Genomic DNA, 57,671 nt, shown 5'->3' with positions numbered 1-57,671 from the left:
AAGGGGCAATTTCATTGAATGGAGTCAGACGCTTTATTGCAGCTTAAAAAATTGGGTCTAGAATCTGTTAGCTTTTGCCTTAGCAACAGTTTTTGTTGCATTGATTTCATAATCTGAGGCCTAATTAGGCCAACCGACGGAGGCGATGAAACAAATTAAAAAATAGCAGTTGGCAACTGACGTATAAAATCGTTATTAATGTTCAGCGATGCCTTTTTTCTGATGCCAAGGATTCCTTGGGTGAAAGCTAGGGCAACCTGATTAGGGTGTGCTTATTCGATTGTGCGGTGGTGATGGCAGAAAGCTTTGGAATTTATACCCTGGCCAATGACGCCATCTATGACCAGTTAGTGGCCCTGCTCAATAGCATTGAAGCCAATGTGGGGGCTGATGTGCCGGTGTGCGTTATTCCCTTTGACCACCGCCTTAGCCGGGTAAGGGAAGAAATTAGCACCAGACCGCATGTCAGACTGCTGGATAATCCGGCCTCCATTGAACGCTGGGAAACCTTTGCCCAAACATTTGTCGCCGCTCATCCCATGGCCAACCAAACTAAGCGGTCTCATCCCCGCTGGTATGGTGGCAAGCTGCACCGAAAGTTTGTTGCGTTTGACGGTCCCTTTGAACGATTTATCTTTTTTGATGGGGACAGTCTGGCGATGAAGCCGGTGGACGATGTAATCCATCGCCTGGACTCCTATGATTTTGTATTTGATGATTGGGAGCATAAAAAGGCGGACTACCATGCGGCTTTGGATTTCGCGGTAGTGGAAGCCGCTAGTGCGTTTACGGCGGATGAACTGCGGTCCCTGCTGCACTGTTCTAGCTTTTTTGGAGCGAAGCGAGAGCTGTTTAGCGTTGATGCCATCACCACGCTGCAACGGTGCATGGTTGAACAGGGGGAAGCGGCCTGGGTGAATGGACAGGGCTGGTGGGACGATGCTTTTTTGTTTAACTATATGACCCTGAAGCTGGGGCGTCCCCAGTTTAATTTTACCCAGAGCCCCAATGCCCAAGAGCGCACGGGCAACTGTGCGAATTCGGACCCCTTTGTGGTCAGAGATAACGTGCTGTACAACCAGGATGGGGGCAAGCCGATTCATCGAATCCACTACATGGGCTATTCGTCGACTGATTTTAATCGGCTGTGTCTGGGAGAAGATGTGGATATCTATTACCGGGATGTGTTTTTGCACTATCGCTTCCTGAAACACCCAGAGCAACGGCCCGCGCAGCTGTCGTCACCAAGTTTGTGGGTTAAGACTAACCGATTTGTAAAACGGGCCACCCAAAAATTTGGTGCCCCTGGGGGCTAGTGGATTAGGGGCAGATAGGCCCAGCAACAAATAGCAGCGGAGTCATTGAAAAGACAGTTTAGGGGTTTAATTTCGTTATATAACGATTAAACGCCCCTGCGCTTTATTTGGCCTTTTAACTCCGTGCAACTATGTCGAATTCGTCTGATTTGACGCCTTCCGAACAGCCCCCACGCCCTTCCCATTGGGGGTTATTACTCAAGGTTGGTGCCGGATTGGGGGTGGTGATTGCGTTGGGTAGTATTGCTGTAGCGGTTGGGGGGAAGCGGGTGATCAATGGCAAACTTTTGCCGTTGGTGGAGGCCAAAATTACGGATGCCGTTGACCGCCCGATTGAGTTGGGCGAGCTGGAACAGCTGTCGCTGACGGGCGTTCAGTTAGGTGAAACCCTGATTCCGGCGACGGCAACGGATGATTCGTCGGTGAGGGTGGATCGGGTGGCGGTGAATTTTGATCTGCGATCGCTAATCTTTCAGCAAACCCTAAAACCCCACATTGTTTTAGTGCGCCCCGATGTATCCCTGGTGCAAAACCAGGACAGACAGTGGTTTGACCTCTCCATTCCAGAATCGTCGGACGACAAAAACCCAATCACCATCGAACTTCAGACCATCAAAGTCCAGGACGCTCGCCTCCGGGTGGCGCCGATAGCCCAAGGCCCCAACCCCTTGGTCCCCCCCGAACCCCTAGAGGTGAGCGAGGCCGACCTGACCGCCAAGTTTTCAGGGGAAGCATCCCAGCAATTGTATTTTGACCTGGCGGGGCAGCTGGAGGGGGGCAGCTTTGATATCAAAGGCGAAGGCAATCTAGCACAGCAGGCGGTGAAGGCCAATGTGCGCCTGCAGCAGCTACCCACCACCGGGGTCAATGCGCTGCTACCGCCCCTAATGGGGTTAAGTGCAGGCACCCTGAGCAGCAATTTGACCGTGGCGGCGGCCCTGAACGACGGCAAACTGGATGAATCTTCGGTTGACGTGCAGGGGACGGCCCAATTTCGCGATGGCCAGGTGCTGGTGAGGGACCTGCCGGAGCCGGTGCGCAATATTCGCAGCCAGCTACGGTTTCAGGGGCAGCGGGTCACCCTGGAAGATACCAACCTGCAGCTGGGGGAGGTGGCCCTGGGGGCAGAGGGCACCGTGGACTGGCAAGCGGGGTACGACCTCAAAGCCAAAATTCCAGCCGTCACCCTGGGGGATGTCCAAACCCTAGCCAGTCTTGACCTACCTGAAAATTTGCCGATAGACACAGCAACGGCCTTTGACTTAACCACCCGGGTAACTGGGGAGGTGACGGCTCCCCAGGTGCGGGGGCGGCTGGCCAATGTTGCACCGCTCCAGGTGGATAGGCTGAGCCTGGCCACGGTATGGGCCGATTTTGTGCTGCCCCTAGCGGACTTTAGGCTCAAGGAAGCTGAGCTGACGGAACTGCGGGTGGTGCCCGACGCGGGGGGGGTGATTGTGGCCCAGGGGCAGGCGGATTTAACCGATTTACAAAATCCTGAATTTGAACTGACGGGCCAGGCCGATGTGCCCGTGGATGAATTTACCCAGCTCTACGGGGTAACGCTGCCCGCCGATATGGTGGTGGGCTCCCTCCGGGCGGACCTAGCGGCAACGGGCACCCTAGAAACCCAAACCGCCAAGGCCCAGTGGCAGCTATCGGACTCCAGCTTTCCGGGGCAGGGGGCGCTTACCCTGGCGGACAATGTGGTCACCGCAGACAACACCCAGCTGCAGGTGTTTGGCGGCACGGTGTCGGCCAACGGGGTGGCCGCACTGGAGGGGGGCAACTGGCAGGCAACGGTGCGCACCGACCAGGTGCCGGTGGAACAGTTTACGCCCCAGGCCCAGGGGCTGTTGAGTGCGGAGCTGGATGCGTCGGGCAATTTGTATGCCTTTGACCCGGCCACCATACAGGCGAAGGGCCGGGCTGCGATCGCAGATGCCCTGGTGCAAATTCCCACCCTCAACCAGCCCCTGCTACAAAGGGGCGACTGGACCACCGCCTTCCAATGGCAGGGGGACCAGGTGGCCGTTCAGTCGTTTAACGCCCCCGGCCTCCAGGCCGACGGCACCATCGGCATCGATTTTACCCAGCCCATTCCCATTGGCACCCTCGACCTCAACGTCGCCCTCCAACAATTTGACCTGCACCCCTTCAACCGGGTTGCCCCCCCAACGGTGCAGGCCCATGGCCAGCTAGGGGGCCTCACCAGCTTTAACGGACAGCTCACCGGCCCCCTGGCCAATCTCCAACTGTCCGGCAACGCCCGCCTCGACAACTTGGCCCTTAACGATCTCGCCTTTGAACCACTGGCGGGGCCGGTGGCCTTCTCCTTAGCAGACGGTGGGGGCTTGGACCTCAAGGGCCAGCAAGACCGATTGCAGCTAGCCCTCAATCACCGCTTCTGGCCCACCACCTTTGAGCTGCGCAACCAGGACTTTGTGGCCCAGGGCTACGGCCAAGGCAGCCAGTTCCATGCCGATATTGAGCAGCTCCCCCTCCACAAACTAAACCTGCGCCCCGCCGCCGGGTTTGGGGCCATCACCGGGGTGTTAAACGCCAGTGTCGAAGCCGACCTGGCCGACGTTGCTAACCCCACCGCCAGGGGAGGTGTGACCATTGTTGAACCGGGGCTAGATCCGGTGGATGCCCAACGGTTTGCCGCCACCTTTCGCTACAGCGACAACACCGCCACCCTGGACCAGGGGGAACTGCTGCTAGACAACAGCCGCTATTTGCTCACGGGCAGCGCCGCCGTTGTACCCCAGCTGCAGTATGCCGGAGAACTCACCGTGGCGGACGGCCGCATTGAGGATTTGGTAGCACTGGCGGCACAGCTTGACCTAAGCGCTCTACAGGGGCAACCCCCCACCGGCCCCGAAGGCACTGCGGCCGATTTAACCACCACCCCCGCCCAGCTGCCCGCGGGGTCCTTACTAGAAAGGCTAGAGACATTTGTTGCCTTTATGGAAAATCGGCCCCAACCCGTTGACGATGGCAATGGGCCGCTGGTCATTCCCCCCCTGGCCGATCTCTCCGGCGGCTTTACCGGCACCATTGCCGTGGCGGGGGATTCTCCTTTGCTCAACGATGTCAAAGCCCAGTTCGATATCCAAGGCGATAGCTGGCGGTGGGGGCCCTACGCACCGCCCAACGATTTTCTAGTGCGCGGCGACGTCCAGGCCCTCAACGTCAAGTTTGACCCCGTGTTAATTACCGCTGGCGAGACCATCATTAAACTCTCCGGCAAGGGCGACCTCGATCGGTTAGCGGGGCAGCTCAACGTAAAAAATCTGCCCGTCGAGCTGGCCCAGTCCATTGTCCCTCTGCCGGTGGATGTGGCGGGGACATTAGATGTGGACACTAAATTTGACGGCAATTTGGCCGCCCCCATTGTGGCGGGGGAAGCCATTATTGTTGATCCGCAGGTGAATAACTATTTCCTAGAACCCCTAGAGACCACCTTCAACTATCGCAACGCCACCCTAAATGTGGCCAGCGAAGTTGCCGTCAACCCCGAAGATGCCCCGATTACGTTAAAGGGCCGCATTCCCTATGCCCTCCCCTTTATGGAACAGCCCCGCAACAATCGGCTGGACATCAAGGCGGTGGTGCCCGACGACAGCTTTGATGTGATTAATACCCTCACCCAGGACCAGGTGCAATGGCAAGAGGGCAGCGGCGATATTGTTGTGCAAGTAAATGGTACCCTGGCCCAGCCTGCGATCGCAGGTAATGTTCGCCTGCGCAATGGTGTGGTCAACAGCCCCCTATTAGACAGGCCCATCACAAATTTAAATGGAAATATCCAATTTGACTTAGCCCAGCTGGCCGTTCAAAAACTCCAGGCAAATTTAGGGGATGGCCAGCTCCAAGTGGCGGGCCAGTTGCCAATCTTTCCCTTTGGTCAGCCGTTGCAAACGGGCCCATTGCCCAGACGCGCTAAACAAAACAACGGGGCCGACGGCTTGGCCATTGCCCTAGATCAGCTACCCGTGGACTATAGCGGCATCCTAAAGGCCGTGTTCGATGGCCAAATATCCGTCACTGGTTCGGTGTTTACCCCTGTGATTGGCGGTAACATCGCCGTGGGCAATGGCCAGATTCGGGCCACCGAATTACTTCGCCAGGCCGGTGCGATTCCATTGCCCACCGCAACAGATATTGAAACGGTCAACCCCTATCGCGCAGAGTTTCTCGGAGAAGAACCCCTGGCCCCCAAACCCGTGGCTAAGCCCAAGGGATTTTTAGACAACGTCACCCTCGACAATTTTGCCATTGTCCTCAGCGATCGCCTCGCCGTGGCGGGGCCGCCCCTCTTCAATATCAGAGCCCTGGGCGACATTACCCTAAACGGCAGCTTAACGGACCTCAAACCCAAGGGGGCCATTGACCTCAAGTCCGGCTGGATCAATCTATTTTCCACCCAGTTTCGCCTAGATCCCAATGCCCCCAACACCGCCATATTTATCCCCGAAAATGGGCTCAACCCCTATGTCGATGTGGTCATGACCGCCAGGGTGCAAGAGACCGATGTCACCAGGGTGCCCGCGTCCTCCGGCGAGATTGCCAGTGCCGAAATTGACGACAACGCCAACGTACAATCCGTGGGGGATGTGCAATATATCAATGTGCAGGCCGTGGCCAAAGGGAATGCCAGAGACCTGGCCAATAGCTTGGCCCTAACCAGCAATCCAGACCGCAGCCAGGATACATTATTAGCACTGTTGGGCAGCAACGTGGTGGGTGGGTTAACCAGTGGCAATTTGACCCAATTTGCCGAATTTTTAGGGGCGGGCAGCCTCGCCAACTTGGGCAACAACGTTGCCAACACCCTGGGTCTACAGTCCTTTAGCGTATTTCCCACCACCGACACCTCCTCAGAAAGCACCGCCGGCATCGGCATCGGTGTGGAAGCCTCCTTCCGCCTAGGCAACAGCATTAACCTCAGCGTGCTAGAGATTCTCAACAGCGGCAATCCCCCCCAGTTTGGGGTGCAATATCGACTCAGCGATCAGTTTCGCCTAGAGGGGGCCTCGAACCTAAACGATACGGAACTTAAATTGGAATACAACATTGAATTTTAAATAAAAACTTGTTAGGAGAAAAACTAGAGTTATATTTTTTGTCGGGTTCTAGGGCGGTTTCGTCCGCCCTAGGCAGGGGGTGTGGGAACTCGAAGGGACCCCACACAATTTGTAGGGTTCTCACAACTGTCAATTTTACAAAACCATTGCAAGCTAGATCCTAACGGCTAAGGCGTATGCACGAAAATAAAATCCCCACAGGATTCTGTTAAGCAACGTCCTCCCCATATCGCCAAGACTTACAGCGGTAGCTTATTTTCACGCATATTCCTAACCCGTTAATCTGTTGAATTGAGAGTCCGTCCCATGCGTCAGATCCGCAACTACGCATTAATTATTCTCCTGAGCGTAGCCCTAACCCTATCTTCCCTGAGAGTATTTTCACCGTGGATTATTCCACCGAGCGTGGCGGAGGTAAGCGCCCCCACCGCACAGCTAGTAGAAACCGCCCGAGTGCCAGACACCCCCCACAATTTTGTCGCCGCCGCCGTGGATCGGGTGGGGCCAGCCGTTGTGCGGGTGGATACCGAACGTACGGTGGCTACGCGATCGCAGGATCCCTTTTTCGATGATCCCTTTTTCCGAGGCTTCTTTGGCGATGATGCCTTTCCCCGGCTACCCCAGGAGTTTCGCCAGCAGGGTCAGGGCTCTGGCTTTATCGTGGACAACAGCGGCCTGTTGCTCACCAATGCCCATGTGGTCAGCGGTGCCGACAAGGTCACCATTACCCTACGGGATGGCCGCACCTTTGACGGTGAAGTAAAGGGCACCGATGAGCCCTCTGATCTGGCGGTGGTGAAGATTAGGGGAGATAACCTACCGGTGGCCCCTGAGGGCGATTCTAGCCAGCTACAGGTGGGCGACTGGGCGATCGCAGTGGGTAACCCCCTCGGCTTAGACAATACGGTCACCCTCGGCATTATTAGCACCCTCAACCGATCCAGCTCCCAGGTGGGCATTCCCGACAAGCGTCTGGACTTTGTCCAAACCGATGCGGCCATTAACCCGGGCAATTCCGGTGGTCCCCTAGTCAACGATCAGGGCGAGGTGATCGGCATTAACACGGCGATTCGGGCTGACGCCGAGGGCATCGGCTTTGCCATTCCCATCAATAAGGCCAAGGAAATTCAGGCCTTCCTAGCTGAGGGTAAGCGGGTGCCCCATCCATTTATCGGTATCCAAATGACCAATCTGACCGTGGACCAGGCCAAGGATATTAACAGCGACCCAAATTCGTTGCTCACGGTGCCGGAGACGGATGGCGTGTTGATTGTGCAGATGGTGCCCGATAGCCCAGCGGCAAAAGGGGGCCTACGTCGGGGCGATGTGATCGTAAAAATCGACGGTGATGCGGTGACGACAGCGGAACAGCTACAGAAAACTGTGGAAGGCAGCAAAATTGGTCAAGGCCTCAAGTTTGAAGTTATTCGTGATAATCAAACCCAGACGGTGACCGTACGCCCGGCAGAACTGCAAGACGCGGCACAGTAGAAACTGCTGCCGTTGGCTTCGACTACGCTCAGCCAACGGCAGCAGCCAACAGGATCAGCCAATATGCTTAGGTAACTAATCAAAAGGACAGTTACCTAATTTGTGACGGATGGAGATCTTTGCCACAGCAAAGATCTCCATCCCCCTTTGTGTTGTTCCCAATACCGATTGGGCAGTCTTAAAAATGTGAGAATGATGATACTAGTGCGGGTCAAGCACCAGTGTCTGGGGGATTCTACCGTTTTACTGCCTGTTTTATATTTTGCTATGCTCAGATCTCCCTGCAGCATTAGGGTTTTAGATCCAGTCTTATCCTATAAAAAATTTCGGTGGCCCCATCAGTATTGCCGTGCATACTTTCGTCGCCTTTCCATTGGTAAGAAAATTGGACTGGGCTACGGTGGGGCGCTGGCCATTGCCATGCTGGGTAGCATGGGTGGCATGGCTTGGGCCGCCCATCACCAGCGGCTAGCGACGGATTATGCCGAGCAAATTCGCACCCAAACAGAGACCATACAGCGGCTGCAAATAGATGTTCTCACCGCTCAGCTAGAGCTGCGATCGCTAATTACCTATACCAATCAACCCGATAAATTTATTGCCACCAACTATAGGTTGAACCATGGCTTAAAAGCGGTGGCCAATGACTTACAACAATTAGCAGCATTGCCCATTGAAGATCAGCCCTATCAAAAACAGCTTTCCACATTGGCAGTGGACTACATTTCGATTTTGAATGCGTATCAACAGCAGATCGACCAGTTCGTTTTTAACGTAGACCAAATTTTGTTTCAAAAACAGGCTCCGATCCTGTCAGAAGCACAACAAATTAAAGTTTCATCAGACCTCCTCAACACGTTTTTAAACGAACCCGCCGTTGAGGAGTTTAACCAGCTACCCCGTAAAATCGGCCCCGTCCTTAGGCGCACTCAAAACGCGTTAGTCATTTCCCAAGCACAACTAGCCGAGGTAGAGCGATATAGTCGGCAAGTAACCCTGTGGAGTTTTGCCATATCAACGCTGCTGGCAGCAACCATTGCCTACTGCATCAATCGGGCCATCACCCAGCCCATTCAGCATTTAACCTTTGCCGCTCGAGATAGTATTCAGTCTGCTAACTTTGACGTGCAGGTGCCGGTCAAAGCAGACGATGAAATTGGCACCCTGACCATGGCCGTAAACGAATATATTAGCGGCGTAAAACGGCTGCTGGAAGAACGTCAGGCAACGGAGCAAAAGTTGATCCAGGCTGAAAAAATGTCGAGCCTGGGACAGTTGGTGGCAGGCATTGCCCATGAGATCAATAATCCCATTAATTTTATCCATGGCAACCTGGCCCATTTAGAGCGATATACCGAAGATCTGTTTTACTTGATTTCCACATTAGAACAACAACTAAAGCAGTGCACAGAGATCGACGTTGATGATATTGAAAAAATCAAAGATGACATCGACTTTAATTTTCTAACGGCGGATTTTCCTAAAATTCTAGAGTCCCTTTCCATCGGCTCCGAGCGCATTCGAACCATAGTCAAAGGGCTGCGCACATTCTCGCGGTTGGATGAGGCCGACATGAAAACCGTAGACATCCATGACGACCTGGAAAATACGTTGCTAATTTTAGGGCATCGATTCAACAATGCCTTAAATATTCAGGTTGAACGAGACTATGGCGAACTACCCTTGATCGAATGCTATAGCGGTGAGCTAAACCAGGTATTTTTGAACATATTAGCCAATAGCATTGACGCGCTAGAAGAAGCCCCTACGAAACAGCCCCAGATTACTATTCGGACTTGTCACAACCCTGATAAAGGCACTATCACTATTTGCATAGAAGACAATGGTCCCGGCATTCCTAAAAAGATTCAAGACAAAATCTTTAACCCGTTTTTTACCACTAAGGAAGTGGGTAAGGGAACAGGGTTGGGCATGTCCATTAGCTACCAAATTATCACCGAGCGCCATCGGGGGAGCCTGGTTTGTAATTCCACCCTGGGCCAAGGGGCAGCATTTGTCATGAAAATTCCCGCGCGACAGTCTGAATAACGCAGCGTCTAACCGTTTAATAGATCATTACAGGCGGCATAGATATCTGGCTGAGTCCCATTGGCAACGATTTCAATTTGCCCTGTGGCATTGGTATGCCAACCGGTGGCTTCAATCAGTTGATCAGGGGATGGAGGAAGAGTTAACCGCGAAGACGGTGACACATCTTGGACCAATGGAGAGTTCGCACGAAAATCTATCCACGTATGATTCGGCATCAAAACATGATTGGGAGTCGTGGGAATGCCGCCCCGCCCCGTCATCACCAGCTCATTAACGCCCAATGCTGAACAACTTTCAGCAATTTGTTGACTGGGGTCATCGACTTCAGTCGGTAGCTCAACCAGACCGGAATTGGGGTTAATCTCAATGCCATTAATGGAGACTGTTCCATTCAAGCCAAACTTTGAACTAGCCGTAATATCGCTTTCAGCGGTACGCTGCCTGCGAAATTGAGTACCCAGTAGTAGCTGAGATGAAATGGTAATATTGCCCCCATTACCCTGGGAGGCATCGGCAACAATGTCGCTATTTTCTAAAGCCAGGAGGGCTGGTGTGGAAATGGTAATATTGCCCCCGTTGCCAATCCCTGGAGATTCTGTTGTGATGTTACTACCATTCCTCAGCAGTAGGAAGTCTGCCACCGTTAGGGTGATATTGCCGATTTCTCCAGCGACTGTTCGTCCTTTGATGACAGCATTATCCTGCAGCAGCATCCGATCTGCCTGAATGCTAACCACACCGGCATCACCAGTCCCCAGGTTTTGAGCACTGATGCTGCTGGGGCCAGTCATTTCCAAAACAGGCGTTGTGATGATTACGCTACCAGCATCTCCGTTAGGTACAGCCGATAGATTAAGCAGCTGCTGCTCTGAGAGGTTTGGAACGATGGTCGAAGAGCTAATGGACGTTGTTACTGGCAGCCCTGTAATCGGGGCCGATAGATCGATTCGTTCTGTAGCATTGATGGTGATATTGCCAGCGGCGCCATCCCCTGAGGAGGTGGCCCCAATGGCACTGGTGTCTTGCATATTGAGTAACCGCGTGTCGATGGTCAGGTTACCCGCATTCCCCAGACCAAAATTAGAGGAGCTAATGGTGCTGGGTACTTGTGTGGATGACACACGACCTGACAACAAAACGGTATCTGCCCCAATTGTCACATCACCGCCAGTCCCAGTGGCAAAGTTAAGACTAGTGGCACTTCCCCCTGCCAATAACGAAAAATCGCGGGCTGAGATATTAACATCCCCCCCGGAACCCGCAGCAAATGCAGCGCTGGTAATTGTGGAGGAAACCCGTGGAGCTTGCGAATTGAAGCCTGCGATCGTCAGTTGATTGTCCACTTGCACATCAATCTGACCACCGTCAGCTGTTGAGTAGGTTGTGTTGGTGACCAAACCTCCATTTTCAACGGCCAAGTCAGAGGCCGTTAGTTGTACATCTCCATTCAGGGTTAACCCCAGATTTTCACCGACAATTCCGCTGCTAACTAGGCTAGACCCATCGCTCCCACTGATTAAAAGTTGTTCTGAGGCATTGACCTGAATGGGGCCGCCGGGTTGGGTCGCAGCAACTCCATTTTGGCCCAACAATAGGGATGTCTCGGTTAGGCTAACTTGACGACCCGCCACCTGTAATTGCCCCTGGTGGCTGGTAAATGTATGGATAGGCAAGAATGGGTTGATTTGCACGGCAACACCGCTGACATTGGCCAGGGATTGCTGCTGTAGGCTGACATCTTGAAATGTGTTGACGCTATCGTAGTTGAGGTCAATGCCAGTGGGGGTGGTTGCGATCGCAACCTGTTCTCCGGGGGCAACTGCGCCAATTTCTAAATTGCCGCTGGGTGCGGTGACCACCCCACCCGTTAGGGTGACGCCATTACCCACCAAGGCCAGGGTTTGCCCCGGTGCCACCTGTAAGCCAGTGGTAGGGCCTAACTGCACATGGGGAGCCCCTTCAAAGGGTTGGCCTGTTGCATCTAATTTAGCAAGGGTGTGGCCGACGCCATTCACACTAACCGCCCCAGCATTGGCCCCCATCTGTAGGCCAATGGGGGTATTTACAGTGAGCAATGGCAGTGTCTGTGGGTCGCTGGCGCTAAATACAAAATCATTTTCAAACATTAAGCCGTCAGCCGTTGTTGCCACAAAAGATGCCGGTAAAAGCAGCTGTGCCGTGGGGCCAAAAACAATCCCTGCCGGATTTAATAAATATAGATTTGCATTGGCGCCACTCAGCGTCAGCGTACCGTTAATCTCTGATGGATTACCTCCAGTAACCCGACTGAATACATTTTCCACCTGGGGTGATGTCGTTAGATCAAAGACAGCCGTGTCGCCCGTAGATAAGGAGAATGTTTCAAAGCTATGGAAAAGACTTGGGGCAGTACCTGTTGTTGTCCCCCCCGTAATCAGATAGGTGCCTCCCCCTGTGACGACGGTATTGACGCTATCGTCTGCGACTACCTGGGCGAATGTAGCTGGACAGGCCAATAAAACCTTGACACATGCCAGGATTAGAATTGCTATTTTCATTACATTGACATGTGATGCATCGTAGTCCGTCAAGGCTAAAATTTAGGATATACAAGTTCTATAGTGCTTTGATTTAAAGTTTCTAGCAGAAAACCATGGAAAGCTAGTCTGAGGGTGAATACTTTAATTCAATTTTGCCCAATTTAATTTCAAACTGAACTCAGGATTAGGGCGTTTGCCCACTAGGAATGGCCCATAAATTGACGGGGTTAGCGTCGGTATTAGAGAACCTCGAGAACGATGGGGGGGTATCTCTCTTCTGCATTCTTAGGCACTAACTTAATAAAGAACTGCTGGCTCCTTTTCCCCTTCCCCCGTATCCTAATTCAAGTATTCCAGCCAGCCCCACCCATGCCCAACTTTAAACCCAACGACGGTCGTCTCTATTCCCCCGCCACCGAACGCAACCGCGAAGTCATCCTAGAAATCCTAGAGCGCGTATTACCCAACCCCGGCACCGTCCTAGAAATCGCCAGCGGCACCGGCGAACATGCCGCTTACTTTGCCCCCAAACTAGCGCCCCGCCGCTGGTGGCCCAGTGATGTGAGCGCCCCCATGCTCAAAAGCATTGCCGCCTGGGCCAAGCAAACCAATGCCTGCTATCTGATACCCGCCACCGAACTAGACGTGTGCCAAACCCCCTGGCCAGTGGAAAACCACGAAAAACATTCAGTGGATGCCATCGTCAATATTAATATGATCCACATTTCCCCCTGGCAAACCTGCGAAGCCTTACTAACCGGGGCGGAGCGCATTTTGCCCAACGGTGGCGTGCTATATATCTATGGCCCCTTTAAGCGGGATGGCCAACACACCGCCCCTAGCAACGACACCTTCGACACCTGGCTAAAAGAGCAAAATCCTGACTGGGGCGTACGGGATCTAGAAGCGGTGGAAGATGCGGCCAAGGGTCATAAATTTGCACTTAAGGAAGTGATTGACATGCCCGCCAACAACTTTTCATTAGTCTTTCACAAAGAATCTCCATAGCGTCCATGTAGAATGGGCCTGTCTAATTGGAGAATATCCTGATGCGTTATGGTCCTGTGCTCCTTGCTCTTGCGTCAGCGGTCGGTATCGGGGTCGAATCCTGGCGACCGGTCCATGGGCAAACATACCAGGAGACCATGGCCCAACCCCGTCGCAACAAACAGACAGAGGTTTCCGGTGGCACCATTGCTGAGCTAAGAGCTCGTGCCACATCCCAAGATGCGGCTAGCGCCCGCTACCGCGAACAAATCAATGGGCTAATTGAATCCGAGAACTTTGGCCCCATTGAGGCACTGGCGGAAAATGCGATCGCAGCCAGCACCCAAGCCATCGAGGCCATCAAAACAGCCCTGGGCCAAGCACCCCCAGACCAAACCGCCCCACTCTACGACCAGCTCGCCAGCTACTACGGCAACCTCAGCGCCGTTTACGACCTGCAGTCCCGCGCCTACAGCAAACAAAACCGGGTCGAAGACCAACTGCAGGTGCAGCAAACCAATCTCCAGGTGCTAACCGCAAAGCGCGCAACCCTGCTTGCCTCTAAAAACGAAGAACTGATTATCAATGCCACCTTAGAGCAAGGCATTACCCACTGGTACCTGGGCCAAACCCACCAACAGCTAGAACAACACCTAGACGCCATCGCCGCTTCAACCATGGCCCTGGAAATCGCGCAGCAGCTGTCTGCCACCAGGCTAGAACTGTTTACCCGAGTCAGCCTATCGCAACACCACTGGGCCCTGGGAGAACAGACCCGCCAAAGCGGTGACTATGGCCAGGCCCGCGCATATCTCACCCTAGGGAAAAACTACGCCCAGCAGGTGGTTGACCTGAGCGAACGCCCCCTAGAACAGTTTCCCCACCCGGAGCTGGTGTCCGATGTTTTTTTAATCAACACCCTCGAAGATACGGCCTATTTTCGAGAAAATGCCCTCAACTCCCTATGGTCCATCCTCGTTAGCCTTGGCGACACCCAGGCCGACCAACAGGCCTATGCCGCCGCCCTCGAAAACTACGAACAGGCCCTGCCCGTGGCCCAAGGCTTGGGCAAGCCAGACTTGGAATTTAATACCCTCAATATTATTTCCGTTCAACACCAGCGTTTGGCCGATTACGATCGGGCCATCGCCATCGCCAACCAGGCGGAAGCCGTTGCCAAAGACACCAACTCGCCCGCCCTGTTGCTCCGGGCCACCCTATGGCTGGCCAAACTCTACGACGATTTGGGCAACTATCCCACAGCCCTGGCCAGATATGCAGAAGCCCGCACCCTGGCAGAGGCCCAACAAGAACCCAACACTCTCCTGGCGGTGCTAAACAATATGGGCCTAATCTCCACCATTCAGGGGGACTACCCTGCGGCCCTAGGGGCCCACAACCAGGCCCTGGAAATTAACAACAACCTGCGCCGCCAGCTAACGGCCCCCGACGCACTGGAAAATTTAGAAGCCAGCTGCTTCCTGTGGAACAACGTCAACCTAAACGTGACCGAGCGCCAGAACCAGCAGCTCGCCCAACGGGCAAGAGATCTGTGCCTAGACAGCACCGTTGACGCTGAACAAAAACTACTAAACAACATTGGCAGCGTCTATGCAGAGCGGGGCAACTACCAGGAGTCTTTAGCCCTCAGGGAGCGGGCCCTGGAAATTGTTCAAACCCTTAACGACCCGGCTGGGGAAGCTGGATTGATTAACAACATTGGCAATATTTACCAAGAACAGGGAAACTACGCCCTAGCCCTCACCTCGTTTCAGGCGGCCCTGGCCATTGAAGAATCCATTGACGCCCGCGCCAGCATCGCCACTAGCTTAAACAACATCGCCATTGCCTACGACAGCCAGGGGGAATATGCCCTGGCCCTAGACTATTATCAACGGGCCCTAGACCTCATTACCGCCATTGGCCTCAAGCCCCTGGAGCCCACCACCTTGGCCAACATCGGCACCCTGTACCAAAGCCAGGGCAACTACACCCAGGCCCATGAGTATCTGCAGCGGGCGCTAACGCTGTCCCAAGAGCTGATGTTTCTGCCCAGCCAAGCCAATCAGCTAATGAACCTGAGCAATCTGGTGCGCTACCAAGGAGACTACGACCAAGCCCTGGCCCACATCACCCAGGCCCTGGACATTCACCAGCGCATCGGTCAGCGTAGCCGCGAAGCCAGTGGCATCCGCATCCGGGGAAATATATACCTGAGCCAGGGGGAGTTTGCCGCGGCCCTAGCCGATCAACAAACGGCCCTAGAGATCTCCCGCGATCTCAAGGATTTAGATGACATTGCCTATTCTCTCCAGGCCCTGGGAGAAACCTACGAAAGTTTAGGCCAGCCAGACCAGGCGGTGGCCCAATACCAGGAGGCACTGCAAATTTTCAAAGAGATTGGGGCCGTCACCGGGGAGGCGTCCATCTACAACACCCTGGGCAACAGTGCCGCCACCCAGGGCAACTACGCCCTGGCCCTCGGCCACTATCGCCAGGCCCTGGAAATCTACCAAGCCGTGGGGGCCGTGGGTTCAGAGGCCCTGACCCTGACCAACATTGGCTATGCTCAGTACAACCTAAACAACCTGGCCGCAGCTAACTCTGTTTTTACCCAGGCCCTGGCGATTCAAGAGCGCATTGGCCAGGCATCGGAAATGGGGGCCACCCTGAAGGGGCTGGGGCTGGTGGCGAACCAGCCTACGGAGGCCCTGGAACTGTTGCGGCGATCGTTGGCCCTGTACCGCGCCCAGGGCAATCGCCCCAGTGAGGCCAGCACCCTGGCGGCCCTGGGGAAACGACTCAACCACCAGGGCCAGCCGGAACTGGCCAGTGTTTTTCTCAAGCAGGCGGTGAATACCTATGAAACCCTACGGCAGAACCTTCGTGGCCTGGATAAAAATCTACAGGTTTCCTACACCGAGTCCATCGCCGACACCTATCGCCAACTGGCGGATGTGCTGCTCACCCAGGGGCGCATTCCGGAAGCCCAGCGGGTGTTAGACCTGTTAAAAATTGAAGAATTGCGAGAGTTTACCACCCGCGCGGTGTGGACCAGCGACGGCATTTCGCTGACGCCTTTAGAACAACGGGTGCAGGCCACCCACGGTAGCCTGATCGCCCTGGGCCAGGCGATTGAAGAGTGCGATGCGACGCGATGTGCCAGCCGCAGCGACCTGAGTCGCCAGCGGGAAACCCTGCTGGTGGAGTATGGGCAACAGGTACAAACAATTGAGGCGGCCTATCGACGGGAATGCCAACAGGTGGACGACCAGTGCATTAACCCGCAAGACCTGGGCAACGAGGCCAGTAAGCTGTTGGCCGCCCACGAAGATGCGGTGCTGGTGTATCCCCTGGTGGTGGACAACAAGCTGTGGTTGCTGTGGGCGGCGCAAAACAATGTGGTGGGCAGCATTGAGGTGAAGGACGTGACCCAGGCCCAGCTCGCCCAGGCGGTGGCGGATTTTCGTCAGGAGATTGGCCGGGGCGGCACCTCCCTAGCCAGCATCCAAGCCAAGTCCCGCATCCTCTACGACTGGCTGATCCAGCCCTTGGCAGCGGAGCTGAGCAACAACCAAATCAAACACCTGATCTTTGCCCACGATCGCTACACCCGCTATATTCCCATGGCCGCCCTCCACGATGGCGAACAATATTTGATTGAACAATATGCCGTCTCTAGCATTTTGGCCGCCACCGAAACCGATCTAGATCCGCCCCCCGGAGATCCCTCGGTGCTGGGGTTGGGGTTATCGGACCCGGCGCCCCCCTTTCGGGCCCTGGAAAATGTGCCCATTGAGTTGGACAACATCGTCAAGGAAAACAGTCGCGATCGCAACGGGTTTTACGCTGGCAAAGTGTTTCTCAACCAAGCCTTTAACCAGGACCTAATGCGCTCGGAAGTGTATCAACACCAAATTTTGCACATTGCCACCCATGCCAAATTTGAACCCGGTTCCCCCGACCGTTCCTTTATAGTCCTCGGCAACGGCGAACCCCTGGCCATCCCAGAAATTGACACCCTGCTCCAGGCGGATCTAGAAAATGTCCATTTAGTTGTTCTCTCCGCCTGCGAAACCGCCTATGGAGAACGGGGCAGTGACGGGCGAGAAATTGCCGGCATTAGTTCCTACTTTTTAAAGGGCAACCGGGCCCAGGCCGTCATGGCCTCCCTGTGGGCTGTGAACGACCAAAGCACCAGTTTACTCATGCAGCGCTTTTACGAATTTCTCGCCACCGGCACCCTCACCAAGGCCGAAGCCCTACAACAGGCCCAACTCAGTTTGCTCTACAGCCAGGATGTGCCCACTCGCCTGGGCGCTATGCGCAGCGGCATCGCCTCTGATTGGGCAGAACGCCCCGCCGGTGCGGCCCATCCCTACCACTGGGCTCCATTTATTCTGATTGGCAACGCCCTATAGGGGGCTACACCTTAGATCCCGCCGCCACGGGTTCAGCATCTTCTGCTTTCAGATGTTTCATGGCAACGGGCAGCACCTGGGACGCCTTGATGGGATAGCTTAAAAAGCCGGTGGCCCCGACAAACTTAGCCCGCACCCGGTCGGGAATGCTTTGGCTATTGGCAATCAGCACGATGGGCACTTGCCTAAATTCAATAATCCGACGAATTTGAACACATAGCTCATAGCCATTGATCACCGGCATCATTAAATCCAGGAAAATCAGCTTGGGCGCATAGTCCATCAGCTGGTTCAACGCATCCACCGGATCGGTAATGGCACAGTAGCGATAGCCCGAACCATTGAAAATATTCGCCATCGCCTGCCCATCCCCCAGATTGGCCGTAATATAAATCACCCCAGGGTCTTCGTCCGAAATTAGGTGGGTGGGTGGAGCGCCGCTGGCCAATGCGTCTAGACTCGATGTTTTGAGGCGACCATGGTGGGAGAAATCATCCACATACACCAGCTGGATTAGGTTGCGACGAATGTGGGGTACTAGGGATTGGGCCAGGGGAATCAGGGGATAGTCGGCTTTCACCGCCAGATCCCGCAGGGTTTGCTGCCCATCGGCCAAATGATTCAAAACCTTAAAAATATCGGGCCGCGTAGAATCTTGCAGCAGGTCGGATTGAACCACTTTGGGGGCAAGATTTGGACAACAATCTAGCAAATTTGCCCCTTGCCAAGCCTGCCAGTCTTGTTGAGCCTGCTCCCACATGTCGGTTTGCTGCAGGGCAATGCAAGGAAAATCCACCCCTTTGCGGGGACTGGCCTTATAGGTCAGTGTCTCCACCGAAGCCACCTGCGTTGTATACAGAATGTCAAACAGGACTTCCGTGATACAGCCGCGCACAATTTTAGAAAACTGTTCTTGGTCAAACCGTTGGTGCATCACCAGCCGTGACACCGTTTTGTAGTTGGGAATATCGCGGTGGTTGACAGCGCCGTTGTGTTTTTTTAGTTGAGGAGAGTGTTTCACATACTGTCGCTGCCAGCGGCGCTTGGGATGGGTGCGGGAATTGGCCCAAACAATTTGCCCCATGAGAAAATAAAACACCCATGGGATTTTGGTATCCGTTTCTGTGCTGACGGCCAGCAGACCTGTATATAACGAACGCTTTGCCTGCTGTATCTTTTGGTCGAGGCTATGAATAATGGGCGGTGTTGACATGCTTGCAAGGTACCTACATCAAATAGGCTTGATGACGGACCATAGTTACGTCGTAGAAACAGTTAAAAAAGGTCCATTGAGGAAAGATGCCGTGCCTGCTAGACAAGTACATTTACTGTTACCGTCCCCCCACTTCGGGATAAATCCCCGGCTATGACAAAAAGCCCCCTTTTCTCCAATAAAAGGGGGCTTTTTGAACGCGGACGAAAAAATTACTCAGTTTGAATCGTAATCACCTGGGGGGGGGTGGAGTCGGGGGGATAGCGCAGGGTTAGGTTTACCCGGCGCTGTTCCTGGGGGGCTAGGGTAAGGGTGGCCAGGGGCTCTCCCTGCTGTCCCCGCAGCTGCACCAAATGGACATTGCGGATTTGGGGCAAGCCGCGATCGCTACGGTAGCGCACCTGCACCGGCCCCCGGAAAAAGGTGCGGTTGGGCAGGGTTTCAAAAAACTGTAGCCCCTCGGTGGAAAGCTGATCTTCCTTGATGGGGGTTTCTAGGGCCACCGTCACCGTTTGGGGCCGATCGCTCGGGTTGTAGAGGGGCAGGGTGAGGTTGTATTCCACCCCATAGTTGCCGTGGGCCTGGTAGGCCGTATCGTCGTAGCGCACCAGCATTTCGGCGCTTTGGTTTTGGCCGGTGCCCAGTTCGCCACCATAGAGGGTGCTAATGCCGTAGGAAATGGCCCCGCCCGCAGCCGGAATGGTGAGCTGCGGGGTCTCGTCGTCGTCGGTGAGCACCGCCGTCCAGCTAGAGCCCTGGGCCACCCCGGCCACCCGACCGTAGATAATTTTCTCTGGATTGTCGGTGATGGGGGTGGGGGCGCGATCGCGAGGCCCCGCCAGCCCCGATGTGGCCAACAGCGTTTCCCACTGGGCCAAGGACGGTGCCGTTTCCTCGGCGCCCCCAGCGGCGGACTGGGCCAAACTAGCCAAATATATCGGGCCGCTGCTGTCCAGCTCCATTAGCGTAGAGCGGCCATTAATGGGCGGCTCCAAGTCTGCCACCGGAATCGGCACATTGATCAACAGGGCATTGGCACCGGGGGCCACCACCAGCTGGGAGGGCAGTCCCTCCTGGCGCTGTCCCTGGATTAAATCCCCCATTACCCGACTGCCAGGACCGGCAAACACCGGCTCATCTGGGGAAAACGCAACGGCACTGGGCAGCTGAATAAAGGGCGCATCGGGCTGGCTTAGGTAGCTCGCCCCCGACAGCACATCCACCGTCACCGCTTCCGTGCCCGGATTGTGCACCAAAATCGCCACATACATGGAGCTAAGATCCTCAGGATCCTCGGCCTTGTACACATGGTGGGCAAACAGATCAAACCGGCCCTCAAAGGCAAAGTCTAAATGGGCCTCTGGGGTGGCCATGCCCGCCGGGGGAAAGGTGGACAGCAAAATACCCGGCGTGCCAATCAGCTCAGGGCTGTTGCTGTTGAATACCGGGATGGTATCCAACGCCGCAGGCAGCGGTCTGACCTGCTGGGGACGAACAATGATTTCAGCCGGGGGCGTTTGGGCAAGTAAAAGCGGAAACATGGAAAAACAGAATTAAGCGGCCATTGGTTATAAAGAAGATTACACCCGGTTTAGCCAGTTGTGCCCACGGACAAATCCATCGTAAAAAAATAGAACGTCTCCTCCAGGCCCCTGGGCGCCCCCTTCGACTCCGCTCAGGGGCCTACGGTGTACACACATCTCGGACTAAAGCTCAAAATGCTGCATTGCCCCCCTTAGTCCCCCCAATCCTGGGGGGAAACTCAAGCTCAAAGTCCCCCAATTCTTGGGGACTTAGGGGGCTTCTAGAAACTAAGCGACTTGACGATAACTTGTGTGTACACCGTAGGCTCAAGGGCCTTTGCGCGCACCCTGAGCGGAGTCGAAGGGTAAGCTTACCTTCGGGAAAGGGCGTCAACACACATGATTTAAATGTTCAACAATCTTGAGAAAGTCAAACTCTAGAACAACGTTATTGGCAGGCTTAATTAACGGCACATGCACAAACAACGCCGCCGTAGATTGTTGTTGCACATGTTTTAACACCCGATAGTAAAGCCGGTTGCATACAAAATCCCCGGCATCTTCACTAATGTGGGTGTGCACCGTATGGTCGATCAGGTTAGCTAAATCGATGGGTGTTTCCAGCGCCTGTTTTTCATAGGTGCCCCACCGTTCCACCGTCAGGGTGTCGCGGGTTTCCGCCATGCCACAACAAATCACCACCTTGGGACGGTACACCACAATTTGGTTAATCACCCGCATGGGGGCCAGGTCAAAATTTACCGGCAGCTGGCGCAGCATCACGGCATTGGGCGGCAACCTGGGCGCGATTTGGGCCAACAGCACATCGCTAGAATTTAAGCCCTGATGGGCTTTCCAAGGACAAAAACTGGTAATAAGTATGGGTGACGCCATTGGTGTAAAAGTCGGAATTCCAAACTCTAGATTTCTGGGGAAATCGTTCTGCTTTAAGTTGGTAACTCGAACAAGGGTTTAGTATAGAGCAGTAATCGTCTACCTAAGAGAGCCATGCCAACCATTGCTGTGATTGATTACGACATGGGTAACCTGCACTCCGCCTGCAAGGGGCTGGAGTTTGCTGGGGCCATCCCCATAGTGACCGACCAGCCAGAGGTGCTGCATCGGGCCGATGGGGTGGTGCTCCCCGGTGTGGGGTCCTTTGATCCGGCAGTGCAGCATTTGCGAGATCGCAACCTAGAGCAGCCCATCCTCGACGTCATCGCCAGCGGCAAGCCCTTCCTCGGCATCTGCGTTGGCCTCCAGCTATTGTTCGAGGCCTCCGAAGAAGGCGTAGAACCCGGCATCGGCGTCCTCAAGGGCACCCTCCGCAAATTTAAGCCCGAACCCAGCATCACCATTCCCCACATGGGTTGGAACCAGCTCCAGCTCGCCAAGTCCGACCATCCCCTGTGGACCGACATCGCCACCGACGACTGGGTATATTTCGTCCATTCCTACTACGCTGAGACCACCGACCCCAGCATTGTGGCCGCCACCGTCACCCACGGTAGCCAAACGGTCACGGCAGCCGTCACAAAAGACAACCTGATGGCGGTGCAGTTCCACCCAGAAAAGTCGGCCAAAACCGGGTTGAAACTGTTGGCCAACTTTGTGGAAATGGTAAAACAGCCCGTTGCGGTAGGGTAGACCATGGTTTCAAAACCCTATCAGCGCGTTCCCATTCAGGAATGCGGCGAACCGCTGGTGCCCATCCCCTTAGAGCAGTTTGCCGTGGTGGATCCCCATCCCTATGCGGTGTTGGGGGCGCCCTATGGTGAGCGATCTCCCTACTATGTGCGCCAAGGGGTGCTCCAGGCATTGCTCCAGGCCCAAGAATTGCTGCAGACAGATCACCCCGGCTGGCGGATCCAGATTTTTGATGCCTATCGCCCCATTGCGGTGCAACAGTTTATGGTGGACTACACCTACGGACAGCTGTTGCAGGATTGGCAAAAACAACATCCGGGTGGGTCGGAGGCTCCTAAACAGGAGCTAATGGACCAGGTGTGTCAGTTTTGGGCAGCGCCCAGCCACGATCCGGCGACGCCACCGCCCCACAGCACGGGGGCAGCCGTGGATATTACCCTGGTGGACGATGGGCAGCAGGTGGTGGACATGGGGTCAGAGATCGATGAGATTTCTGAACGGTCGTTTCCGAACTATTTTGCGGATAAACCCGGTGGGGAACAGTTTCACCAGGCGCGTTTGATTCTCTCCCAGGCGATGAAGTCCGCCGGGTTTCAGCAACATCCCAACGAATGGTGGCATTTTTCCCTCGGCGATCAGCTATGGGCCTGGTTGGAAGCAGATAAAACAAAGACAGCCCGCTACGGTGGTGCAAGCTAGGTAATTGCAAACTTGTTGGAAGAGTCAGCCAACGACAACACGCAGAAAAATGACCACTGTATTGCAAAGCCAATACCGGGTTTCAAGAATGCTTAAGTATCTACACGAATTGCATAGCTACTGAAATATCAAGATAGAATTCCTGGGCAAACCCTATTCGGAGATCGGGTCGATGAGCGCAAAACATGGCCTTGGCACCCAATGTCTACATGCAGGCCAGGAACCAGACCCCACCACCCTATCGCGGGCAGTCCCAGTGTATCGGACAAGTTCCTACGTCTTTAAAGATGCGGAACATGCCGCCAATCTATTTGGCCTCAAGGAACTGGGCAACATCTACACCCGGTTGATGAACCCCACCCACGACGTGCTAGAAAAGCGGGTGGCCGCCTTAGAGGGCGGTGTGGCCGCCCTAGCCCTGGCCTCGGGCACCAGTGCAATTTTTTATAGCATTATTAACATTTGCCAGGCGGGGGATGAAATTGTCTCGGCCAATACCCTGTACGGCGGCACCTACACAATGTTTAAGAACATTTTGCCGACGTTGGGCATCAAGGTGAACCTTGTTGATCCCCGTAACCCTGAGAACTTTCGCGCGGCCATTAATGATAAGTGCAAGCTGGTATATTGTGAGACCGTTAGCAACCCAGGTCTAGAAGTATCCGATTTAGAAGCGATTAGTGCGATCGCGCACGAACACGGCCTCCCCCTAGTTGTTGACAGCACCTTCACCACCCCCTACCTGATCCGTCCCCTAGAGCACGGGGCCGACATTGTTGTCCACTCCCTCACCAAATGGTTGGGCGGCCACGGCACCGGCATCGGCGGCATCATGGTAGATTCCGGCAAATTCGACTGGACCTCGGGCAAGTTCCCCCTCATGAGCGACCCCGATGCCAGCTACCACGGACTGCGCTTTGCCCACGACCTAGGGCCCCTGGCACCCCTCGCCTACACCCTGCGCATGCGTCTCGTCCCACTGCGTAACCTAGGTGCCTGCATTGCCCCCGACAATGCCTGGATGTTCTTACAGGGCATCGAAACCCTGCACCTGCGCATGCAGCGCCATTGCGAAAATGCCATGGCCGTCGCCGAATTTTTAGCCCAACATCCCAAGGTTGCATGGGTCCGCTACCCCGGTCTCGAAACTGACAAAGCCCATGAAATAGCCAAACGCTATCTCAAGCATGGCTTTGGTGCCATGGTGGTATTTGGCATCTCCGGCGGTGCCGATGCCGGTAAAGACTTTATCGGCAAGCTAGGGCTATTCTCTCACCTAGCCAATGTGGGAGACGCCAAGAGTCTGGCCATCCACCCCGCCAGCACCACCCACTCCCAACTCTCCGAACAAGACCTAGCCAGCGCTGGCATTGCCCCCGAGCTAATTCGTCTGGCCATCGGCATTGAAGATGCCGACGACATTATCGACGACCTCAAGCAAGCCCTGGAGCAGGTTTAATTGAATAGTCTAGGAAGTGCCCAATTGGCCATCACATAATTAGGGATGCAAGCTATTGCTAGCCTTATAGCGATAGCTTGCATCCCTCCCCTAGGCTTTAGCCCATGGTCGAAGAGCTTTAGAGGGCCCCTTCCCCTAGGCTTTAGCCCATGGTCGAAGAGCTTTAAAGGGACCCTTCCCTTAGGCTTTAGCCCATGATCGAAGGGCTTTAAAGGGACCACTGCTGGTCATTCTTTATGCCAATAATCTTCCAGTTATGTATACACGGTAGCCCCCAAGTCTGGGAGAGACTATACTCAAAGCCTCCAAACTTGAGGGTTGGGGGCAAAATCTAGGATGCTAGACAACAACATATCCTTACATCCATAAAATGACCATCGGTCCCATTACAACTCAGTTCTTCCACATCCCCCAACCCTTCACCCTAGACTCAGGGGAGTGCCTAGAAACCGTCACCCTAGCCTACGAGACCTATGGCACCCTCAATGCAAAAGCCAGCAATGCCATTTTGGTTTTCCATGCCCTCACCGGCAGTCAACACGCCGCCGGCATAAACACAGCAATTCCGGGGGTGGAACCCCTATGGACCGAGGAATGTGTGACCGGATGGTGGGACGACTTTATTGGCCCCGGCAAAGCGCTGGATACCGATATTTATTTTGTTATCTGCATCAACTATCTAGGCAGCTGCTACGGGTCCACCGGCCCCCGGTCCATCAATCCCCAAACGGGGAAACCCTACGGCGGCAGTTTCCCCCAAATTAGCGCGAAAGATATCGTCCGCAGTCAGCTATGCCTATTAGGGCATCTGGGCATCCAATGTTTATATGCGGCGGTGGGGGGCTCCCTGGGGGGAATGCTGTCCATCTTGTTGGCCACTCGGTTTCCAGATCGGGTCAAAACAGTTATTCCCATGGCCTCCGGGTTTCAAACAACCGTGCTGCAGCGGGTGCAAAACTTTGAGCAAATTGTGGCCATTCGCAACGATCCTAATTTTAATCATGGCGATTACTACGATGGCCCCTTGCCAAAGTCGGGCATCATCCTGGCCAGGATGATCTCCCACAAAACCTTTGTTTCCTTGGAAGTACTAGAAAAACGAGCCAAGCAGGAGGTGCTCCACCAAGACATTGCCGGTCAGTGGTACGAACTCTCCACCCCCATTGAGTCCTACATGTTTTACCAGGGCAAAAAGTTCGCCGAACGCTTTGATGCCAACAGCTATCTACGCATTATGGATGTGTGGCAAAGCTATAGCCTGGAGGCAGTAACGCCTCAAATTTTTCAGAACTGCGGGCATCAACAATATCTTATCTTCAGCATTGATTCAGACGTTTGTTTCTATCCAGAAGAACAGTTTTCCATTGTCAAAGCCCTAGAAGGGGCCGAAGTCCCGGTTAAATATATTACGGTGCACTCAAATAAGGGCCATGACTCGTTTTTATTAGAACCCGAACTGTATTCGCCCTACATTCAGTTTGTGCTAAAAGCCGGTGGCTTTGACTCTGAACCGGAAACACTCTAAATCTGCAACGGCCTTATCCATGGAGCACAACGGGTAGCTTAATGACAAACTCAGCCCCCTGTTCCACCGCCGACCGATAACTTAGGTGGCCGTTGTGTTTTTCCGTCACAATCTGGTAGCTAATCGAAAGGCCCATGCCGGTGCCCTCACCAACACTTTTCGTTGTAAAAAACGGATCAAATAAGCGCTCACCAATGGCATCGGGAATGCCAGGGCCATTGTCTGCAACGTGAATCGCCACCCACTCAGGATCGATTGAATAGGTGGTAATGGTAATGGTTGGATTGGCCCTCGGTGCCTCTTTTAAGGCATCAATGGCATTGCTCAAAATATTCATAAATACCTGATTGAGCTGCCCGGCATAGCACTCAACGGGGGTGAGCTTTCCATAGTGACGAATCACCTGAATTTCTGGTGAATTAGCCGTTGGTTTCAAACGGTTATTTAAAATCACCAGCGTGCTTTCAATGCCATCGTGGAGGTCAACGTGTTTAACGGCAGCTTCATCCAACCGAGAAAACGTTCGTAGCGATTGAACAATATCACGAATCCGATCTGTCCCATTTTGCATGGAGTAAATCAGTTTTGGAAAATCATCTTGTAAAAAGGAGAGATCAATATCCTCGATGGTGTCTTGAATTGCTACGGTCGGATTGGGATAACTCTCTTGATATAGCCGGAGCAATCGAATCACATCGTCTGTATAGCCCAGCGCATGCTCCAGGTTGCCGTAAATAAAGCTGACGGGGTTATTAATTTCATGGGCAATCCCCGCCACCATTTGCCCCAAGCTAGACATCTTTTCACTTTGGATCAACCGCAGCTGCGCCTGTTGCAGATCCACCAGTGCCTGTTGTAGGTCTTCAGTCTGCTGCCGTAGGGAGGCCTCAGACTGCTGTAGGGCGACGGTCCTTTCTTGTACCCGCAGTTCTAAATGTTGTCGAGCGTTATTTAACTCATGGGTATATTCGCCGGTCCAACTGACCAACTGATTTAAGGCATTGGCCAGTAGGGCTACTTCATCTTGGGTATGAATATCTGCCTGTAGCTGAAAATTGCCGTCCCGGGTTACCTGGCGTGCCACTGTGGTGAGTTGTTCAATGGGTTTAGCAATTGCCCGACTGGTAAAAGCAGCAAGCACAATGGCGAAACCAATGGAAAGCACCATACTGGTGACAATAATCATTAGCCTAAGCCGTTCGGCCTGTTCTAGCCGAGCCGTTGCTTGGCCATATCGCTGGTCGGCCGTTTGCTGCAACCTGGTTAGCTTTTCAAACAGTTTTTCAAACTGGGTTGACAGTAGATTGGCCCGGTCGCTGCTAAGGGTTTCTGAAATCAATTCTCGGGCAGCCTTTTTTTCGTTTACCCCGTCTATTTGGGCCCAAAGCTCTTGGCTAAACCGATGATGGGCATGAATGGTAAAACGTGAATCCTCCAATAAAACAGTGAGTTCCGCAGAAATCTGTTCATCGGATGCCGCTAATTGTTCAGTTTCGACCAGCAGCTGTTCTATGAGCCTGTGATCAGAATGATGTTGACTGATTTCGTACTGAAGCCAAATAGTGTCCTTACCGGCCAGGGACAATATCCTCAGGGGATGCATTTCCAGCTTTAGCAACTGATTTTCAAAGTCATTCAGCAGTTGCTTCTTTTTCAAGATTCTCTGTTTTTGCATACGGGCCGGATACTCATAATAAAACCCTCCCATGAGGCCGCTAACCGTGCCAATTACAGCAGTTCCTAGGGCGAGGGTGTAGCCCACGCTGATCTTTTTCGCAATACTCCGATGTATCCCTAGTCGAGTACTTAGCCAGTGGGTAACTTGGGAAAAAGATTTGAGCATTGAGGAAAAAGAGACCCCGTTGGCTGGAGTGTTATTCAATAGCAGACCCTTGACCAATGGCATAATAACTATCGCGCAACGGCTGATAATCTGAGTCATCCACCAGAATCATATCTGATGCTTTAAACTTTTGATTGGCTCCCGACTCGTACAACGCTGGTATTAAAGTACTTTTGTTGGCAATCATCTGTGCCTTTAAGTCCGCTAAAAAGCTTGGGTCTAAATTTGGATTGGCAACAAAGATATCCGGTGGCAGAGGCTCACCTTGGGCCACAATTTTAACGTCGTCCTTGCGCCCTAGCTGCGTCAAATTTTTCTGGTATCTGGTGTGGGATGTCACCCAGGCATCCACCTCACCGTTTAATAAAGCATCAACGCCATCTTTTCCCAACATAAGTGCCTCATAGGCATCGGTTTGTAGCCCCGCATCGAGCAGCATCTTCGTTGGCACAATGTGACTTGCGGTTGCGCCCTCGGACCACATGGCAATTTTTTTACCCTTTAAGTCTGCCAAGGTTGCAACATCACTATCGGCCAGGGTAACAAAAACGGAATAGTAGTCTGAGCGGGTTACCCCGGCAATGGGCACTGCATTGGCCCTAGCCTTGAGCAGCAGATATTCGGAAGGGCCGGCCATGGCAAAATCAAGCTCATTCGCCAGCAGGGCCGGCGCCGCATCTAGGAAATTGCTAACCGGGAAAAACTCAACCGGGAGCTGCAATACTGTTTCTAAGGCCTGACGAAAGGGGCCAAAATCCTGCTCTAGCTCATCTGAGCCACTGATGTCGGTAACGGCAAAGCGCAGACGGCTAGGTTTATTTACCTGAACAGAGTTACCCGTTTGGGTAAAAGCACACCCGCTGAGGAATAGCAGACTATAACCGAAAAAAGTACGACGATTTAGCATGGGCGGTTTAGTAGAGCAGGATGTAGCTTTTGCGGATGCGCTTGGAGCCCTAAGGGCATTTACCTGTCTGCCGTTGCTGACTTAGGAAATGCCCTGAGGATACCTACCCTAGGTTTCCCAATTTCCATGGGCGTTTCTTCGTCGTTGTAAGCGTTTCGGTGAATACGCAAATCCACTGAGAATTTTCTCGGTAGATTCACTTAAATTTGCCCGTTTTGACGAAAGCGGGTCAGCTGTGGCCAAGGTTTTGCCTTTGGTTGCTATGGTGTTGAAATACAAGCGGAGCGCCAAAACTGCCATAGCGGTTCATAGCCATGGATATCAAATTAGAAATGCCACTTTTCTATCGCTGTCCCTTTGGTCTACGATTGGAAATTGGCCCAGCGACACTCGGAGTTTGGAAAGACCGCGATAATTTTATTTATAACGAAGACTATTTTGATATTGCTCGGCAAAGAGCTGTAGCTATTTTTGAGTCAGCCTTTGTCCCCACTGACAGGATCTCTATGGTTTTACAGATTTATGCCTACGGACGTCAAAAGATCCATAGAAGCAATTATCTTTTTAGGCAAATCAAAGCCGTTGACGCTAAGGTCATAAAATACTCGACCCGTGGAGATCTTTATGTGGAGGATCGAACAAACAATCGTGAGCGTTGGCGGCGCGTGACCATTTCTCAATTACAAACCCGAGACATTGCCTATGAGAATTTGTTGCATGCGATGGTCAATCAGGATTTCAGTAACAGAACGCCTTCGCTGTCTGGGCAGCTCTTTTTCCTTAACCATGATAAACAAATTGTGCTCAATCTCTATGATGATCGAGGCATGGATGTTGTTTCGCTGACCCGACAGCCCCTAGAACCGCTTTATCAAAGACACAATACGTGGATTCTGGACCGAAATCGAGAACAAATTGAAAACAGATTCAACGAATAAGCAATACCCTTGCCAAGGGTAGGACGTTGCAATAACAGAATTTTGTGGGGACCTTGTTTTCGTGCAAATACCTTACCTGGGCCATTGTTTTTGCGCAGTCCCCTAAGCTGGGCAGGCAACGTTGGCAACGTTAGTAACCTGGAGGTCTCCTGCTACATTGTCTCTCAGTAGAACTTTAATAAAACAAACAGATTGGACCCCAGCATTTGTCGGATCTCCTCCCATGGTTAATTGTACTATGAGTCCCTCTACCGTTTCACCTTCTAGATCGAAGTCAAGACTGTGAAACTCATCGTAGGAATATTCGTAGGTGTCTAAATTTGGATAAGCTGCAACAACAGTATCTAGTTCAGCTTTATCCATACCAATTTCGATCTGTTGGTGCAATGGATTAAGCGTTTTACGAAAAATGGCATGGTTTGGAGCGTCCGCATCACACCCAGCTAACAGACTTAAAGAAAAACAAAGCGCAATGGCCTTTTCTAAAGGCTTGCTGACTATTAAATTCATGGCGTATGGTTTTGGCTGCCTAACGAAAAGATATTGACAGCTACAGTTATACGCATTCTAAAAAAGCCATGCTTGGACATTCTTCTGATTCCCAGAAGATACCCCCAATCGCTTGAGTTAATCCAGTGTTAGGAATGGTTGCTAACACTGGACGTTATTAATCAGGTGTTGTTCTAGCTGCCGACTACTGTTTTCAAAATTGCCTGTAGTTCTGGGGTGGCCATTCTGGCACCGTAGGCGGTGACGAGCTTAGCTGAGGCCATGGAACCCAGGTCTCCTGCTTTGGCCCAGCTTAATCCGTGGGTAATGCCGTATAGCACACCGCCGGCATACATATCGCCGGCACCGACGGTGTCTATGGCTTTCACCGGATGGGGGGCAATTTCGAGCAGTTGTTCGCCGTCGAAAATAACGGACCCTTGGGGGCCGCGGGTGATGGCGAAGGTTTTGGCTAGGGTTTTGGTGTGCTCGATGGCGGCGGCAAAGTCCTCTGTTTCTGCCATTAGCAGGGCTTCGGACTCATTGGCAAAGAGTAAGTCTACGCCGTCGCCAATCATTTCTAATAGGCCAGGGCGAAAGAATTTCACCATGTTGTAGTCCGATAGGGACATGGCCACTTTGCGACCGGCGGCTTTGGCAAGTTCCCGGGCTTTGATGGCCGCTTGCTTGCTGTTGTCCCCACTGACGAGAAACCCTTCGAAGTAGGTGTATTCAGACGCTGCGATCGCATCCCCATCCAAATCCGCCTCTGATAGCTCCGCCGAAATTCCTAAAAATGTCCCCATGGTACGGTCGGCATCGGGGGTAACCAGCACCAGACACTTCCCCGTAATGCCTGCACCTGCGGTCTGGGTCGTGAGGTTTGTATCCACACCACAGTCGACTAAATCTTGGGTATAAAACTTACCATAGTCATCGGCCGCCACCTTACAACCGTAGTAGGTTTGGCCACCGAGCTGGCTAATGGCAATGATGGTATTGGCCGCCGAGCCGCCGCACACCTGCTTGGTGGCGGCACCGTCTAGCTGGGCAATGGCCGTATTTTGGGTGGGCTCGTCCAGCAGGGTCATTACCCCTTTGTCCATGCCAATGGCGGCGAGGGTCTCCACTGACAGGGCGCATTCAATATCCACCAGGGCATTACCAAGACCATAGACATTGTACTTCGGTGGATTGTTAGTCATAGTTTTTGGGGGATTTAAATTGGCAACGGTATTTTGCCCGCCCATTATCGCCCACATCAAAGTAGGTGGCAATAATCGTTAGATGAAGCCTTTGGCCTGGAATTTACATAAAATATGGCAACGCCCATAGGCCATAGCCCCATGGGGTCGGTACGACCCCCAGATATCACAATCAAATGTCTCTTGGGATTGTCTCTTGGGATCGTTTCTGACGATTAAGGAGTGTTATTAGGCAGCAAACGCCTTAGCGGTTTAACTCAATCCATTTTCCACGGCATAGATGGCCGCCTGGGTGCGATCGCGCAGTTCTAGTCTCGTCAAAATGTTAGACACATGGTTTTTGACCGTCCCCTCAGTGACATTTAGGGCCCGGGCAATCCCCTTATTGGTTTTGCCATTGGCAATGAGCTTGAGCACTTCCAGCTCCCGTTCGGTTAGGGGAACATCAACTTGAGCCACTTGAAAGTCAGATTTGGTGAACGTTGTTCTTTGCTTGAGGGATCCCACCAGCTTGCCTGCCACTTTAGGGGCTAGCTGATAAACCCCCGAGTGGGCCAGCTGAATCGCCTGCACTAAATCTTGGGGGGGAGTGTCTTTCATTAGATACCCACAGGCCCCTGCCAAAAGCGCTTGCAGAACGTATTCTTCATCATCGAAGGTGGTGAGCATAATCACTTCGCAGTGGGGCAGGGTCTGGCGGATTTTGGCGGTGGCTTCCACCCCCGTCATCCCAGGCATGCGCACATCCATCAAAATAATGTGGGGCTTCAGCTTTAGGGCCTTTGCGATCGCATCTTCCCCATCCGTTGCCAACCCCACCACTTCGATAAAATCCGCTAACTCAAGCAGAGAAGCAATGCCTTCTCGAATTAAATACTGGTCATCCACCAGCAAAACCCGAATCTTCTTGGTCATAATATTCCTGTGTATCGAAAATTATTTTTTATCTGCGCATTGGCGTGGGGAATTCTAGCAATGAGAGTTGTCATTTGGGGACAACTTTTAATAGCGAACGTACCCCCTACCAAACTTAGCCGTTCTTGCAAACCCCTTAACCCTTGATGACCAGACTGGTTGGTTTGCTTCCTTTCATTGTTGATCCAACTCTCTGCATCAAAACCACAGCCATTATCAGCTAACTCTAGAGTCACTTGTTGCGGACCAAAGTCCACCGTGATGATCGCCTGGCTCGCCTGGGCATGCTTGTGCACATTAGTGAGCCCTTCTTGAATTACACGGTACAAAATTATCAGCTTGAGCTTTTCGTAGCGTGAACTGTCCCCCGACTGGCGCAGCTCCAACTTTAGCTTGCTGTGATCCATGCGTTTGACTAAATCATTCAAAGCCTCTTCAAATAAAAACGGAGCACTATCCTGCCGCAGACTCCCCACCGATGTGCGCACATCTTTTAAGGCATCCTGCGCCGCTCTTTGGGCCTGGTGAACGGCCCCATAGGCACGGTCGAGATCCCGGTCGCGATAGGCATTGGCCTTTTCCAGCTGAATATTAATTGCAGCCAGGTGATGGCCCAAACTATCGTGAATATCTCGGGCCAAACGATTGCGCTCTTCGGTGGTGGCCAAATCAGCAATTTGGGTGGAATATTCCCTGAGCTGGGTATTGGATGCTTCAAGGGAAGTCAGCAGCCCCGTCAGTTTTTGCTGAGCCTGAATGGCTTGCAGCATGGCTCGGGCTAACAACAACGTAAAGAATGCCGTAATCAGCAGCTCCATACCTTGATTTATGGTGCGGCCAATAGAAGGGCGATAATCTCCCCTGGGACCGGAAGGCGTCGGGGGAGCATGGTTTCTAGGTGATGGCAGAACCTCTCCATAGCTAGGCGGCGGCGGCCCTCCTCTTGGTCGAGCACTCGGTGGCGGCAATGTACCAAATAGTTTCAAGCTAAATAGTGCAGCTACGGCCAAAATGGCAATGGAATAGCTCCAACGCTTCCCTACAGCTAAATAGCAATACAGCAAAACTGGTAACAGCAATATTTCCGTATAGTAAAGGGCTGTTACCAAGGAAACACCGACAACAAGTAAAAGCCTTGCCAACAAGGCAAGCCATTCGACCTGGCCATACTTACCAAAATTACCACTGCCCACCGCCCGCCATTCCAGGACAATCAGCCCCACCACCATAGTTTCCAAGGCCAAAAAGCGATAGATAGCGGGGGCAGAAATAACAGCCCTTGTACTGATGCCGCCATAGCTCCAATCGACTAGCCCTGCTAACAGGATCGCCCCATACACCGCTAACGCTATCACTCGATAGCGCTGATACAGTAAATTTGGCGTGGCTGATTCTCGGCGTGACTTCATTGACAGACTATCGATATATGGCGCGTTAACTGATTCATTGTCCAAGCCAGTGATGGCAAAAGACCAGGCCTAAGCTATCTGAAAAACTGAAGCCTGGTCAACCCTAACCTAAAAGGGGCCTATCCATTGCGATACTTGAAAAGCAGTTATGGCAACCAGAACGTTTGAACTAATGTTATTTGGCCCCATGGCCATAAAGTTGCTTGATCTTTGAACTAATGTTATTTGGCCCCATGGGCCATGAAGTTGCCTGATATCTGTTTTATTATTAATCCCAAATACAGGCTACGCGCTAAAAACCAGAGTTTTGTGTATCAGCAAGGGGCATTGATGGCCCATGGGAGTGGGCCCCATAAACCCAAGACAGATTGCTTACCAGCCAATTAAATAACGACTTTTTTTGCGCAATAGGGCTTTGAAACCATAGGCAATGGCCATGGAAACCAGGACTGTTGCCCAGCCAACCATCAGCCAGACTAGAAAATTTCCTTCGTATTGCCAATTCCATTTGCTCACCAGGGTAAAGGCTCCATTTAGCACCATGGGATGGATGAAATAAATGGCAAAACTGGTTTCAGCCACTTTTGCAACACTTGGAATTTCTTCGTCTTCATACATCTCCAGGATAGAGAGAAACAAAAAGCAGAGAGCTATCTTTTGCAGCAAGTTGACGTCAATCACCGTCAGCGCAAAAAACTCCTTATGGAAGTTGCCCGGATGCTTTAAGACATAGACTTGTATCAGCCCCAGGCCAATGGCCAACACCGCAAGGAAAGCTCTCTTTTTGTTGTCCTTTAGATACCCATATACACGTTTATAATGAATTGAACTCCAAATGCCAATTAGGTAGACGGGAAGAAAATAAATCAGCGAGTGGACCGCATTTAGATTTTCAATGGGGCGATGAACAATCAGTGAAATGGGCATTAATCCCACAATGCAGGGCATTAATTGACCGGACTGGATCACTACATTGACTAGGGGAGAAATGGCAAATAAAAGCATGGCCATGGGAATGTACCAATAGGCCAAAATCACGTTGCCCGTAAGCAAATACCAGGCTATGGCCATTAGGGGTTGGTCCTTGAGTGCATCAGGCAAGGTGGGGCCACCATCGTTAAAGAAAATGGCGTACAAAATAGGAATCAAGGAGGATAGGACATAGGGGGCTAGTACGTATTGGATTTTCTTGGTGAGGAACTTTTTATAATTGAACCGGTGGTAGAAAACCTGGTAGTAGAGAAAGCCTGAGATAAAGATAAAGTAGACGGTGCCATTTAGGCTCAATGAATAAACAAACTGTTCTAAACCGCTGCTGATCTGCCAGTGGGCTAAGTCAAAAGAATGGCCCAACACAATTAGAATAATGGCAATGCCCCTAAAATAATTGATCGAATTAAAAAACTTTTTCCCTCGCTCTTTGGGGACAGGTTTTGTTGCCGTAGTCATGGTAGAGGCTGATTAAATTATTGTTGAAAATGTGGTTAAAAAGATGCAACCCCGTGCGAGCAAGCTCGCAATTAAATTGTCTTACGCAGGTAGGGGACCTGATGAAATAGCCAAGACGTGAATAAGGACGCCATAAAGATCAGTGCGGTGGCAGACGGGATCACAATCACCGGATGAAACACTCTGATAAAGTTAGTCTTATTCAAGATTTCGACAAAAATAGGATGGACTAGATACACCCCAAACGTAAGTAGGGCCACTTGTTTAGTCAGTTGCTGATTCAAAATTGGTTTATCCCACGATTTCAGCAGGTACATAACGCTAACTGACATCGGAATCACCGTAATGCTGAGATAACCATGGAAGTAGCCGTCGGGCAGCAGTTCGTTTTTGGTCAGGGCAAAGTAATATCCCAAACAAGTTAGTAAAGTAGACAGGGTAAACGTCCCCCAGCGCATTGTCTGGGAAAATGTGCGCTGATCTCGCTGGATAACATAGCCAATGAAAAAGAATGGAATGTATAAGAGAAACCAGTTTAAAAATAAACTAGGTCGGTAAACCCCCGAAAAGCTGAGCTGTGCAAAGTTAATTCCGGCAACGACAAACATAAAAATGATGGATGCCGTCAGTTCTCGATGGCTAGAGACTGCAATGATTTTGCGTAGGAATGGAGCAAACAAATATAGGCCTGAAAGCATATAGAGAAACCAAAGGTGCTCGTAGGGCAGTCCGCTCAAAAGATTGGTGAATAGCTCCAGACCGTTGGGTGGCGCACCATCGATGACTCCATGGAAAAAGGTCCAACCCAAAAAAAATAGTGACCAAAATCCCATGGGGATTAAAATCCGAGAGAGTCGTTTTGAATAAAATTTTGATAGACTCTCTTGCTTGGTTGGATCTAACAGCAGTGCCCCACTGATCATGGTAAAAACTGGCACACACCACCTAACGAGACTGCTAAACCCGTTGCCAAACCACCAATATTCGCTGCCAACAGCATTCTCAGACAAAACCACGGCTGAGACATGCAAAAGCACAACGGCCAAGGTAGACACTATCCTGGCATTATTAATCCAATTCATTTGAACGCAATGGTGGTATTTTCAACGGTGCTCGATTTCCCAATTTTTCTTCGACACCCAGGATTTGCACACTGTTCTTCAATAACAGATCACTGCATTTAGTATCACGGTTGGAAAAGTTGAGTTCAATCAAATTATCACTCTTCTTCCCATGGGCGGCAGGGCATCTTTCACCACTGCCAGCATCAAACATGCAATCAAAGTTTCCTGTCAGTTCAGCCATATCTACAGTTCCAAACAGGTAAGGGATGTGCCTCCAAATCTCCCTATTTCCATAAACTCGGGCAATAGTAGATTCGCGCCGCTGGTGCGTTCGCTTCGCTAGGGAATAAACAGACTGTGGCTATTGTAAAATACTGGCCATACGATTCCAGAAGAGAGAGAGCGCCCGCAACAGTGGAGGCGATGGATCAAAGCTGCTATTTCTAATCATCATCGGCCCCCTGGGTGAAGCCTTTGCCGTTTGATCCCTATCCTGGGCCAATAACCACTTCGGCAGCTCTGCATCGGCGTATGCCATATCCCAAGAATTGTGCTCTACCCCGATAAGTTCGCTATAGTGTACATCTGCATTTACAGAGCTCAGCGCATCATACATCAGGCGAGACTCTTCCACCCGCACCACCTTATCTTTGTCGCCATGGAAAATCCACACGGGCAGTGTTTGCACTTGTTCTGCCACATCCTCGTAAATATTGGGGCTAGAAGCGGGGATAAATGAATCAAAACCATCCATGGCCTCAACATAACCAGCAATGGGCACCAGTGCCGCAAACCGTTCTGGATGTTTGTGCCCCAAATACCAAGTGCCCTCACCACCTAACGAAATCCCGGTGAGATATATCCGTGAATCATCCACATTAAACTCCTCCATGGTTGCATCCAAAGCATCCATGGCCATCTGCCCGGTAACATCACGCCAAATTAGATCGGCCTCAACGGGGAGCTGCGGAAATATCGCTATTGTTGGCCAGCGCTCGGGGTTGTTGCGAATGGCGCTGCCCAGACCGGCTTGGGTTTGTCGTAATCCTGCGTCACCGACTTCGTCGGTACCATGGAGAAAGAGAATTACGGGCCATTCCTCAGTGGGTTGATAGTCTTGTGGTATATAGACTTGATAATCATAGTCAGTACCATCGACGGTAATTTGTCGATTCAAAAAACCTGTTTCAGGAACTTGAATTGTTTCAGTTTCAGGAACTTGCGCTATTTCAGAAACCTGGGCTATTTCAGGAACTTGAATGGCGTCAGGCACTTGGGCCAGGGCGGAACCAGGCACCAAAATAAGCGTTGCTGTTAAAAATGCTCGCATCGTCTTCCTAGCAATAAGATATTTTCAATATTTAATTTTCAAGAAAGCACTGCGCTCGTGACTCCTACTATCCTACGGACAGAAGAAGATTTGGACATCTGGCATCAGTAATATCTCTGACTATTCAAAAGTCATGGACATAAACATGACTTTTGGCACTCGCTAAATTGAAAAGGGCGTGTAGCCGTGTTGAAGTGCATCCCAAGTTTGGACAAACTATGGTCTGAAAAAACTGGGGTGCATCCCTGGATGTGTTGAGTGAACTGTGTTACGTTAGCAATCGTAAAACACAACTGTGGCAGCCCACATGAGGCGAAAGGCTCGTTCTATTAGGGCCATAGCCCCAGAGACTAAAGGCCCTTTTGCTTAGGACTATAGTCCTAGATCAGGGGATAGGCCATTGAAATGGACAACCGGCTTGGAACCTGAAACGGGCTTCCCTGGCAAAGTGGGCGGGTATTTAAGCCGAGAAATCTTGAGTGCGGAAGTTGGAAGTCGGAATGCGGAAAGGGAGAGCGTGCTGGAGGGCTTTTTCCTATTTGCAGAGGACTCTAGATTTCGGAGAAAATCGGCCCGCTTTATATTAGTGCCCAAGTTGGCAGTTCTTTTAAACTGCGCTTATTCTATAAACAGAAACGCGGATCTTGCCTAAACCATGAATCCTGACCAGTCTAGAGAAGAAGAATTTCGCCAGCGGGAAACCGAACTTAGGGACCGTGAAATTAAGGTCCGCATGCAGGAATTAGAATCTGAAATCGAAACGACGACAACGGGTAAACCGGTAAGGCAACGTCGCCATGCCTTTAGTTTATTGTCCCACCTACCCCGGTGGGCTCAGCTGATATTGCTGTTTATCGGGATGATTTTAGCCATCCGCATTGCGTCTGCCCTGGCGGGGGTATTTATTCTATTTGTAATTGGCTGGGTGGGCTATAAGCTTTTCTTCGAACGCGATGCTAACTAAAGCATTTGCCTCTAATTTTCGTATAAATAAGTGGGTCACCCACTAAAGTTTTATCACTCCCCTAACGTCACTGCTACATAGTTTCCATGGCTGTTGTGCCACCGCTACTTGTCGATACCCTCAAAAGAGCAGTGGGCCTGCTCGAGGCCGATCAAACAGACCTAAAAGAACGCATCCTGCGCCAGTGCCAGCTGCTGGGCTATCCAAAACTACGCGTTACCGTTTTTGGCCCCTTTAACCACGGCAAATCCACATTGCTCAATGCCCTACTTGGCACCAGGGCCCTACCCATTTCCCTGGTGCCCACCACGGGGGCGGCCATTACCATTACCCATGGGCCTGAACTCATCAGCCGCATTACCCTCACCAACGGCAGTCGTTTAAAAGCCCCTGGCACTGACCTATTGCAGCGCTACGCCACCCTGGATGGGCAAAAGGCTCAGGTGACCGCGGTGGAGGTGCAGTGCCCCCATCCGTTGTTGCAGCTGGGTTTGGAACTGGTGGACCTGCCCGGCACCGACGACCAACCCCTGAATAATCAGCTGGTGTATGGTCAGCTATTGGAAGCCGATGGGGTCATCCAAGTATTGGATGGTCGCAAATTGATGACCCTGGATGAACGTCACCAGCTACAAGACTGGCTAATGGCACGGGGGGTGACGACGGTGTTGTTTGTGGTGAATTTTCTTAACCTGGTGGAGCCAGACGAGCGGCAAGCTGTGATGGCGCGATCGCAAACCTTGACCACCAACGTTGGCACCACCCTACCGCCAGAGCTAAGCAACCTTTACAGCGTCGATGCCCTACCCGCCCTCAGGGCCCGCCTCAAAGGAGATGACCATGGCGTGGCCCAAACCGGGCTACTAGAACTAGAAACAGCCCTGTGGGGTTTAATCCAAGATCGTCTGCCCCACCTAGCCAGCCATCGTCTACCCCGGTTTGTGCCCTTAGTAAAACAGTTACAGCACGCATTGCAACAACAGCTACAAACCTTAGAAAATCGGCCCCCATCCCGACGGGAACAACTTCAACAAAAAGCACAACAACTATTACAAACCGGGTTTCAACAAAGCGTTACCGATGTAGAACACTGGCTTACCCTAGATCGCCTATTAGAACGGTATCAGCAACGGTGTGCCACCGAACTACAGGCGGGCAGGCTGCCCCAGTGGGTGGAACAAACATTTAAGCCAGCCTGGACAAAAAAGAAAGCTGCCGTTGAAGCATGGGTGCACCAGGGCTGTGAACTATTTGAGCAGCCTTGCCCAGCGGAGCTAGCGATCCAATGGCCGTTGTTGCCATCTGGGCAGCCTAGCTATGGCGCAGCCTATGGATATTTAAGTGATTTTTCCGTAGCAGCTTTATCGGCATTGAGCAGCTATAGCCAACGGGCTGAAGAAATTTTTGTCCCAAAATTGGACCCACTGCACCAAAAGCAAAATGCACAAAAAGAATTGTTGAAAACAGTTTTAACGGATTTAGAACAGTTGGCATTGGGGTAAGGGGCCAAACCCGCTGTTGAGGGTATTTCTGAGCTTTTTCAAGCGACATAAAAGCCATTTAACATCCTGGCATTTCCCCTAAATTCCCCATAATGGATAGAGCTAAGGAATGGCGATTAAATAACTTCCAATTTTGCCGGATTAACTCCGAGGGAGACGTTGCACGAACAACTCCGCTCAGTCTTCTGTGGCTAGCGGTGACAATTACGGATTTAATTGATTGCGTTTTCCTAATGCGTTTATCAAAGGATTTTCTAAGATCAAGTCATCGTTAAAGAGGCTCAAAATTGTTCAGGCCCCCAAACCCCCAATCCTGGGGGCTTTGAGTCTAGCCTCCTTCAGAATTAGACGGCACCCCAGTACGCCTAATAGAAAAAATAACCACTGTATTTTCAAAATCCAACAGCGCGCCCGAAACAATTACCATAGACCTCGCCGTAACTCCCCACTTACGCAGTCAAAGATAACCCATCCCTTCTGTGGGGTTGTAGGGCGACAGACCGCCCTGCCCATTGGGGTTTGGGGCACTCGGAGGAGCCCCAAGCAACCGGCTTTAACCCCCAGCCGATTTAGCATAAGAATTACCCCTACCGGCCATATAGATCTCCCTTAGATCTCCCTCTACAGCCCCACCGGCGAATCTACCTCTACAATCCCACCGCCCGATCTTCCTCCACCGCTTCCACGCCCGTAATCTCCGACAACGCAGACACCTTATCCTTCTCAATAGACCCCGTCACAATACCCAACGTAGACAACGTCTGCTCAATTTCCAAACCAGCCCCCTTAAGTTGTTCCGCCATCTGATCCATCTGATCCGCATGGGCATCATCAATGGTTATATTGACCCTTACCTTATCCATATCAGTTTCTGGATTCGCATTAACAGCATCTGAACTTTCCGGCCAACAGCTCACTAAGCTCGCTGACATCAATACAACAATCAGCCCAGAGATCAGTTGTTGAAGCCATCGAGAATTTTTCATCATGCAAATTGCCGTTGCTGATTTGAGCATAGATCAGCAACGGCAATGTTAAAGCACAGTTTTACAGAGTCTATAGTTTTGCCCTAACTAATGGGTGCCTGCACCAGACCAATACCCACATCATTACCGGGGCGCATTAACCGCTGGGCGTCGCGCATTAGCCAGGCCCATAGCTCCATGCCCCGGGCACCGGTGGCTTCGGCATAGAGGGCCGCAATGCCGGCCACGTGGGGGGTGGCCATGCTGGTGCCGCTGATGCTGATATAGCGATCGGGCATGGGCCAGCTAGAGTACACATCCACACCAGGGCCAGCAATATCCACCTGACCACCATCTAAATTAATGGTGCCATTGGAGAAGGGGGCCACCTGGAGCTGATTGTTTAGGGCCGCCACCGCCATCAGGGTGGGGGCATTGGCCGGATAGCCAACGGGGCTAGGGGGATCCAAACGACTGCCGGTGGCTCGGTCCGTACTCTCATTGCCCGCCGCTGCAATAATTAGGGACCCCCGACGCAGGGCCCGACGCCCGACGCGCTCATAAATTGGAGAGAATGTATCGCCGGGGCGCGTGGGGGCACCGAGGGACATGGAAATAATTTCACAGCCACTGTTCACCGCCCATTCAATGCCCGCAAGAATGCCGCTGTCGGAGCCGGAACCACGGTTGCTGAGCACCTTGCCCGCATAGATGTCCGCATTGTAGGCAACGCCATAGCGGGGCAGTTCAACCACCCCCTTAGGACCGCAGGCGGTGCCGATGCAGTGGGTGCCATGGCCATTGGCATCTTGAACAGACTCACCAAGAATAAAAGAACGGCTGTTAATCACGCGACCGGCAAAGTCGGGGTGGTTTAGGTCCATGCCCGTATCTAGCACGGCCACCTTAATGCCAAGGCCGCTGTAGGGAGAGTCCACAACGCGGGTGGCCTGGAGGCCCCAGGTGGTTTTGCAATCCTTAAATTCGGGGGTAGCTTCCCGCTGTTGTTGGGCCGCTAGCTGACCCTGCTGCGGGCCGCTTTGATCGTATAGATGGGAGGCGGCATCGCGGTAGCCGCGTAAATAATCGGCGGAGAGACCCTGTTGGCCCATGGCATAGAGCACCCGCTCGGGCTGCACATCTAGCACATTGTGATTGGCGGCGGCACTGGCGCGTAGGGACTGGGCCTGATCTGGATCGAGGGGAACAACAGCCACACCTAAATCATCAAAAACAGACGCATTGGGGCTCTCTAGCTCGGCTGTGGTAAAGGCATGGCCCTCAAAATCGGCGGCCCTGGCCACGCCTGGAATGCCCGTAGCGCTAGACAGTGCTTGGATGCCGGCACCCAAGTCTTCTTCGGGCAGGAGTACTAGGTAGCGGCCCGTGGTTTCAATAGACATGTATTCACCCTCGAAGTGTGTTTGTGTTGAGATGGCAGATTGTGTTGTTGTGCGCTGTGCACTAGATTCCATACAACTTGCCAAGAATCTATTACGGACCCGGTATTCTATAAACTTAAATTAAGAACTGTCCGTAATTGCTACTTTACTGACAAATCCTTGAAATCAAGCAGAGATGCGCGTTTAATCTCGGTGATGCTATGGCGTAGTATTTACATTTCTTTAGTGTAGAGAAAGGGGAGTGGGCAGTGGGGAGTGCGCTGCGCTAGGCAATCGGGTATGAGGCTAGAGCCATCATTAGTGACAGATATTGGTGACAAGACAGTTTAGTGGTCCGTCAAGACTAAATTTTAGGATCGATAAGGGATTGGCAAAAACGTTGCTAAACCTCATGCACCACTCACTACTCACCATTCCCTACTCCCTGTCCTTACCCCAATTTTTAGCTTTGACGCTGCACTAGTTCACACGCTCACCTGACCAATTGGCCCAGCGGTGATAGATCCAGGTGAGGCTGCGGCGAGTAAACCAAATATACAGACCGGTGAGGCTACCTAAGAGGAGGCTGAGGGGCCAGTGGCGGGTGCTGAGGGCAGCAAAGGCCCAGGTGCCAAGGCCATAGGCGATGCCATAGGCGCATAGGGTGCTGGCGATCGCAATGGCAACCTGCCAAAATCCCCTGCGGCCCCCCGACCAATAGCCAAGACCGCCCCCCAGGACCAAACCAACGCCCGCGCCAACAATGGCGTAGATTGCATTTTGATCGCTCAGCTGGCCAAAGCTATAAAACAGCAATATCCCCAGGGAAGCCGCGCCGCTAACTAGCCCGGTGAGGCGGGGCGGAGCCACCTGCAGCGACTGTAGACCCACCGCGGCCCCGGCTAGGGCCAAAAAACCTGCCAAGGTTAGGGTTAAACTCCACTTGGGGCTGCTGGGTGCCAGGTCCACAACACTAAACACCAGGCTACTAATGGCGTGGAATGCGAAGATTGCGATCGCAATCAGGCCAATGATACGTAAAAACGTCCGCCAGTGGTGAAGACGTAGAAAATGCCCACGATTTTGATTCATAAATGGCCAAGGGTGCAATCAGTGATTTATCCCTATCGATCTACAGCCACCAGCCTAGCATTGCTGATTTAGGGGCGAAATCACCGGCTTAGTTTGCACGAACGCTTAAATACATAAAGTTTAGATATCCCCATGCCCCCCTGGAAAAAAGTCACCAACAGTTTGATTTGGCTAGGTTTGTTGCTCCCCTTTGCCCTCTATGGCATCCAAATATCCCAGCGGCCCAGCCGCAGTGCGATCGCGCCTAAACCATTGTTCCAAGGCATTACCTACAGCCGCCAAATAAAACAACAGCCCCGCCCCCAAACCGTCCATATCGTCGAAATTGACCTCACCGCCCCTGGCCTCAAACCCTTGGCCACCCCCAGCCAAAGCGGTGCCGTCGCCTACGAAGGCAAGACTGTCCCCACGGAGACCCTAGCCCAGCGCACATCCGACTTTGTCGAAACCCAGGGGGTGCAACTGGCCATTAACGGCAACTTTTTCTATCCATTTCGCGAAGTCACCCCCTGGAACTTTTACCCCCACCTGGGTGACGGCGTAAACACCATTGGCATTGCCATGTCCGATGGCAAACTCGTATCCCCACCCCAGGAAAACTGGGTATCCCTGTGCCTAATGGACGGGCAAGCCGAAATACGAGCCGATGGGGACTGTCGCCATAGCCTCCAGGCATTGGCGGGTAAGATGGTGGTGCTAGAAAACGGTGAACCGACCGAAGCAGCCACCCAGCAAATTGCCAAAGACGGTGCCAAACCCTATCCATTCAACATTGTTGGCCTAGATACTACAGGCACCCAGCTATGGCTTGTATTGGTCGATGGCAAACAGCCCCTATATTCCGAGGGGATGACCATGGAAGAAGTCCTAGACCTGTTGCAGGAGCTCGGGGTGGAGACCGCGCTACAGTTAGATGGCGGTGGTTCCACAACAGTTGCCATGGACACCCCCAGCGGGGCTAAGGTGCTCAATGTGCCTGCCCATACGAAAATCCCTGGCCGCCAGCGACCGGTTGCGAATAATTTGGGGTTCTTTGCAGAACCATTGGAGAATTCGGAATGAGGGGGAGGAATGCGGAATGCTTACTACATTTTGCATCCTACTTCCTTAAGTTAGAACAGCTTTCTCCTTCTGGGCTACCGTGTACATGGTAAGTCAGGGAGAATAGATTAAATAAGGGGTTACGGCGGGGTCGATTAATCAGGTTATCGCGTTGTTGTTTAGCGCGGCTCTCCTCCACGTAGAACATGCCTTTTTCCAAACGAGCTTTCAATGCCTTCAGATTTTCTGCCCAAACAATGAAATAGCCCTGCCCAATATTGAGGGACTTTGAGCTGACGACTTCTTAAAATTTTCTGAACCCCCTTTTCACTAATCAAAATTTCTCATTAAACTTAGGGGTGCCCATTGGTTTCGTGGAGCCTAGGTGAATGTTCTTGAAAATTATTGGCGGTCTGGTTACGGCGCTGGCCCTAGCGTTTGTAGCTGGTTTTGTTTTACCTAGTCAGATTCATGTGGAACGGAGTGTGGTGATTGGTGCTGCACCGGAGCAGATTTTTCCGTTGGTGAGTGATTTAAGCCAGTGGGATGCTTGGTCGCCTTGGGCGAAGAAAGATCCGAATGCGGAGATGACGATTTCGGGTTCGGGGTTGGGGCAAACGATGGTGTGGCATAGTGAAGTGCCTGAGGTGGGCGATGGTTCCCAGGAGGTGACCGCGCTGGAGTCTCCTGGGTATGTGAAGACGCATTTGGATTTTGGTGATATGGGCGTGGCGGATGCGATGATTTCGCTGACGCCGGAGGAGACGGGTACTCGGGTGGCTTGGTCGTTGGATTCGGATGTGAGGGAAGGGGTGCCGATGTTGATGAAACCGGTGAGTACTTATTTTGGTTTTATGATGGATAGTATGGTTGGGACGGAATATGAGAATGGTTTGAGTAGTTTGAAGGCTTTGGTGGAAAGGGCTTAGGTTGGGTTATTGAGAGATTTCTAATATGATTAGCTATATGAGCAGGCAGATAAGAAACTCACTAATAAAAGTTATTTGGTAATTACGCAGACTTGAAAAGCTCTCTATTTTTTAAGCCTGCGTAGTTACGAATTTTTATCCATTTTTACCATAAAACTCAGCAACAAAATGGAGGTTGTTTGTGTCTCTTTGATAAGCTCAATGGGTTCCGATATCATAACGACTGGATGCGTAATTTGTTAATTACATCTTCTCTCAATGGCAGGAGGGACTTGACTAAATCCTCTTTCACAAACTGAGGTGGAATCAGACTTGATTCATAAGATGACGCTGCCGCGAATCCAGTCGCAACAATAGAAACAATCTGCCCTCGCTTTTATTCAGTTGTTCGCTAACTTCGAGTTCGCCACGCAGACCGTTACAACTCTCGATATTGAAGATGAATACGACGTTCAAGACCTATTGTTTCCGAGCTTGAGTCAACGACAAACAATTTTCAAATTCGTATAATGATTTCCCCAACGCATCAATAAAATAACGCATAACATAGGTCCTTAAGCTGACAAGGTAAATTTTGCCCTACTTGACAGCATCTTTTTCTGTAATTACAATGTAATCACACTTTCGCGTTCGCAAGTATCTATCTATGGGCACAGTTGTCAGAACTCGGATCGTTAAAATTGGTAACTCTCAAGGCATTCGTATCCCGAAGCTCCTTCTAGAGCAAAGTGGTATTCATGAAGAAGTTGAGATTGAAGTACAGGGTGATTGTCTGACTATTCGCACAGCACAATGTTTGCGAGCCGGATGGGATGAGGCCTTTGCTGCAATGGCGAAAAATCAAGATGATGTACTTCTAGATGACGTCAACACCACTGACTGGGAGCAATCTGACTGGGAATGGTAGTTAAGCGTTTCGATGTTTTTCTGGTCAACCTAGACCCCACTGTTGGGAGTGAAATTCAGAAAACACGTCCCTGTGTCGTTATCTCACCAGATGAGATGAACCGCTATATCGCTACGGTTATCATTGCTCCAATGACTACAAAAGGTAAGCAATATCCCACTCGTGTTGCCTGCCAATTTCAGGGCAAGAATGGGCAAATTGTTTTGGACCAAATCCGCACAGTAGATAAAAACCGATTGGTCAAAAAACTTGGTCGAATCAGTCAAGATGAACAAAAAATGCTTCTTGATATCTTAGCTGAGATGTTTGCTGAATAGGCTGCCTAACAAGGGATTACAACGGAACGGAGACATAAATTTAGATTATGATGAAAATCATATTGCCGTCCGCTGAAGCCCAAGCCGTTATGCGCCAGTCTCCTTTGCCCCTATGAACAACAGCAACCTCGAAAGTTCATTTCCGACTCAAGCGTTTCTCAAAACACTTGTAGCAAACACCATTTGGATAAATATCTCCGAAGTATTTCGCTATTTCGCATTCGTAATGCCCATGATGCGCAACACCTTTCCCCGCATCGAAAACGTCGCGCCAATGAATGCGGGCGTGTTCGCAATTTGGGGTCTGTGGGATACCATCTTAGTCATCGCTACAACAGGCTTTATATGGCTATTCCTAGAGCGCTTTGGCTACGGAAAACGCAACGCAATCCTCGCCGCAGTACTTTTCTGGATGGCCGTATTCGTTATTTTGTGGCTTGGCCTATTCAACATGAATTTAGCAACGCCTGAAATCCTTGCAGTTGCTCTTCCCCTGGCACTGGTTGAGATCATGGTGGCGGCAATCATCGTCGATTGGGGCATGAAACCAACCACCACAAAAGACGCATAACAAAAAATGTATCCGAGTCGCGAAGCTACATGTTATGCCAATGGACAATCATTCGTCACGACCGGATGGTTGCTGATACCCGATCATGGTTTACCTAGTTCTCACCCGCACTGGATATTTGGCATTAAGCACCAGCTTAGGGGGGTGCCCAAAAGTACTTTGGGTCAATGCCCAGGTGCTGACCGTTAAGGAAATTGCCGGTCTGCGAAAAGATCATGTGGAGTTGACGGTATTCGATCACGCCATGGAACCTTCAGACTGGCGGGCCATTGAGGATGCGATCGCAACCATTGAGGAGCATCATCCAGGCCAAAGCATTTTTGTTGAAGGCCATAGTAGTGCCGCCCACGGATGCGGCTAAGCCATAGGAGAAAGCGATGCTGATATTTCTATGCGGAAAAATGGGGGCCGGGAAGACAACCAAGTCCCGGGCACTGGCAAAGGAGAGAAATGCCGTTCTCCTATGTGAAGATCAGTGGATTGAAACGCTCTATCCAGACCAGGTTAGGTCACTGCAAGACTACATCAAATATTCGAATAGGATAAAACCCATCGTAAAACCGCTGGTGCAAAATATACTAACCACAGGCACCCCGGTTGTAATGGATTTCCCCGCAAATACCATTGCTCAGCGGGAATGGTTTAGGGCCATATTTTCAGAAATCGGTGCCGACCATGAGCTGATCTACCTTGATGTATCCAATCAGCTGTGTCTCAAGCAAATCGAAAAGCGCCGCAACGAGCAACCTGAAAGAAATGCAACAGATACGGAAGAAATATTTACCCAGGTTACGAAATATTTTGTAGCACCCAGTGAAGAAGAGGGGTTTAATATGGTCAGAATTAGCAGAAATGCCTACCATGAAAGTCACGATTGATATCGATAAACTGTTGGCAGAGGGTCGAATTGATCAAGACGAGTATAACCGGATTAAATCCTTTGCCAGCGAAGCTACCGGCTCCCTAGCGTTTAATATCTTGATCAGCTTTGGGGTGATTGCCGCAATCTTAGGGGCCATGGCGCTGTTGCCTTCCTTTTGGACGGCCCTTGCCCTGGGGTTAGCCCTCTCAGCCGGTGGCATTTACGTTCAAACCCACTATGCCCAACAGTGGGGCGTGTTGGGCATCATTTTGTTATTGGTCGGCACCCTGCTGGCCAGTGGTAGCATTTTGGCCCTCACGGCAGGGAGCGTTGGTGGCTTTTTGTTGGTGATGGTGCTGTGTGCCATCGGCGGCATTCTGACGAAGCGCACCCTGCTGATGATTATTGCCACCCTGGCGCTGTCTGCAACGGTGGGAGCCATGGCCATGTATGGCTCCGCTAGCTATTTTTTGATCATTCGCCAACCGTTGATGACGGTGCTGTTGTTTAGTGCCCTGGGGTGGGGGGCTTATTTTCTCGCCCATAGGCTATCGGTGGATTATGCCCACTTAGCGATCGCAGTGTCCCGCACCTCCCTATTTTTAGTCAACTTTGGCTTTTGGGTCGGGTCCCTGTGGGGCGATTCTCTCTGGCGACAACCCGATAGCTGGAGCTTTGATAGCAGTAATATCATTATCCCCGATTGGTTTTTCGCCTTGGCTTGGGCCATCACCCTAATCGGCACTGCCATTTGGGCCGCCCGCCAAAACCGTCGCTGGGCAGTCAATGCCCTATCTGTTTTTGGGGCTATTCACTTTTACACCCAATATTTTGAAACCCTGGGCGCGTCTCCCACCACATTGTTAATTGCGGGCATTCTTGCCCTCAGCATTGCCGTGGCCCTCTCCCGCTATAATCAGACCAATCCCAAACTTAAAAATTAGCCCTAGCCACCCTGACAGGCAATGCGACCGTGTTAAACAATTGATAGCCACGGCAGTATAACAATCTGGATGTCGTAAATTCATACGTGCTCCCAGGTTAAACCTCGATCAACGTTGCACATGCCAAAACCACGTCGTTACCTAGGGCAGTGAGGAGAGAGTCCATGACTGATCACAACAACTGGCCACAGCAACTAAGTGCCGAAGAACTGGCAGAATGGCGACGACGGTTTGCAGAGGCAAATCGCAATAACGTATTTTGCCATTGTCGCCAATGCCATGAAGAATGGGTGGCCTCGGGCAAAACCGCCTGCCATCACTGCGGCAGCAACCACGTAGAAGCGATTGCCTGCTGGCAATTTCCCGATGGTTAACTACGATAGTGATTTTCCATAAAATCAGACCAGTCTTGCACCGTTAAGGGACGGCTCAACAGAAACCCTTGCATGTAGTGGCATTCCTGCACCGTCAGAAAGTCTTTTTCAGCCTGGGTCTCCACACCTTCGGCCACTACCTTAAAGTGCAGCTGTTTTGCCATGCGCAAAATAGAACTGACGATCGCTTGCTTTTTCGGATTTTGGTCGATTTCCATAATGAACAATCGATCGAACTTCAAAATATCGAAATGAAAATGTTGGAGATAGGAAAGCGAGGCGTAACCCGTGCCAAAATCATCGATGGCAATCTGTAAGCCCAATTCTTGTAACCGCTTTAGCTTTTCTGCTATCAAGCTAACGTTTTCCACCAATACACTTTCGGTCAGCTCCAACTTTAAACAATGGGCAGGCAATCCAGTAGCCTGAAGAATCTCCATGGTACGACTAATAAAATGATGATCCATCAGTTGCTTGGTGGAAATATTGACGGCGATGGACACATCTTCCCAAGCACTCATCTGTTGCCACCGTACCGCTTGTTTACAGGCCGTTTCTAAGATCCAATAGCCTAATTTAAGGATAAATCCCGTTTGCTCTGCCCAAGGGATAAAATCAACCGGCGACACGTTGCCCAGGGTGGTTGAATTCCAGCGAATTAGGGCTTCGGCCCCGGTAATTTTATTACTGTTCAACTCCAGCTGGGGCTGATACACCAGACCAAACTCTTGGTAGTCAAAGGCCATCACCAGGTCAAAGTTCTGGGCCTTTAATAAGCGATCGCGACTTTCAGATAGGTTACAAACCTGTAGCTGCAAAATCTCTAACACGCCATAGAGCTCCACCGGATCCAGTACCTGGGTGAGATTCGTTTCGGTAACAATGCCAGCCAAAAACCCTTGGGGTGTGGTCACCACTAAGCGCCTGATCCACTTTTTCTGCATCAGTTCCTGGGTCATATCCAGGGTATCTTCTGGCCTCACACAGGCTAGCGGGCTACTCATAACATCCGCCACCGTCACCGTGGTTAAATCTAGGCCCAAGGCCTTAAACTGTAGGATATCTCGCTCTGTAACAATGCCGATGGGTATTTGTTCCGAACGGCTAAACTGAAATCCCCAATCCTCAGAGTTGTCCAAATTTACGCTGTGGGGTTGGACAACAACAACACAGCTAATGTTATAAGCCGTCAGGCGTTGTACGGCGGCCCGCACCGAATCTGTTGGCAAAACGGTAACAACTTGGGGATTCATCACCTCCCTGACTAAACGAAAGCGCAGAAAGTAACTGGTGTTAATTGTGCGGCGCAGGCTAGAAACGGTGATTAAGCCCTGCACATGGTGCTCTGCATCGATGATGGGCAAATGCCGCACTCGATGACGTCGCATCAAGTTATACACCACAACAAGGTCAGTTACTTCTTCCCGCATCAGACTAAATACAGGCGTATTCATCACTGCAGCGACCGAGGTTGCTTCAAGATCCGTTTCGTTCATGGTGAGGCGAACGATATCCCGTTCAGTCAAAATCCCCTGCAGTTTTTCTTGTTCTGTTATTAAGACGCAGCCTGGATTTCGACGTAAATGTTGCCAATCATTTTTTGACGTGTTTTGCTGCCCATAGCCCGAAATTTCACACATCCGATAATTGTTCATCAATTCAATCACCGTTGCCAGTGTTGCATTAGATGAAACGGCGGGGGGTGCTGGGAGTATTGCTTTTTCAGGAGTATCGTAGGAATTAAGCGATTGATTCATCGGGATACTAGGGAGCTAAGCTTTATATATGCTAAGTCCTCTAACCATTTATGGGCTGATTTTATCCCTAGGCCTGACTGTACCGTAGTTTTCCCTACCGAACGCGAGCCCCACGGTAGCGTAGCTCTGGCTTCACCAGCTGACGCCTGATTACCGACGGTAGGTCGCCCTGGTGTCCCATCAGAATTAACGCATCTCCTCCCGCCAAAAAAGTATCCTGCGTGGGGTGGACTAAAATTTCCCCCGATTGACGCCGCAGGGCAACAATAATAAAGGTGCCTTTTCCCTGGGTTTCAATATCCCGGATAGTTGCCCCCAACAAACTAGACTGGGCTTCAATGGGCAGCTCGCTCAGTTGAATATCAATTTCTGACAGTAGCTGATTTAGCGCCTTACGCCCCTCTCCCTGGGCTAAGAAATCTTCTGCTGCCGGGTTAATTAATAGGTTTGCCATCCTCCCCGCGCTAATGGTCGCAGGCAAAACCACATGGTTTGCCCCCGCCAGCCGCAGCTTTTTCTCAGTTGATGGAAGTTCTCCCCGGGACAAAATTGTAATGCTGCTGTTGAGCTCACGCGCCGTTAGGGTAATAAACACATTGGCCGCATCATCGGGCAGCACGGTGGCCAACGCCCGCGCCCGCCGGATGCCAACGGATTCTAGGCTTGGTTCATCGGTGGCGTTGCCCAAATGCATTAGATATCCCTGTTCTTGGCCCAAACTGACCCGGGTGGGATCCGCATCTACCACAATAAAGGGCAGGCCATCCTGCTGTAGTTGTTGGGCCAGCAGCTGCCCAATGCGACCATAGCCGCAGATAATCACATGGCCTTTTAAGTTGGCAATGGTTTCACTCATACGTTTAAGGCTCAGCGCCTGACGAATTTCCCCTGCTGCTACGGACTGTACGACACCGGAAATAATGTAGGTGACGGATAAAACACCAGCAATGATCACTAAAATGGTAAATACCTTGAGGCTGTTAGACTCTAGCGGTTTTACTTCGCCGTAGCCCACCCCAAAGATGGTAATAATCACCATGTAGATGGCATCCATCAAGGCCCAGCCCGCCGCAACGTACCCAATCACAGCCACGATGACTGTGGTAATAAAAAAGCTAACGCCAAGAATAATGCGCTGCAGCGATCTTTCCACGATGGTCTACCCCGTAGTCAGCAGGGTTTTATCCTAATGGGGAAAACAATTTTAGACAGTATGCAAGGCTGCAAAGTAGCGCATTTTTGTGGAGATACATGCACAAGGATCAATAAATCACCATGACCGACCTTACCCACGATCATCTATTTTCAAGACAATTTCTGTGGCTCAAACTGGCAGCTTCCGTTTATGTGGCTGCGTTGTTATTGGCCCACTGGAGCTTGCCAACAGCATTTGTCTGGCAAATTGCCATTTTCTTTTCCATTGCGATGAACTTTACCTATCCATGGGCGGCCTGGAAACAGGCAAATTCCCAACGGTGCGAATGGTTGATTGCAACGGCGCTGATTGTGGTCTCTAGCCTGAGTTTAATCTCCTCTCCCATGGGGGTGATCGCTGCAATTTTCCTCCACGGCTGTTGGGACATTGCCAAATACCAAGGCCATGGAACCCCTTTTTTCTCCTGGTATACCCTAGGCTGCGTTCTTTGTGACTGGACCTACAGCGGCGCGCTGCTTATTTATTATCTTTCTATAACTTAGTCAAAATCGCCTCAATGGCTTCTACAACCTGCATTGATCCCTACGTTGCCAGGGCCCATCCCTGAGATGCGCCTATTCAAAACCATCGAAACGCCAGGGCACTGGGTCCACCGAAACCTGATTCATATACAGTCCCCAGTGTAAATGGGGTCCCGTTGCTGCCCCCGTAGACCCAATGGCCCCCACACGCTGACCGGCTTTAACAAAGTCTCCTTCCTGTACGTCAATGCGACTCAGGTGGATCATGATGCTCAACAACCCCTGACCATGGTCGATGCCGACGGTGTTGCCATGGAGCTCGAAGCCATCGGCCACGCGCCCCACCAGACGAACGTAGCCCGCCGCCGGAGCAACGATGGGGGCACCGGTGCCAGCGGCATAATCTACGCCACGGTGGTAATAGTTTTCAGCAAATTCTCCATTGTAGTAGCGGCGCACGCCATACTCGGAACTGACCCGTCCCTGGCTGGGGCGCAACAACTTACCACTCCAAAGCCGATCTGGGGTGACTAACGCCTTAAATGCATCCACCCGGTCAAATTCATGGTCTGTGCCCAGGCTGCCGCTGCCGCGTAGGGTGATCCATTGGGTGCGGAAGCTGCGATCGCGCAACCCCACGGCCAAACTCCGGGTTTCCTCAGAACCATCCACCTGAATCACCATCCGCCCCGGTGGATCTAAGGGACTTGTGGGAACAAACGCACGGAAGCGATTGTCCGGCAACGGAAAACTAGGATATGCCTTCCCATTAGCCATAATGGTCGGCGCAACACTTGCCCCATTTCTAGCCCGCACAATAACTGAGATAGTATCCCCCAGCTGAGGCGACGTCGGCGAAATCGTAACATCGTAGGCATGGGCCGTTTGCCCCATCAGCCCCCATGTCACCAAACCACCGGTTGCAACTAAACCGGCTAGTACATCTCGTCGTCGCATCACCATAGGTCAATTCCTGAACTAATTATGGTCCCTTTAGTTATCCTCCGTAGGAAAACGCCAGTTTCCAGATAAATATTACAGCCTAATTTTCTTCTTTTCAGTGCTCTAACGCTTTTCTTAAATCACCGACATCCTATGCATAAATTATTTTGTTGAAATATTTTATGCATAAAGGGATAAACCGCCTTGAAAAATAAGAGGGTTACTTTTTAAGCACCTCCCTCTTGGTTTTTGCGGAGAAATGAGAAATTGTAAAATCTCATTTCATTTTTTTGTTCTATTTTTCAATCACCAACGTTGGCTGGCATGAAAGTCAAGTTGGTACTGCATATATTTTCAGTATTCTTGCTGAGATTTCAATAAACATTTGTACATTTCAAGTCCGTGAGAATAGTGTCAAACCCCCTTTATTAACAGGCATTTTCCGGGTTATAGCATGTTGGCTCACTTTTCGTTATGGGCAACTTACAGGAGGCGGCCTAGGACATTTGTCTTAAAAGTTTGAACATCATTATTGTTTCTCCAAAAGGATGATTTTGACCTAAACAGTCATCTGAACTATTGGGGTGCATTTAATTTTCCAAACCCTACGCCTAGCACATAGAAGGTAACCACATGGCAACAGATCTGTTTATTTCCGAATATGTTGAAGGTAGCAACAGTAATAGAGCCCTCGAGCTATACAACAATACAGGCGCTCCTGTTGACCTAAGTGGTTATACCCTAGAAATTTACATTAATGGTGGTAGTAGTCCATCGCGAACCATTGCCCTCAGCGGTAGCGTCCAAAATGATGACGTTTTCGTCATTGCCCACCCCAATGCCGATGCGGCAATCCTAGCGGTATCCGACCTGACCTCAACTAACATTCTCTTCACCGGGGATGATGCAGTCGTTTTCAAAAATGGTGCTGGCGATGTTATTGATTCCATTGGCCAAGTTGGTGTAGACCCCGGTGCCCAGTGGGGTAGCGATTTAACCTCAACAGCCAACAACACCTTACGCCGCAAACATCCCTCCATCGATGCTGGGGATACCGATCCCACCGATGCATTCGACCCAGCGACTGAGTGGGAAGGGTTTGCCAATAACGAGTTTGCAGGTCTGGGGGAACACCCCACCACTGTTCCTAACACAGCACCCACAATTACAGTATCAGCGGGCAACGTTAGCTATACCGAAAACGCCAACAGCGTCGTCATTGCGGGTCAAGCCACCGCTGCTGATACCACCCCCAATTACGATGCGGCCACCCTAACGGTTAGCTTCAGCGCCAATGGCACCGCCAACGATGTTCTAGAAATACGTAACCAGGGCACCGGCGCTGGGCAGGTTGGTGTTGCGGGCAGCGATGTTACCTACCAAGGCACGGTTGTTGGTTCCGTTGCCGGGGGGACGGGGCTCACCCCGCTACAGGTAACATTTAATGCCAACGCGAATCCAACAGCCGTTCAAGCTGTTATGCGCAATGCCGTATATGGCAATAGTTCAGACGCCCCCGACACGGCGACACGAACGGTTCAGTTTGTTTTAACCGATGGTGATGGCGCCCCTAGTAATGCGGCCACCCGTGATATTGATGTCACCGCTGTTAATGATGCGCCTGTAAATAACTTTCCAGACCCACAGTCCGTTAATGAGGAACAGCCCCTCGTCTTTAACGGTACCAATAACAACCTGATTTCGATTACTGACATCGATGCGGGTAATGGCACTGTGTCAGTTCAATTAGGGTCCTTCAATGGCACCCTATCGGTTGTTAACGTGGGTAGCGCCACCGTAACCGATAACAATTCTGGCCAGGTGACCATCGAAGGCACCCTCACCGAAGTTAATAATGCACTAGATGGACTCACATTTACCCCTGACGATAATTTTACAGGCAATACCTCTATTCAGATTACCGCCAACGACAATGGTTTTTCTGGAACAGGTGGGGCGAAAACGGACAACAACTTTATCCAGGTTAGCGTTCTCGATGCTAACGATGCCCCCGAAATCAGCTTGCCAGGTGGGGCAACAACATACGCCGAAAATGCTATCCCCGTGCCCATCAATGGCACAGCCTTTGTTAGCGACATTGATTCGAGCAATTTTAATGGCGGCAATCTAACCATTGAAATTGCGACGGGTAGCACGGCGAATGACCGGCTAGCCATTCAAAATCAAGGTGATGGCACCGGCCAAATTGGCCTAAATGGTCGAATTGTTACCTACGAAGGGACTCGTATTGGTACCCTGGCCGGGGGGACTCGTTTTGACACCAGCCTGGCCCCCCTAGTAATCACCTTTGATGCCGCCCCCGCCATCGATGTGCTGCCTGAAGTCGTGCAGGCATTGCTGCGAAATGTTACTTATGCAAACATTTCCGAAAACCCCGATGGCGCTAACCGCACCGTTCAAGTTGTCCTAGAAGAGAGTGACACCACGGCCAATGCACCGGTTGCTCAAACAATCAATATCACAACGGCTAACGACTCGCCCCTTTTAGGTACGACCTTACTTCGCTACGACGGTGCCCTGGGGACATTGCCAGATGCTCAAGGTTGGACCTATGTCGGTCCAGGGGTTACCCCAACGGTGGGCGGTGGGGTAACCAATGTAGACACCACGGCAAATGCATCTTTGCTAGCCGGATTCTCTCGCTCCGATCAAACCCTAGATGCCTCTGCTGGGTTTACCATTAGCTTTACGGCACGGGTTAATGCAGAATCCCATGCGGGGTCTGATAAGGATGGCGATGGGGTGGACGATCGGGCTGGCTTTAGCGTGCTGATAGTTAGCAATGATCCGAGTAAAGCCATTGAGCTTGATTTTTGGAGCGATCGCATCTGGGCCCAGTCCGATGGCGCCACCCAAGATGATCCATCCGTTGAACCCGATGATGCATCCGCCACCGGTTTTGAAACCCTCTTTACCCAGGCAGAAGGTGCCACCTTTGATACCACTAGCCTAGCCAACTACGATCTAACGATTCAGGGCGACAGCTACACGCTCTATGCAAATGGCACAGCTATTCTCAGTGGCAAACTTAAAGACTATCAAGCATTTAACGGCGCCATCGATCCCTACGACGATCCCAACCTAATTGCCTTTAGTGACAATACAGCCTCAGCCCAGGCCAACATTGACCTCGCTTCAGTTGCAGTCACAACAGCCACAAACCCAGTAAATGCTGCATACACCGAGAATGCTCCCGTGGGTACGGCTGTCTTTGATGATTTACTGATCACCGATTTAGACAGCCCTCAACTGACGGGGGCAAGCCTTACCATATCTGCAGGATTCACCGCAGACGATCAGCTAGACTTTACCAACCAAAACGGGATTACAGGCAGCTACATCAATGGAGTATTGACCCTTAGTGGTAACGCCTCAGTTGCCGATTATCAAACCGCAATTCAAAGCATTACCTACAGCTCAACTAGCGAAGATCCCACTGCCGGTTCCGCTAGCCGCACGATTGATATAGTTGTAAGTGATGGCACAGCCAGCAATACTCTTAGCCGAATTGTTGACATCACACCATTAAATGATGATCCGCAGATTGCTGGTCCTATTACGGTTACTCAAACCGAGAATGATGGAGTCTTCACAGTTGATCTCCTGAGTACCGCCTCCGATCCAGATTCGGCTGACACCATCAACGTTACCAACCTCACACTTGATGGCGGTGATAACAGTGGTGTGACTATCCTTGGCAACACCATCTCCATCGATGCCAGTGCCTATGGCGATTTATCTGTTGGTAATTCAGAAGTCATTAGCTATTCCTACACTATTACTGATGGCAATGGTGGCGCAGTTGCCCAAACCGCAACGATAACTATCACCGGAGCTAATGGTACCCCAACGGTCGCCGCTGCCATTACCGAAACCCAAACCGAAGATGCGGGCACCTTTGTCGTCAACCTCCTCGATGGTGCCACTGACCCA

The 57,671-nt window shown here is 51.6% G+C and carries 44 protein-coding genes; 24 read left to right on the top strand and 20 right to left on the bottom strand.

Going from position 1 to position 57,671, the window contains the following annotated elements:
* Positions 1-293: 293 nt before the first annotated feature.
* The 4 genes from IXB28_RS14800 (at position 294) to IXB28_RS14785 (ending at position 9,946) form a co-directional block, all read left to right on the top strand.
* Positions 294-1,316: an Npun_R2821/Npun_R2822 family protein gene (locus IXB28_RS14800; protein ID WP_215619378.1), complete on the top strand. Its 1,023-nt coding sequence runs from the start codon at positions 294-296 to the stop codon at positions 1,314-1,316.
* Positions 1,317-1,447: 131 nt separating this feature from the next.
* Positions 1,448-6,406, top strand: a complete 4,959-nt coding sequence (locus IXB28_RS14795) for a translocation/assembly module TamB domain-containing protein (RefSeq protein ID WP_215619377.1) — start codon at positions 1,448-1,450, stop codon at positions 6,404-6,406.
* Positions 6,407-6,712: 306 nt separating this feature from the next.
* Positions 6,713-7,897 (top strand): HhoA/HhoB/HtrA family serine endopeptidase, encoded by a 1,185-nt coding sequence (locus IXB28_RS14790; protein WP_215619376.1) that lies wholly within the window; start codon positions 6,713-6,715, stop codon positions 7,895-7,897.
* Positions 7,898-8,164: 267 nt separating this feature from the next.
* A complete protein-coding gene (locus IXB28_RS14785) occupies positions 8,165-9,946 on the top strand; it encodes a sensor histidine kinase (protein WP_215619375.1) in 1,782 nt (593 codons plus the stop codon).
* An 8-nt stretch (positions 9,947-9,954) separates the two neighbouring features.
* On the opposite strand, the gene IXB28_RS14780 is transcribed toward IXB28_RS14785, so the two are convergent.
* Complete coding sequence (locus tag IXB28_RS14780; RefSeq protein WP_215619374.1) at positions 9,955-12,486, bottom strand: two-partner secretion domain-containing protein; 2,532 nt, start codon at positions 12,484-12,486, stop codon at positions 9,955-9,957.
* Between the two features lie 351 nt (positions 12,487-12,837).
* On the opposite strand from IXB28_RS14780, the gene IXB28_RS14775 reads away from it, so the two are divergent.
* Positions 12,838-13,476, top strand: coding sequence for a DUF938 domain-containing protein (locus IXB28_RS14775; RefSeq protein ID WP_215619373.1), 639 nt, complete (start codon positions 12,838-12,840; stop codon positions 13,474-13,476).
* A 137-nt stretch (positions 13,477-13,613) separates the two neighbouring features.
* Positions 13,614-17,876: a CHAT domain-containing tetratricopeptide repeat protein gene (locus tag IXB28_RS14770; protein WP_215619372.1), complete on the top strand. Its 4,263-nt coding sequence runs from the start codon at positions 13,614-13,616 to the stop codon at positions 17,874-17,876.
* A 4-nt stretch (positions 17,877-17,880) separates the two neighbouring features.
* Here IXB28_RS14770 and IXB28_RS14765 read toward each other — a convergent pair whose 3' ends face one another.
* The 3 genes from IXB28_RS14765 to IXB28_RS14755 all read right to left on the bottom strand — a co-directional run bounded on the left by IXB28_RS14765 (position 17,881) and on the right by IXB28_RS14755 (position 21,506).
* Positions 17,881-19,089 carry a response regulator gene (locus IXB28_RS14765; RefSeq protein ID WP_215619371.1) on the bottom strand — a complete coding sequence of 403 codons (1,209 nt, stop codon included), beginning with the start codon at positions 19,087-19,089 and terminating at the stop codon, positions 17,881-17,883.
* A 212-nt stretch (positions 19,090-19,301) separates the two neighbouring features.
* Positions 19,302-20,630: a DUF3370 domain-containing protein gene (locus tag IXB28_RS14760; protein WP_215619370.1), complete on the bottom strand. Its 1,329-nt coding sequence runs from the start codon at positions 20,628-20,630 to the stop codon at positions 19,302-19,304.
* Between the two features lie 372 nt (positions 20,631-21,002).
* The gene (locus IXB28_RS14755) at positions 21,003-21,506 is read right to left on the bottom strand and encodes a pyroglutamyl-peptidase I family protein (protein ID WP_215619369.1); all 504 of its coding nucleotides are present in this window, start codon (positions 21,504-21,506) and stop codon (positions 21,003-21,005) included.
* 114 nt (positions 21,507-21,620) lie between these two features.
* On the opposite strand from IXB28_RS14755, the gene hisH reads away from it, so the two are divergent.
* The 4 genes from hisH (at position 21,621) to metX (ending at position 25,942) form a co-directional block, all read left to right on the top strand.
* Entirely contained in the window at positions 21,621-22,259 is a 639-nt protein-coding gene (gene hisH / locus IXB28_RS14750; protein WP_215619368.1) for an imidazole glycerol phosphate synthase subunit HisH, read from the top strand.
* Positions 22,260-22,262: 3 nt separating this feature from the next.
* Positions 22,263-22,958, top strand: a complete 696-nt coding sequence (locus IXB28_RS14745) for a M15 family metallopeptidase (RefSeq protein WP_215619367.1) — start codon at positions 22,263-22,265, stop codon at positions 22,956-22,958.
* A 172-nt stretch (positions 22,959-23,130) separates the two neighbouring features.
* The gene (locus tag IXB28_RS14740; RefSeq protein ID WP_215619366.1) at positions 23,131-24,417 is read left to right on the top strand and encodes an O-acetylhomoserine aminocarboxypropyltransferase/cysteine synthase family protein; all 1,287 of its coding nucleotides are present in this window, start codon (positions 23,131-23,133) and stop codon (positions 24,415-24,417) included.
* A 370-nt stretch (positions 24,418-24,787) separates the two neighbouring features.
* Positions 24,788-25,942, top strand: a complete 1,155-nt coding sequence (metX, locus tag IXB28_RS14735) for a homoserine O-acetyltransferase MetX (RefSeq protein ID WP_215619365.1) — start codon at positions 24,788-24,790, stop codon at positions 25,940-25,942.
* 13 nt (positions 25,943-25,955) lie between these two features.
* On the opposite strand, the gene IXB28_RS17150 is transcribed toward metX, so the two are convergent.
* Complete coding sequence (locus tag IXB28_RS17150; protein ID WP_216863051.1) at positions 25,956-27,785, bottom strand: ATP-binding protein; 1,830 nt, start codon at positions 27,783-27,785, stop codon at positions 25,956-25,958.
* 31 nt (positions 27,786-27,816) lie between these two features.
* A complete protein-coding gene (gene phnD / locus IXB28_RS14725; protein WP_215619364.1) occupies positions 27,817-28,692 on the bottom strand; it encodes a phosphate/phosphite/phosphonate ABC transporter substrate-binding protein in 876 nt (291 codons plus the stop codon).
* Between the two features lie 314 nt (positions 28,693-29,006).
* On the opposite strand from phnD, the gene IXB28_RS14720 reads away from it, so the two are divergent.
* Complete coding sequence (locus IXB28_RS14720; RefSeq protein ID WP_215619363.1) at positions 29,007-29,630, top strand: DUF3885 domain-containing protein; 624 nt, start codon at positions 29,007-29,009, stop codon at positions 29,628-29,630.
* 102 nt (positions 29,631-29,732) lie between these two features.
* Here IXB28_RS14720 and IXB28_RS14715 read toward each other — a convergent pair whose 3' ends face one another.
* The 8 genes from IXB28_RS14715 to IXB28_RS14680 form a co-directional block, all read right to left on the bottom strand.
* The gene (locus tag IXB28_RS14715; RefSeq protein ID WP_215619362.1) at positions 29,733-30,140 is read right to left on the bottom strand and encodes a hypothetical protein; all 408 of its coding nucleotides are present in this window, start codon (positions 30,138-30,140) and stop codon (positions 29,733-29,735) included.
* A gap of 173 nt (positions 30,141-30,313) precedes the next feature.
* Positions 30,314-31,324 (bottom strand): adenosine kinase, encoded by a 1,011-nt coding sequence (locus IXB28_RS14710; protein ID WP_215619361.1) that lies wholly within the window; start codon positions 31,322-31,324, stop codon positions 30,314-30,316.
* Positions 31,325-31,576: 252 nt separating this feature from the next.
* Complete coding sequence (locus IXB28_RS14705) at positions 31,577-32,239, bottom strand: response regulator (protein WP_215619360.1); 663 nt, start codon at positions 32,237-32,239, stop codon at positions 31,577-31,579.
* Positions 32,236-33,648 carry a sensor histidine kinase gene (locus IXB28_RS14700; protein WP_215619359.1) on the bottom strand — a complete coding sequence of 471 codons (1,413 nt, stop codon included), beginning with the start codon at positions 33,646-33,648 and terminating at the stop codon, positions 32,236-32,238. Before IXB28_RS14700 ends, IXB28_RS14705 begins: the two co-directional genes overlap by 4 nt.
* A 372-nt stretch (positions 33,649-34,020) precedes the next feature.
* The gene (locus IXB28_RS14695) at positions 34,021-35,097 is read right to left on the bottom strand and encodes an acyltransferase family protein (RefSeq protein ID WP_215619358.1); all 1,077 of its coding nucleotides are present in this window, start codon (positions 35,095-35,097) and stop codon (positions 34,021-34,023) included.
* A gap of 71 nt (positions 35,098-35,168) precedes the next feature.
* Positions 35,169-36,179 carry an acyltransferase gene (locus IXB28_RS14690; protein ID WP_215619357.1) on the bottom strand — a complete coding sequence of 337 codons (1,011 nt, stop codon included), beginning with the start codon at positions 36,177-36,179 and terminating at the stop codon, positions 35,169-35,171.
* The gene (locus tag IXB28_RS14685; RefSeq protein WP_215619356.1) at positions 36,166-36,402 is read right to left on the bottom strand and encodes a murein L,D-transpeptidase catalytic domain family protein; all 237 of its coding nucleotides are present in this window, start codon (positions 36,400-36,402) and stop codon (positions 36,166-36,168) included. The genes IXB28_RS14690 and IXB28_RS14685 overlap by 14 nt, the downstream gene beginning before the upstream one ends.
* Positions 36,403-36,522: 120 nt before the next feature.
* Complete coding sequence (locus IXB28_RS14680; protein ID WP_215619355.1) at positions 36,523-37,491, bottom strand: carboxylesterase family protein; 969 nt, start codon at positions 37,489-37,491, stop codon at positions 36,523-36,525.
* Positions 37,492-38,146: 655 nt separating this feature from the next.
* Between IXB28_RS14680 and IXB28_RS14675 the strand changes: the two genes are divergently transcribed.
* Positions 38,147-38,455 carry a hypothetical protein gene (locus tag IXB28_RS14675; protein WP_215619354.1) on the top strand — a complete coding sequence of 103 codons (309 nt, stop codon included), beginning with the start codon at positions 38,147-38,149 and terminating at the stop codon, positions 38,453-38,455.
* An 86-nt stretch (positions 38,456-38,541) separates the two neighbouring features.
* Positions 38,542-39,957, top strand: coding sequence for a dynamin family protein (locus IXB28_RS14670; protein WP_215619353.1), 1,416 nt, complete (start codon positions 38,542-38,544; stop codon positions 39,955-39,957).
* A gap of 647 nt (positions 39,958-40,604) precedes the next feature.
* On the opposite strand, the gene IXB28_RS16655 is transcribed toward IXB28_RS14670, so the two are convergent.
* The 3 genes from IXB28_RS16655 to IXB28_RS14655 form a co-directional block, all read right to left on the bottom strand.
* Positions 40,605-40,973 carry a hypothetical protein gene (locus IXB28_RS16655; RefSeq protein ID WP_246559808.1) on the bottom strand — a complete coding sequence of 123 codons (369 nt, stop codon included), beginning with the start codon at positions 40,971-40,973 and terminating at the stop codon, positions 40,605-40,607.
* Positions 40,974-41,026: 53 nt separating this feature from the next.
* The gene (locus IXB28_RS14660; protein ID WP_215619352.1) at positions 41,027-42,325 is read right to left on the bottom strand and encodes a S8 family peptidase; all 1,299 of its coding nucleotides are present in this window, start codon (positions 42,323-42,325) and stop codon (positions 41,027-41,029) included.
* Positions 42,326-42,784: 459 nt separating this feature from the next.
* Complete coding sequence (locus tag IXB28_RS14655) at positions 42,785-43,396, bottom strand: hypothetical protein (RefSeq protein ID WP_215619351.1); 612 nt, start codon at positions 43,394-43,396, stop codon at positions 42,785-42,787.
* Between the two features lie 132 nt (positions 43,397-43,528).
* Here IXB28_RS14655 and IXB28_RS14650 point away from each other — a divergent pair, with 132 nt between their 5' ends.
* The 9 genes from IXB28_RS14650 (at position 43,529) to IXB28_RS14610 (ending at position 49,341) form a co-directional block, all read left to right on the top strand.
* Positions 43,529-44,458, top strand: coding sequence for a phosphodiester glycosidase family protein (locus IXB28_RS14650; RefSeq protein WP_215619350.1), 930 nt, complete (start codon positions 43,529-43,531; stop codon positions 44,456-44,458).
* 368 nt (positions 44,459-44,826) lie between these two features.
* Positions 44,827-45,366 carry an SRPBCC family protein gene (locus tag IXB28_RS14645; protein WP_215619349.1) on the top strand — a complete coding sequence of 180 codons (540 nt, stop codon included), beginning with the start codon at positions 44,827-44,829 and terminating at the stop codon, positions 45,364-45,366.
* 646 nt (positions 45,367-46,012) lie between these two features.
* Positions 46,013-46,273, top strand: coding sequence for an AbrB/MazE/SpoVT family DNA-binding domain-containing protein (locus IXB28_RS14640; protein WP_215619348.1), 261 nt, complete (start codon positions 46,013-46,015; stop codon positions 46,271-46,273).
* A complete protein-coding gene (locus tag IXB28_RS14635) occupies positions 46,267-46,590 on the top strand; it encodes a type II toxin-antitoxin system PemK/MazF family toxin (RefSeq protein WP_246559807.1) in 324 nt (107 codons plus the stop codon). Before IXB28_RS14640 ends, IXB28_RS14635 begins: the two co-directional genes overlap by 7 nt.
* A 112-nt stretch (positions 46,591-46,702) precedes the next feature.
* Positions 46,703-47,161 carry a hypothetical protein gene (locus IXB28_RS14630; RefSeq protein ID WP_215619347.1) on the top strand — a complete coding sequence of 153 codons (459 nt, stop codon included), beginning with the start codon at positions 46,703-46,705 and terminating at the stop codon, positions 47,159-47,161.
* Between the two features lie 85 nt (positions 47,162-47,246).
* The gene (locus IXB28_RS14625) at positions 47,247-47,522 is read left to right on the top strand and encodes a hypothetical protein (protein WP_215619346.1); all 276 of its coding nucleotides are present in this window, start codon (positions 47,247-47,249) and stop codon (positions 47,520-47,522) included.
* Between the two features lie 16 nt (positions 47,523-47,538).
* The gene (locus IXB28_RS14620) at positions 47,539-48,039 is read left to right on the top strand and encodes an AAA family ATPase (protein ID WP_215619345.1); all 501 of its coding nucleotides are present in this window, start codon (positions 47,539-47,541) and stop codon (positions 48,037-48,039) included.
* The gene (locus IXB28_RS14615) at positions 48,023-48,967 is read left to right on the top strand and encodes a hypothetical protein (RefSeq protein ID WP_215619344.1); all 945 of its coding nucleotides are present in this window, start codon (positions 48,023-48,025) and stop codon (positions 48,965-48,967) included. Before IXB28_RS14620 ends, IXB28_RS14615 begins: the two co-directional genes overlap by 17 nt.
* A gap of 164 nt (positions 48,968-49,131) precedes the next feature.
* Positions 49,132-49,341: a hypothetical protein gene (locus tag IXB28_RS14610; protein WP_215619343.1), complete on the top strand. Its 210-nt coding sequence runs from the start codon at positions 49,132-49,134 to the stop codon at positions 49,339-49,341.
* On the opposite strand, the gene IXB28_RS14605 is transcribed toward IXB28_RS14610, so the two are convergent.
* Both IXB28_RS14605 and IXB28_RS14600 read right to left on the bottom strand, forming a co-directional pair.
* Positions 49,338-51,098: an EAL domain-containing protein gene (locus tag IXB28_RS14605; protein WP_215619342.1), complete on the bottom strand. Its 1,761-nt coding sequence runs from the start codon at positions 51,096-51,098 to the stop codon at positions 49,338-49,340. The genes IXB28_RS14610 and IXB28_RS14605 overlap by 4 nt on opposite strands.
* A 94-nt stretch (positions 51,099-51,192) precedes the next feature.
* Positions 51,193-52,251 carry a potassium channel family protein gene (locus tag IXB28_RS14600; RefSeq protein ID WP_215619341.1) on the bottom strand — a complete coding sequence of 353 codons (1,059 nt, stop codon included), beginning with the start codon at positions 52,249-52,251 and terminating at the stop codon, positions 51,193-51,195.
* Between the two features lie 122 nt (positions 52,252-52,373).
* Between IXB28_RS14600 and IXB28_RS14595 the strand changes: the two genes are divergently transcribed.
* Positions 52,374-52,796: a hypothetical protein gene (locus tag IXB28_RS14595; RefSeq protein ID WP_215619340.1), complete on the top strand. Its 423-nt coding sequence runs from the start codon at positions 52,374-52,376 to the stop codon at positions 52,794-52,796.
* A 72-nt stretch (positions 52,797-52,868) separates the two neighbouring features.
* On the opposite strand, the gene IXB28_RS16860 is transcribed toward IXB28_RS14595, so the two are convergent.
* The gene (locus IXB28_RS16860) at positions 52,869-53,732 is read right to left on the bottom strand and encodes a M23 family metallopeptidase (RefSeq protein WP_407659212.1); all 864 of its coding nucleotides are present in this window, start codon (positions 53,730-53,732) and stop codon (positions 52,869-52,871) included.
* Between the two features lie 618 nt (positions 53,733-54,350).
* Between IXB28_RS16860 and IXB28_RS14585 the strand changes: the two genes are divergently transcribed.
* Positions 54,351-57,671: choice-of-anchor Y domain-containing protein (locus tag IXB28_RS14585; protein WP_215619338.1), on the top strand; the 3,321-nt coding region annotated here is incomplete at its 3' end.

The sequence above is a fragment of the Leptothoe kymatousa TAU-MAC 1615 genome (genome assembly GCF_018739865.1).
Classification (GTDB): Bacteria; Cyanobacteriota; Cyanobacteriia; order Phormidesmidales; family Phormidesmidaceae; genus Leptothoe; species Leptothoe kymatousa.
The sequence above is the reverse complement of the archived record's forward strand: the minus strand, read 5'-3'. Positions and strand labels throughout refer to the sequence as shown.

Bases quoted from the DNA above. Each gene is read 5' to 3' on its own strand.
- IXB28_RS14800 (WP_215619378.1), top strand. From the start codon at position 294: ATGGCAGAAAGCTTTGGAATTTATACCCTGGCCAATGACGCCATCTAT.
- IXB28_RS14795 (WP_215619377.1), top strand. From the start codon at position 1,448: ATGTCGAATTCGTCTGATTTGACGCCTTCCGAACAGCCCCCACGCCCT.
- IXB28_RS14790 (WP_215619376.1), top strand. From the start codon at position 6,713: ATGCGTCAGATCCGCAACTACGCATTAATTATTCTCCTGAGCGTAGCC.
- IXB28_RS14785 (WP_215619375.1), top strand. From the start codon at position 8,165: ATGCTCAGATCTCCCTGCAGCATTAGGGTTTTAGATCCAGTCTTATCC.
- IXB28_RS14780 (WP_215619374.1), bottom strand. From the start codon at position 12,486: ATGAAAATAGCAATTCTAATCCTGGCATGTGTCAAGGTTTTATTGGCC.
- IXB28_RS14775 (WP_215619373.1), top strand. From the start codon at position 12,838: ATGCCCAACTTTAAACCCAACGACGGTCGTCTCTATTCCCCCGCCACC.
- IXB28_RS14770 (WP_215619372.1), top strand. From the start codon at position 13,614: ATGGCCCAACCCCGTCGCAACAAACAGACAGAGGTTTCCGGTGGCACC.
- IXB28_RS14765 (WP_215619371.1), bottom strand. From the start codon at position 19,089: ATGTCAACACCGCCCATTATTCATAGCCTCGACCAAAAGATACAGCAG.
- IXB28_RS14760 (WP_215619370.1), bottom strand. From the start codon at position 20,630: ATGTTTCCGCTTTTACTTGCCCAAACGCCCCCGGCTGAAATCATTGTT.
- IXB28_RS14755 (WP_215619369.1), bottom strand. From the start codon at position 21,506: ATGGCGTCACCCATACTTATTACCAGTTTTTGTCCTTGGAAAGCCCAT.
- hisH (WP_215619368.1), top strand. From the start codon at position 21,621: ATGCCAACCATTGCTGTGATTGATTACGACATGGGTAACCTGCACTCC.
- IXB28_RS14745 (WP_215619367.1), top strand. From the start codon at position 22,263: ATGGTTTCAAAACCCTATCAGCGCGTTCCCATTCAGGAATGCGGCGAA.
- IXB28_RS14740 (WP_215619366.1), top strand. From the start codon at position 23,131: ATGAGCGCAAAACATGGCCTTGGCACCCAATGTCTACATGCAGGCCAG.
- metX (WP_215619365.1), top strand. From the start codon at position 24,788: ATGACCATCGGTCCCATTACAACTCAGTTCTTCCACATCCCCCAACCC.
- IXB28_RS17150 (WP_216863051.1), bottom strand. From the start codon at position 27,785: ATGCTCAAATCTTTTTCCCAAGTTACCCACTGGCTAAGTACTCGACTA.
- phnD (WP_215619364.1), bottom strand. From the start codon at position 28,692: ATGCTAAATCGTCGTACTTTTTTCGGTTATAGTCTGCTATTCCTCAGC.
- IXB28_RS14720 (WP_215619363.1), top strand. From the start codon at position 29,007: ATGGATATCAAATTAGAAATGCCACTTTTCTATCGCTGTCCCTTTGGT.
- IXB28_RS14715 (WP_215619362.1), bottom strand. From the start codon at position 30,140: ATGAATTTAATAGTCAGCAAGCCTTTAGAAAAGGCCATTGCGCTTTGT.
- IXB28_RS14710 (WP_215619361.1), bottom strand. From the start codon at position 31,324: ATGACTAACAATCCACCGAAGTACAATGTCTATGGTCTTGGTAATGCC.
- IXB28_RS14705 (WP_215619360.1), bottom strand. From the start codon at position 32,239: ATGACCAAGAAGATTCGGGTTTTGCTGGTGGATGACCAGTATTTAATT.
- IXB28_RS14700 (WP_215619359.1), bottom strand. From the start codon at position 33,648: ATGAAGTCACGCCGAGAATCAGCCACGCCAAATTTACTGTATCAGCGC.
- IXB28_RS14695 (WP_215619358.1), bottom strand. From the start codon at position 35,097: ATGACTACGGCAACAAAACCTGTCCCCAAAGAGCGAGGGAAAAAGTTT.
- IXB28_RS14690 (WP_215619357.1), bottom strand. From the start codon at position 36,179: ATGAATTGGATTAATAATGCCAGGATAGTGTCTACCTTGGCCGTTGTG.
- IXB28_RS14685 (WP_215619356.1), bottom strand. From the start codon at position 36,402: ATGGCTGAACTGACAGGAAACTTTGATTGCATGTTTGATGCTGGCAGT.
- IXB28_RS14680 (WP_215619355.1), bottom strand. From the start codon at position 37,491: ATGCGAGCATTTTTAACAGCAACGCTTATTTTGGTGCCTGGTTCCGCC.
- IXB28_RS14675 (WP_215619354.1), top strand. From the start codon at position 38,147: ATGAATCCTGACCAGTCTAGAGAAGAAGAATTTCGCCAGCGGGAAACC.
- IXB28_RS14670 (WP_215619353.1), top strand. From the start codon at position 38,542: ATGGCTGTTGTGCCACCGCTACTTGTCGATACCCTCAAAAGAGCAGTG.
- IXB28_RS16655 (WP_246559808.1), bottom strand. From the start codon at position 40,973: ATGCTCAAATCAGCAACGGCAATTTGCATGATGAAAAATTCTCGATGG.
- IXB28_RS14660 (WP_215619352.1), bottom strand. From the start codon at position 42,325: ATGTCTATTGAAACCACGGGCCGCTACCTAGTACTCCTGCCCGAAGAA.
- IXB28_RS14655 (WP_215619351.1), bottom strand. From the start codon at position 43,396: ATGAATCAAAATCGTGGGCATTTTCTACGTCTTCACCACTGGCGGACG.
- IXB28_RS14650 (WP_215619350.1), top strand. From the start codon at position 43,529: ATGCCCCCCTGGAAAAAAGTCACCAACAGTTTGATTTGGCTAGGTTTG.
- IXB28_RS14645 (WP_215619349.1), top strand. From the start codon at position 44,827: ATGTTCTTGAAAATTATTGGCGGTCTGGTTACGGCGCTGGCCCTAGCG.
- IXB28_RS14640 (WP_215619348.1), top strand. From the start codon at position 46,013: ATGGGCACAGTTGTCAGAACTCGGATCGTTAAAATTGGTAACTCTCAA.
- IXB28_RS14635 (WP_246559807.1), top strand. From the start codon at position 46,267: ATGGTAGTTAAGCGTTTCGATGTTTTTCTGGTCAACCTAGACCCCACT.
- IXB28_RS14630 (WP_215619347.1), top strand. From the start codon at position 46,703: ATGAACAACAGCAACCTCGAAAGTTCATTTCCGACTCAAGCGTTTCTC.
- IXB28_RS14625 (WP_215619346.1), top strand. From the start codon at position 47,247: ATGGTTTACCTAGTTCTCACCCGCACTGGATATTTGGCATTAAGCACC.
- IXB28_RS14620 (WP_215619345.1), top strand. From the start codon at position 47,539: ATGCTGATATTTCTATGCGGAAAAATGGGGGCCGGGAAGACAACCAAG.
- IXB28_RS14615 (WP_215619344.1), top strand. From the start codon at position 48,023: ATGAAAGTCACGATTGATATCGATAAACTGTTGGCAGAGGGTCGAATT.
- IXB28_RS14610 (WP_215619343.1), top strand. From the start codon at position 49,132: ATGACTGATCACAACAACTGGCCACAGCAACTAAGTGCCGAAGAACTG.
- IXB28_RS14605 (WP_215619342.1), bottom strand. From the start codon at position 51,098: ATGAATCAATCGCTTAATTCCTACGATACTCCTGAAAAAGCAATACTC.
- IXB28_RS14595 (WP_215619340.1), top strand. From the start codon at position 52,374: ATGACCGACCTTACCCACGATCATCTATTTTCAAGACAATTTCTGTGG.
- IXB28_RS16860 (WP_407659212.1), bottom strand. From the start codon at position 53,732: ATGCGACGACGAGATGTACTAGCCGGTTTAGTTGCAACCGGTGGTTTG.